The sequence below is a fragment of the Massilicoli timonensis genome (assembly GCF_900199515.1).
GTDB lineage: Bacteria > Bacillota_I > Bacilli_A > Erysipelotrichales > Erysipelotrichaceae > Massilicoli > Massilicoli timonensis.
Genome location: NZ_LT963434.1, coordinates 485,427 through 543,097, shown reverse-complemented (window position 1 = coordinate 543,097; position 57,671 = coordinate 485,427). Strand labels below are relative to the sequence as shown.

The 57,671-nt window shown below is 42.3% G+C and carries 57 protein-coding genes (2 of these 57 cut by a window edge); 55 read left to right on the top strand and 2 right to left on the bottom strand.

What is annotated here, in order from left to right; all coding sequences use genetic code 11:
* The 7 genes in view from alaS to greA are tightly spaced (at most 57 nt apart) and all read left to right on the top strand, a layout consistent with a single transcriptional unit that may run on beyond the window.
* On the top strand, nt 1–1,981 hold the 3' portion of the coding sequence (alaS, locus tag C1712_RS04740) for an alanine--tRNA ligase (RefSeq protein WP_102267278.1). The gene continues 641 nt to the left of window position 1, outside the view; the window shows 1,981 of its 2,622 coding nt (coding positions 642–2,622); its start codon lies beyond the left edge, outside the window; its stop codon occupies nt 1,979–1,981.
* Between the two features lie 52 nt (nt 1,982–2,033).
* Nucleotides 2,034–2,288: an IreB family regulatory phosphoprotein gene (locus C1712_RS04735; RefSeq protein WP_102267277.1), complete on the top strand. Its 255-nt coding sequence runs from the start codon at nt 2,034–2,036 to the stop codon at nt 2,286–2,288.
* Nucleotides 2,288–2,701 (top strand): Holliday junction resolvase RuvX, encoded by a 414-nt coding sequence (gene ruvX / locus C1712_RS04730; protein WP_102267275.1) that lies wholly within the window; start codon nt 2,288–2,290, stop codon nt 2,699–2,701. Before C1712_RS04735 ends, ruvX begins: the two co-directional genes overlap by 1 nt.
* 57 nt (nt 2,702–2,758) lie before the next feature.
* A complete protein-coding gene (locus C1712_RS04725; protein WP_102267273.1) occupies nt 2,759–3,010 on the top strand; it encodes a DUF1292 domain-containing protein in 252 nt (83 codons plus the stop codon).
* Nucleotides 2,997–4,079: an endolytic transglycosylase MltG gene (mltG, locus tag C1712_RS04720; protein WP_245858064.1), complete on the top strand. Its 1,083-nt coding sequence runs from the start codon at nt 2,997–2,999 to the stop codon at nt 4,077–4,079. Before C1712_RS04725 ends, mltG begins: the two co-directional genes overlap by 14 nt.
* A 15-nt stretch (nt 4,080–4,094) precedes the next feature.
* A complete protein-coding gene (gene udk / locus C1712_RS04715; RefSeq protein WP_102267271.1) occupies nt 4,095–4,727 on the top strand; it encodes a uridine kinase in 633 nt (210 codons plus the stop codon).
* Between the two features lie 41 nt (nt 4,728–4,768).
* Nucleotides 4,769–5,248: a transcription elongation factor GreA gene (greA, locus tag C1712_RS04710; RefSeq protein ID WP_102267269.1), complete on the top strand. Its 480-nt coding sequence runs from the start codon at nt 4,769–4,771 to the stop codon at nt 5,246–5,248.
* A gap of 80 nt (nt 5,249–5,328) precedes the next feature.
* Here greA and C1712_RS04705 read toward each other — a convergent pair whose 3' ends face one another.
* Together C1712_RS04705 and C1712_RS04700 are read right to left on the bottom strand one after the other, a co-directional pair.
* Nucleotides 5,329–6,960 carry a potassium/proton antiporter gene (locus tag C1712_RS04705; RefSeq protein ID WP_102267267.1) on the bottom strand — a complete coding sequence of 544 codons (1,632 nt, stop codon included), beginning with the start codon at nt 6,958–6,960 and terminating at the stop codon, nt 5,329–5,331.
* Complete coding sequence (locus tag C1712_RS04700; RefSeq protein ID WP_180963078.1) at nt 6,953–8,266, bottom strand: CCA tRNA nucleotidyltransferase; 1,314 nt, start codon at nt 8,264–8,266, stop codon at nt 6,953–6,955. Before C1712_RS04700 ends, C1712_RS04705 begins: the two co-directional genes overlap by 8 nt.
* Before the next feature lie 96 nt (nt 8,267–8,362).
* Between C1712_RS04700 and mnmM the strand changes: the two genes are divergently transcribed.
* The 48 genes from mnmM to trkA all read left to right on the top strand — a co-directional run.
* A complete protein-coding gene (gene mnmM, locus C1712_RS04695; RefSeq protein WP_102269754.1) occupies nt 8,363–8,893 on the top strand; it encodes a tRNA 5-(aminomethyl)-2-thiouridylate-methyltransferase MnmM in 531 nt (176 codons plus the stop codon).
* Between the two features lie 51 nt (nt 8,894–8,944).
* Nucleotides 8,945–9,736, top strand: coding sequence for a class B sortase (gene srtB, locus C1712_RS04690; protein WP_102267263.1), 792 nt, complete (start codon nt 8,945–8,947; stop codon nt 9,734–9,736).
* On the top strand, nt 9,726–10,088 hold the full coding sequence (locus C1712_RS04685; RefSeq protein ID WP_102267261.1) for a LiaF transmembrane domain-containing protein: 363 nt from the start codon (nt 9,726–9,728) through the stop codon (nt 10,086–10,088). The genes srtB and C1712_RS04685 overlap by 11 nt, the downstream gene beginning before the upstream one ends.
* A 309-nt stretch (nt 10,089–10,397) precedes the next feature.
* The gene (locus C1712_RS04680; protein WP_102267259.1) at nt 10,398–11,027 is read left to right on the top strand and encodes an alpha/beta fold hydrolase; all 630 of its coding nucleotides are present in this window, start codon (nt 10,398–10,400) and stop codon (nt 11,025–11,027) included.
* A gap of 474 nt (nt 11,028–11,501) precedes the next feature.
* Nucleotides 11,502–12,440: a tyrosine-type recombinase/integrase gene (locus C1712_RS04675; RefSeq protein WP_102267257.1), complete on the top strand. Its 939-nt coding sequence runs from the start codon at nt 11,502–11,504 to the stop codon at nt 12,438–12,440.
* Nucleotides 12,441–12,477: 37 nt separating this feature from the next.
* Nucleotides 12,478–12,981, top strand: coding sequence for a transcription termination/antitermination NusG family protein (locus C1712_RS04670; RefSeq protein ID WP_180963077.1), 504 nt, complete (start codon nt 12,478–12,480; stop codon nt 12,979–12,981).
* A gap of 32 nt (nt 12,982–13,013) precedes the next feature.
* A complete protein-coding gene (locus C1712_RS04665; protein ID WP_245858063.1) occupies nt 13,014–13,469 on the top strand; it encodes a transcription termination/antitermination NusG family protein in 456 nt (151 codons plus the stop codon).
* A gap of 100 nt (nt 13,470–13,569) precedes the next feature.
* On the top strand, nt 13,570–14,142 hold the full coding sequence (locus C1712_RS04660) for a PglD-related sugar-binding protein (RefSeq protein ID WP_245858062.1): 573 nt from the start codon (nt 13,570–13,572) through the stop codon (nt 14,140–14,142).
* Between the two features lie 12 nt (nt 14,143–14,154).
* Complete coding sequence (locus C1712_RS04655; protein WP_102267250.1) at nt 14,155–14,769, top strand: sugar transferase; 615 nt, start codon at nt 14,155–14,157, stop codon at nt 14,767–14,769.
* Between the two features lie 39 nt (nt 14,770–14,808).
* A complete protein-coding gene (locus tag C1712_RS04650; RefSeq protein ID WP_102267248.1) occupies nt 14,809–15,747 on the top strand; it encodes a glycosyltransferase in 939 nt (312 codons plus the stop codon).
* Between the two features lie 4 nt (nt 15,748–15,751).
* On the top strand, nt 15,752–16,333 hold the full coding sequence (locus tag C1712_RS04645) for a DapH/DapD/GlmU-related protein (protein ID WP_102267246.1): 582 nt from the start codon (nt 15,752–15,754) through the stop codon (nt 16,331–16,333).
* Nucleotides 16,330–17,127 (top strand): glycosyltransferase family 2 protein, encoded by a 798-nt coding sequence (locus tag C1712_RS04640; RefSeq protein ID WP_180963076.1) that lies wholly within the window; start codon nt 16,330–16,332, stop codon nt 17,125–17,127. The genes C1712_RS04645 and C1712_RS04640 overlap by 4 nt, the downstream gene beginning before the upstream one ends.
* A 56-nt stretch (nt 17,128–17,183) precedes the next feature.
* A complete protein-coding gene (locus tag C1712_RS04635; protein WP_102267242.1) occupies nt 17,184–18,281 on the top strand; it encodes a glycosyltransferase in 1,098 nt (365 codons plus the stop codon).
* A 1-nt stretch (nt 18,282) separates the two neighbouring features.
* Nucleotides 18,283–19,398 carry an EpsG family protein gene (locus C1712_RS04630; RefSeq protein WP_102267240.1) on the top strand — a complete coding sequence of 372 codons (1,116 nt, stop codon included), beginning with the start codon at nt 18,283–18,285 and terminating at the stop codon, nt 19,396–19,398.
* A 121-nt stretch (nt 19,399–19,519) separates the two neighbouring features.
* The gene (locus C1712_RS04625; protein WP_102267238.1) at nt 19,520–20,551 is read left to right on the top strand and encodes a glycosyltransferase family 2 protein; all 1,032 of its coding nucleotides are present in this window, start codon (nt 19,520–19,522) and stop codon (nt 20,549–20,551) included.
* Nucleotides 20,552–20,605: 54 nt separating this feature from the next.
* Nucleotides 20,606–22,069 (top strand): lipopolysaccharide biosynthesis protein, encoded by a 1,464-nt coding sequence (locus tag C1712_RS04620; protein ID WP_180963075.1) that lies wholly within the window; start codon nt 20,606–20,608, stop codon nt 22,067–22,069.
* A complete protein-coding gene (locus C1712_RS04615) occupies nt 22,066–23,202 on the top strand; it encodes a CDP-glycerol glycerophosphotransferase family protein (RefSeq protein ID WP_102267234.1) in 1,137 nt (378 codons plus the stop codon). Before C1712_RS04620 ends, C1712_RS04615 begins: the two co-directional genes overlap by 4 nt.
* A 1-nt stretch (nt 23,203) precedes the next feature.
* Nucleotides 23,204–24,247 (top strand): acyltransferase family protein, encoded by a 1,044-nt coding sequence (locus C1712_RS04610; RefSeq protein WP_102267232.1) that lies wholly within the window; start codon nt 23,204–23,206, stop codon nt 24,245–24,247.
* Entirely contained in the window at nt 24,240–24,953 is a 714-nt protein-coding gene (locus C1712_RS04605; protein ID WP_102267230.1) for an IspD/TarI family cytidylyltransferase, read from the top strand. The genes C1712_RS04610 and C1712_RS04605 overlap by 8 nt, the downstream gene beginning before the upstream one ends.
* A gap of 1 nt (nt 24,954) precedes the next feature.
* Nucleotides 24,955–26,016, top strand: a complete 1,062-nt coding sequence (locus tag C1712_RS04600; RefSeq protein WP_102267228.1) for an NAD-dependent epimerase/dehydratase family protein — start codon at nt 24,955–24,957, stop codon at nt 26,014–26,016.
* 256 nt (nt 26,017–26,272) lie between these two features.
* Nucleotides 26,273–27,364: a putative lipid II flippase FtsW gene (ftsW, locus tag C1712_RS04595; protein ID WP_102267226.1), complete on the top strand. Its 1,092-nt coding sequence runs from the start codon at nt 26,273–26,275 to the stop codon at nt 27,362–27,364.
* A 68-nt stretch (nt 27,365–27,432) separates the two neighbouring features.
* On the top strand, nt 27,433–28,503 hold the full coding sequence (gene murG / locus C1712_RS04590; protein WP_102267224.1) for an undecaprenyldiphospho-muramoylpentapeptide beta-N-acetylglucosaminyltransferase: 1,071 nt from the start codon (nt 27,433–27,435) through the stop codon (nt 28,501–28,503).
* Nucleotides 28,479–29,411, top strand: coding sequence for a UDP-N-acetylmuramate dehydrogenase (murB, locus tag C1712_RS04585; RefSeq protein WP_425435992.1), 933 nt, complete (start codon nt 28,479–28,481; stop codon nt 29,409–29,411). The genes murG and murB overlap by 25 nt, the downstream gene beginning before the upstream one ends.
* Nucleotides 29,408–30,265: a cell division protein FtsQ/DivIB gene (locus C1712_RS04580; RefSeq protein ID WP_102267220.1), complete on the top strand. Its 858-nt coding sequence runs from the start codon at nt 29,408–29,410 to the stop codon at nt 30,263–30,265. Before murB ends, C1712_RS04580 begins: the two co-directional genes overlap by 4 nt.
* Nucleotides 30,266–30,363: 98 nt before the next feature.
* Nucleotides 30,364–30,723 carry an Asp23/Gls24 family envelope stress response protein gene (locus C1712_RS04575; RefSeq protein WP_102267218.1) on the top strand — a complete coding sequence of 120 codons (360 nt, stop codon included), beginning with the start codon at nt 30,364–30,366 and terminating at the stop codon, nt 30,721–30,723.
* An 11-nt stretch (nt 30,724–30,734) separates the two neighbouring features.
* Nucleotides 30,735–32,354: a DAK2 domain-containing protein gene (locus C1712_RS04570; RefSeq protein WP_102267216.1), complete on the top strand. Its 1,620-nt coding sequence runs from the start codon at nt 30,735–30,737 to the stop codon at nt 32,352–32,354.
* A 234-nt stretch (nt 32,355–32,588) separates the two neighbouring features.
* Nucleotides 32,589–33,344: a peroxide stress protein YaaA gene (gene yaaA / locus C1712_RS04565; RefSeq protein WP_102267214.1), complete on the top strand. Its 756-nt coding sequence runs from the start codon at nt 32,589–32,591 to the stop codon at nt 33,342–33,344.
* Nucleotides 33,345–33,846: 502 nt separating this feature from the next.
* On the top strand, nt 33,847–34,974 hold the full coding sequence (locus tag C1712_RS04560; protein ID WP_178200213.1) for an NlpC/P60 family protein: 1,128 nt from the start codon (nt 33,847–33,849) through the stop codon (nt 34,972–34,974).
* 253 nt (nt 34,975–35,227) lie between these two features.
* On the top strand, nt 35,228–37,543 hold the full coding sequence (locus tag C1712_RS04555; RefSeq protein WP_102267211.1) for an autotransporter outer membrane beta-barrel domain-containing protein: 2,316 nt from the start codon (nt 35,228–35,230) through the stop codon (nt 37,541–37,543).
* A gap of 69 nt (nt 37,544–37,612) precedes the next feature.
* Nucleotides 37,613–38,410 carry a hypothetical protein gene (locus tag C1712_RS04550; protein WP_102267209.1) on the top strand — a complete coding sequence of 266 codons (798 nt, stop codon included), beginning with the start codon at nt 37,613–37,615 and terminating at the stop codon, nt 38,408–38,410.
* Between the two features lie 152 nt (nt 38,411–38,562).
* Complete coding sequence (locus C1712_RS04545; protein ID WP_102267207.1) at nt 38,563–38,943, top strand: hypothetical protein; 381 nt, start codon at nt 38,563–38,565, stop codon at nt 38,941–38,943.
* Nucleotides 38,940–39,368 (top strand): NfeD family protein, encoded by a 429-nt coding sequence (locus C1712_RS04540; protein WP_245858061.1) that lies wholly within the window; start codon nt 38,940–38,942, stop codon nt 39,366–39,368. Before C1712_RS04545 ends, C1712_RS04540 begins: the two co-directional genes overlap by 4 nt.
* A 36-nt stretch (nt 39,369–39,404) precedes the next feature.
* A complete protein-coding gene (locus C1712_RS04535) occupies nt 39,405–40,307 on the top strand; it encodes an SPFH domain-containing protein (protein WP_102269748.1) in 903 nt (300 codons plus the stop codon).
* A gap of 60 nt (nt 40,308–40,367) precedes the next feature.
* Nucleotides 40,368–42,374: an ATP-dependent DNA helicase RecG gene (recG, locus tag C1712_RS04530; protein ID WP_102267205.1), complete on the top strand. Its 2,007-nt coding sequence runs from the start codon at nt 40,368–40,370 to the stop codon at nt 42,372–42,374.
* Between the two features lie 20 nt (nt 42,375–42,394).
* Entirely contained in the window at nt 42,395–43,078 is a 684-nt protein-coding gene (rnc, locus tag C1712_RS04525; RefSeq protein ID WP_102267203.1) for a ribonuclease III, read from the top strand.
* Nucleotides 43,079–44,431, top strand: coding sequence for a D-alanyl-D-alanine carboxypeptidase family protein (locus tag C1712_RS04520; RefSeq protein ID WP_102267201.1), 1,353 nt, complete (start codon nt 43,079–43,081; stop codon nt 44,429–44,431). It abuts the gene before it with no gap.
* Nucleotides 44,432–44,481: 50 nt separating this feature from the next.
* Nucleotides 44,482–45,465 carry a sodium:calcium antiporter gene (locus C1712_RS04515; RefSeq protein ID WP_245858060.1) on the top strand — a complete coding sequence of 328 codons (984 nt, stop codon included), beginning with the start codon at nt 44,482–44,484 and terminating at the stop codon, nt 45,463–45,465.
* Nucleotides 45,466–45,566: 101 nt separating this feature from the next.
* The gene (locus C1712_RS04510; protein WP_102267198.1) at nt 45,567–47,057 is read left to right on the top strand and encodes a tetratricopeptide repeat protein; all 1,491 of its coding nucleotides are present in this window, start codon (nt 45,567–45,569) and stop codon (nt 47,055–47,057) included.
* A complete protein-coding gene (locus C1712_RS04505; RefSeq protein WP_180963074.1) occupies nt 47,054–48,259 on the top strand; it encodes a S41 family peptidase in 1,206 nt (401 codons plus the stop codon). Before C1712_RS04510 ends, C1712_RS04505 begins: the two co-directional genes overlap by 4 nt.
* A 67-nt stretch (nt 48,260–48,326) precedes the next feature.
* Entirely contained in the window at nt 48,327–48,878 is a 552-nt protein-coding gene (locus tag C1712_RS04500; protein ID WP_102267194.1) for an SOS response-associated peptidase, read from the top strand.
* Between the two features lie 28 nt (nt 48,879–48,906).
* A complete protein-coding gene (locus tag C1712_RS04495) occupies nt 48,907–51,648 on the top strand; it encodes a sigma 54-interacting transcriptional regulator (protein WP_102267192.1) in 2,742 nt (913 codons plus the stop codon).
* 64 nt (nt 51,649–51,712) lie between these two features.
* Nucleotides 51,713–52,123: a PTS sugar transporter subunit IIA gene (locus C1712_RS04490; RefSeq protein ID WP_102267190.1), complete on the top strand. Its 411-nt coding sequence runs from the start codon at nt 51,713–51,715 to the stop codon at nt 52,121–52,123.
* A gap of 11 nt (nt 52,124–52,134) precedes the next feature.
* Nucleotides 52,135–52,875 carry a BtpA/SgcQ family protein gene (locus C1712_RS04485; protein WP_102267188.1) on the top strand — a complete coding sequence of 247 codons (741 nt, stop codon included), beginning with the start codon at nt 52,135–52,137 and terminating at the stop codon, nt 52,873–52,875.
* A gap of 60 nt (nt 52,876–52,935) precedes the next feature.
* Nucleotides 52,936–53,409 (top strand): PTS sugar transporter subunit IIB, encoded by a 474-nt coding sequence (locus C1712_RS04480; RefSeq protein WP_102267186.1) that lies wholly within the window; start codon nt 52,936–52,938, stop codon nt 53,407–53,409.
* A gap of 28 nt (nt 53,410–53,437) precedes the next feature.
* The gene (locus C1712_RS04475) at nt 53,438–54,217 is read left to right on the top strand and encodes a PTS mannose/fructose/sorbose/N-acetylgalactosamine transporter subunit IIC (RefSeq protein ID WP_102267184.1); all 780 of its coding nucleotides are present in this window, start codon (nt 53,438–53,440) and stop codon (nt 54,215–54,217) included.
* A complete protein-coding gene (locus tag C1712_RS04470) occupies nt 54,201–55,037 on the top strand; it encodes a PTS system mannose/fructose/sorbose family transporter subunit IID (protein ID WP_102267182.1) in 837 nt (278 codons plus the stop codon). The genes C1712_RS04475 and C1712_RS04470 overlap by 17 nt, the downstream gene beginning before the upstream one ends.
* A gap of 192 nt (nt 55,038–55,229) precedes the next feature.
* Nucleotides 55,230–56,246 (top strand): aspartate-semialdehyde dehydrogenase, encoded by a 1,017-nt coding sequence (locus C1712_RS04465; protein WP_102267180.1) that lies wholly within the window; start codon nt 55,230–55,232, stop codon nt 56,244–56,246.
* A 128-nt stretch (nt 56,247–56,374) separates the two neighbouring features.
* On the top strand, nt 56,375–57,671 hold the 5' portion of the coding sequence (trkA, locus tag C1712_RS04460) for a Trk system potassium transporter TrkA (RefSeq protein ID WP_102267178.1). It continues 65 nt past the right edge of the window; only the first 1,297 of its 1,362 coding nucleotides appear in the window; the start codon lies at nt 56,375–56,377; the stop codon falls past the right edge of the window.

Genomic DNA, 57,671 nt, shown 5'->3' with positions numbered 1-57,671 from the left:
GGAACTGCCAAGAAGCGCCTACAAAGAACTGCCGCAGAAGAACATTGATACCGGCATGGGCTTAGAGCGTTTGACTTGTCTTGTGCAGGGCGGGGAAACCAATTTCGATACGGATCTGTTTTTACCGATCATTCATGCGACGGAACGCTTCAGCAATATCACTTACGCGCAGGATAAGATGACGTATCGGGTCATTGCCGATCATATCCGCACGGTAACCTTTGCATTAGCAGACGGCGCGTTATTCTCCAATGAAGGACGCGGCTATGTATTGCGACGGGTACTGCGGCGGGCAGTGCGCTTTGGCCGTCGTTTACAGATCAAAGGCGCTTTCATGTATCAGCTGGTACCGGTCGTTTATGAGATCATGAAGGATTTTTATCCTTACATCGGTGAAAAGATCGAATATATCCAGAAATTAGTGAAAGCGGAAGAAGAGCGTTTCCATGCGACGCTGGCTGATGGTGAAAAACTGCTGAGCGAAGTGATGGGGCAGGCGAAAGATCATCGTATTGACGGTGCGACGGCATTCAAGCTATATGATACCTATGGCTTCCCGATGGAATTGACGCTGGAGATCGCTGAGGAAAACGGCTTTACAGTGGATAAGGAAGGTTTCGACAAAGAGATGGCAAAACAGCGGGAAATGGCGAAAAATGCGCGTGAAGAGGTACAGTCCATGGCTTCTCAGTCTAAGGATCTGATGGATTTTACCGATGAAAGCACGTATGAGGGATATGAACAGTTTGCCTGCGAGGCAAAGGTGATCGCCCTTTTCCAAAACGGGGCAAAGGTCGATGCATTGACAGACGAAGGCGATGTGATCTTAGATCATACGGTTTGTTATGCGGAAAGCGGCGGTCAGATCGCGGACAGCGGAGTGATGGAAAATGATCATTTCCATGCGGTGATAAACGATGTGAAGAAAGCGCCGCATAAGCAGCATCTGCATCATATTCAGGTCGAAAAAGGAACCTTGCGGGTCGGTGATGCGATCCATGTCGCCATTGATGAAACCAAGCGGAAATTGACAACAGCCAATCATTCCTGCACACATTTGTTGCAAAGTGCCTTAAAAGCTGTGGTCGGTACGCACATCCAGCAGGCAGGTTCTTATGTATGCGATGAATATCTGCGTTTTGACTTCACCCACTTTGAAAAAGTCAAAGAAGAACAGCTGGAAGAAATCGAAAAGCTGGTCAATCGCTTTATTTTAGAGCATCATGCGGTCAGTGTTTCCTATCTGCCGATCGAAGAGGCGAAAAAGACGGGAGCGACGGCGCTGTTTGACGAAAAATACGGTGATATCGTACGTATCGTAACGATGGGCGATGTATCAAAAGAGTTTTGCGGCGGCTGCCATGTGAGCAATACCGCGGATATCGGTATCTGCAAGATCGTATCTGAGGAGAGCATCGGTTCCGGTATCCGTCGTATTACGGCAAAGACCGGCTATCATGCGTATGAGGAATATCATGCGATGGAACATGCGATGAAGCGGATGAGCGCGCAGTTGAAGTTAAACAGCATCAACAAGCTGGAAGACAAGGTCGCACAAATGGCTGAAGAAATCAGTCAGCTCAAGAAAGATAACGCTGCTTTGCACGCTTCGATCAATGCGGCAGGGGCAAAGGCGCTGGCTGCTGAAATGGTTGAAGTAAATGGTCTGCACGTATTGGTAAAAGAAGTGCGCGGCATAGATAACTTAAAAGATCTGGCAGCTTCCTTAAAGGATCAGAAAGCAAACAGCATCGTCTTTTTAGCACAGGCAAACGGCGATAAGGTCATCTTTGCGGCTGCGGCGGATCAAGGTGCATTAGCAAGCGGCGTGCATTGTGGCAATTTGGTCAAAGAAGCGGCGGTAATCTGTGATGGAAACGGCGGCGGTCGTCCTGATCTGGCACAGGCCGGCGGTAAAAATGCAGGCGCTTTGGCACAGGCATTACAGGTAATTCAAAATAAACTCGGTTTGCCACTTTAATTTTTAATCGAATTAGGGTACAATATACCATATAGGAAAAGGGGGTAATACCATGAAGGATATTACTGAAACGATGTCATTCAAATCTGACGAGATCAGACGTGACAACATCAAGCATGTATTGCGTTTGGTAAAAGAGGCTTTGGATGAAAGAGGTTATAATTCGGTCAATCAGCTGGCCGGCTATCTGATCTCCAATGATCCGGCTTACATATCCAGTCATAACAACGCCCGTTCCATTATCCAAAGCGTGGAGCGCTATGAGATCATCGAGGAACTAGTGCGTTCCTATTTGGAAGAAGAGTAATGCGCGTACTGGGCTTGGATTTAGGGAGTGTAACCTGCGGTGTAGCTGTCAGCGATATGATGGGCATGGTAGCGCGTGGGGTATTGACCTTGCGCTTTCCCGCAGATGATTATGCGAAGGCCGCTGAACTGGTCAAAGAACAGATCGAGGAATTTCAGGTGAAAACGGTCGTGCTGGGCTTGCCTAAGCATATGAACGGCGATATCGGAATTCGCGGTGAGATCTGCATCGCATTCAAGGAAAGATTAGAGGCATATGGGGTGGAGGTCGTTCTTTGGGATGAACGTTTGACGACGGTTGCGGCAAGTCGGATCCTGATTGCGGCAGATGTATCGCGAAAAAAACGGAAAAAAGTAATCGACCAAATGGCCGCTGTGCAGATTTTACAGAGTTATTTAGACAGAAAAGGGTAAAAGGGCGATACGCCCTTTCTTTTTAAGCAAACATCGAACTGATAGGAGGATATACGAATGCTGGAAAGTAATACTTTATTTGTGACAGACGAAGATGGCAATGAAATGGAAATGGAGATCTTATTCACGTTTGAAGATGATGAACAGAAGCGTAAATATGTCGTATTCTGTGATCCGCAGCAGGAAGAGGAAGTATTCGCCTCTGCTTATGATGATGACGGACATTTGATGCCGGTGGAAACACAGGAGGAATGGGATATGATCGAAGAAGTGATAGGAGCGTTCAGTGAAGAACATGAAGAAGCTTAAAGAACAAATCATGTCGATGAAGCGCATCTATTTGGTTTTAGCAGGCGCAGTGATCGTTTTATTGATCGCTTGCATTACAATCGTGCTGCTTTATCAAAATGCGCTGCGTCCGGTTTCATCAAAGTCCAAAGAAGTACAGTTTGAGATCAAAGAAGCGGAAACGATGGACAGCGTGCTGACGCGTTTAGAGGAAGAAGGCATCATCAAAAGTGCGGCTTTTGCGAAGTGGTATGTGAAATTTCATGATGCCGGGCATATCAAGGCAGGGACATTCGTATTGGATACAAGTTGGGATACAGCGGAAGTATTGGCTTATTTGAACGATGCGAATGCGGCTTTGGCAAAGCAGGCGACGATCACGCTGCCGGAAGGAATCTGGGCAAAGGAAATCGCCGCCAAGATCAGTGAAGAGACCAGTGTGTCAAAAGAGGAACTGCTGGCGCTTTGGAATGATGAGACGTTTTTGAAAAAGATGATCGAGCAGTATGACTTTTTAGATGAATCGATCTTAAACGATGCTTATCGGGTCAAACTGGAAGGCTATTTGTATCCGGAAACATACAGTTTCTTAAAAGAGAGCAGTGCGGAAGAAATTACGGTGCGTCTGTTGGATGAATTTGACAAGATCTATCAGGAATATCGGAAAGACTTTGAAAAAAGCAGTCTGTCAACGCATGAAATCGTAATACTGGCTTCGATGATCCAGTTTGAAGCAAGCAAGGCTGAGGACATGTATTTGGTATCGGGTGTGTTCTATAACCGTTTAGGCATCGATATGCCGTTACAGTCATCGGTAACGGTGTGCTATGCGCTTTATAATGATTTTGCGCATGCATCGGATTGTGAAACGAATGCGGATATCGACAGTCCTTATAATACTTATCAACATAACGGCTTGCCGATCGGACCGATCTTGAATCCGGGCAAGGTTGCCATTGATGCGGCTTTGCATCCGCAGGAAAGCGATTATCTGTATTTTATCGCCGATATATATGGAGATGGCACCGTGTATTATGCCAAGACGTTTGAAGAACACAGCGCTTTGGTAGCGAAGTATCTGAATCAGTGAAAGCAGGTGTAAGGGATGAAAAACAAACCGATCCTGATTGGAATCGCGGGGGGCAGCGCTTCTGGCAAATCGTCGATCTCCAAACAGTTGAAAGAAGCTTTTGAATATACGAAATCAGTCGTGATCATCAGACAGGATGATTATTATAAAGATCAAAGCGAAAAAACGATGGAAGAACGGGTAAAGACGAATTATGATCACCCTTTCGCTTTTGATAATGATCTGTTGGTACTGCATATTCAGGAATTGTTGCAGCGGCATGCCATCTTAAAGCCGACTTATGATTTTGTTCACCATACGCGCAGTGAGCTCGTGGAAAATGTGCAGCCATGCGATGTCGTCGTGTTAGAAGGATTATTTGTGCTGGAAGATGAAGAACTGCGCAATTTATGCGATATTAAGATTTTTGTGGATACCGATGCGGATCTGCGTTTTATCCGCCGTTTGGTAAGAGATGTGAAAAAGCGCGGCCGAACCTTGGAATCTGTCGTAGAGCAGTATACGACGACCGTGCGGGATATGCACAATCTCTTTGTTGAGCCAAGCAAGCGCTATGCGGATCTGATCATACCGGAGGGCGGACACAATGTCGTGGCGATCGATCTGCTGATCACAAAAATCAGCAGCATCATTGATAAAAGAGCATAAAGTGTGGTATAATACCACGCGTACGAATAGGAGTGAACAACGTGACTCAAGGTAAGAAAATTTTAGTAACAAAAGAAGGTTTAGATGAGCTCTTAAAAGAACAGGAAAATCTGATCCATGTCGTTCGTCAGGAAGTTATACAGGAGCTGCAGGAAGCGCGTGCACAGGGCGACTTGTCGGAAAATGCCGATTATGATGCGGCGCGGGATCGTCAGGCACGGGTGGAAGCGCGTATCCGGGAACTGGAAGTCATGCTTGCCAATGTCGAACTGATCGATGAATCGCCAAAAGGCAACAATAAGGTGGTAAAGCTGGGAAGTACGGTGCGTATCTTAGATCTGGAAAGCAACGAAGAGGAAGAATATACGATCGTAGGATCGATCGAATCAGATCCTTTTACCGGCAGACTTTCTAACATTTCACCGCTGGCAATGGCATTGATGGATCATAAGGCGGGACAGGTCGTGCATGTGGAGCATGTCGATGAACCTTATGATGTCAAGATCCTCGAATTAAAATAAGCGATCGTGTGTGAAAACAACCGTTATGATGAAAAAAGGGCAAACCGAGAGGTTTCCCTTTTTTAACGTAAAGAGATGAATCAATGGGCAAGCATAGGCGGTTCTTTTTCCGGTTTCAAAATGACATCACGTTCACAGGCAATGAGCACATCGCCGCTTTGTAAGATCGTCGTGCCGTCCGGCACAAAATAGTCATCGTTTCGTCTGATGAGAATGATCAAGAATTTTGCGGTATCCATGTCTGCCAAAGGAGAACCGATCCACTGTTTATGTTTGGATAATGGGATTTCTTCCATCTCCAGCTGTATTCCGTTTTCTCGATTGGTGGTTACTAAAACCAAATGATCATGATAGAGCAGTTTTGTTGCACCATCCGGAACAAAGGCTTCATTACCGCGTTTTAATAAGACTGCGATCATTTCCGGCGGCATTTCGATCTCCTGCAGCGTTTTATCGATCCAAGGATGATGACGGCTGATCTGTACATGAATGAGCTGCATGGCGGTTTCTTCCAGATAGTCGTTGAACGTGCGGGAAGTATCGTTGCTTTCATCAATGACATTGAGCCATTTGGCGGCCTTTGGCAGCAGCATGCCCTGTAAGGTGATCGACAACAAAGAAACGATCATCACGATATGAAAAATGTCAAAATCGGTATAGGCAGGAGAGAGCACCGCGACGATCGCGAAAACGATCGAAGCAGCCCCACGCAAGCCGCACCAGGATAAAAACAGTTTTTCTTTGATGCTTAATGAAAAAGGAATCAGACAGAGAAAGACGGCGATCGGACGTGCGAAGAAGGTAAGCGCCAAAAAGATGATCAAGGCGCTGAAGATCGCGTCCGGTAACTGTGAAGGAAAAGAAAGCAGTCCCAGCATGAAGAATAAAACGATCTGTATCATCGAAGAAATCGAATCAAAGAAATGGATCTGTTCAGCTTTCTGCGGGAGCTTGCAGTTGCCAAGGATCACCCCGCAGAGGTAGACGCTCAAAAAGCCGTTTCCTTTGATCAATGAAGCAAACGCATAAGCGAGGATGACAAAAGCAGCCAATAAAATGCTGTTTAAGCCGCTTTCTTTGATCTTGAGAAAACGAAATACCAAAAGCGTACAGCCGGCAATGAGAATACCGCTGCCGATGCCGAGCAGGATCTGCTGGAGCGACAAGAAGAAAATCGAGGTCTCACTGCCGCTTAACAATGATAAAGCGATCATGGTCAACAGATAGGCAAAAGGATCATTGCTGCCGCTTTCCATCTCCAAGATCGGCGCCAATCCTGCTTTGAGGTTCAGTTTTTTCATACGCAGAATACTGAATACGCTGGCGGCATCGGTAGAAGCAAGCACCGAAGCGATCAAAAATGATTCTAACCATGAAAACGGCAGTAAAGCATGACAGATCGCTGCTAATGCCAGTGCGCTGATGACGATACCTGCGGTCGCCAATAATGAGGCTTGGGCGATAAAAGGACGCGCCGCTTTCAGATTCAAACAAAAACCGCCGTAAAACATGATAAAGATCAAAGCGAGATAACTGACATTCTCCGCCAGTGCATAATCATCAAAATGAATCTGAAAGAAGCCGTCGCTTCCAAATGCCATGCCCAGCAGTAAAAAGACGACCAGCGCCGGCATGCCGATGCGCACCGATAATTTAGAAAAAACGATGCAGAGGATCATGATGCAGGCACATAATATTAACAGTTCATTCATGGCGTTCCTCCTTTTCTTTTAAGTAAGCGATCAAAGTATCGCGCTGATTGGCATCCGGATGGGCAATCACATGATCAAGCAATTCTTTTTTGATTTCACCGATCGCTTTCCCCTGGTAGCCTAAGGCGGCGATGTCGTGTCCGTTGATCGCCAGATCATGCAGATGGATGGCAGGCTCTTTCTGCATTTCTTCCAGCCGTTTTCTACAAAAGCGGATGATGTCCAGCTTATCCTTTGCCAAGGCGGGATTTTTTGCACAGTCATCGGCATACTGCACTTGCAGGATCGCAAAGGCCAGGGGATAGCGATTATCCAGTTTGCTTAGAAAACGGCGCAGAAAGACGTCTTTTGGCTGCATATAGTAATCATGATAGGTGATCAGCAATAAAATATCCTTGCGCATCTTGGTCGGATAGCGATATTCTTTTAAGATGGCATCGGCTAATTCCGCACTTTTTGCGGCATGACCATGATAATGTGCGATCAGGCGGTCATCATAAGTACGGGTAAACAACTTCCCGCAGTCATGAAAATATAGGGCGAGCTTGACGATCAAAGGTGCGTTTTTGCTGTGTGACAAAGCGATATCGGTATGGGTAAGTAAATCGTAAGGATGCCATGGATTATCCTGTTGAAATCCTTTCATCGACGCTAAAAGCGGAAATAATACAGTTAAAACACCATATGCTTCTAACTGCCCCAACAGGTTTTCACTGTTGCTTTCTAACATGAGATGAAATTCATCACGCAGTCTTTCCTTGGCAACATGTTTTAACAGCGGCACATTTTTTTTCAAAGCCGCCGCCGTCTTTTCTTCAATGACAAATCCTAACTGCATCGAAAAGCGAATGGCGCGCATGATGCGCAGGGCATCTTCCTGAAAACGCTGATCGGGATCCCCGACGCAGACGATCTGCTTCTTTTTCAGATCCTCTAGGCCATGATAGGGATCATAAAGAATGCCTGCTTGATCATATGCCATGGCATTGATCGTAAAATCACGGCGGGAAAGGTCTTCCTGCAGCGAGTCGGTAAAGGTCAAAACATGAGGATGGCGATGATCTAAATAGGCGCTTTCTTTGCGGTGCGTCGTTACTTCGATCACTTCTTTCGCTATCACGATGCCGATCGTTCCATGCTTTGATCCGCTTGTAACCAGCGGATATTCTTGAAACAGGTCAAGCAGCACATCCGGCAAGGCATCGGTTGTCATATCATAATCATGAACAGGGCGCTTCAGTAATTGATCCCGTACACATCCGCCGACTAAATAGCAGCGATAGCCGGCCTTTGTCAAACGCTCCATGATTGTTTTTGCTGATGGGGGAATTTGCACTTTCATCACTCCTTTACTTATTATATAATGAATGCGATCAAAAGAAAACGATAAGAGGAAACCGCTATGAAGAAAATGACTGTACTGGCGCATGATCTGATGCTGCCATATCTGCATGAACACGCCGTTTGTGCTGATTTTACGATGGGAAATGGCTATGATACACTTTTTTTGGCAAAGCACGCCCGCCGCGTCTATGCCTTTGATATTCAAAAGGAAGCATTTGTCATCACCAAAAAGAAAGCAAAGGAAGCACAGCTTGACAATATCATTTACTGTGAGGGAAGTCATGTGCGGATGTCTTCCTATATCAAAGAAGAGCTGGATGCCGCCATTTTCAACTTTGGCTATCTGCCTCATGGAAGCGAACAACTGACGACCACACTTCTGACGACGAAAGAAGCGGTGCCGCAGGCTTTGCGCTTATTGAAGCGAAAAGGTGTGCTGGTGCTGTGCGTTTATATCGGACATGAAGAAGGCAGGAAAGAGAGCGCATGGCTGGACACCTATGTCGCAGGTTTATCTTATCCTTACTTGAAGATCACTTCTGGCAGTCCTGCTTCTCCCTATCTTTATGTGATCGAGAAGAGAGTTTGATTTGTCTGAGTGAATAAAACATGATACAATAGCACAGAAAAGAGTGATTTTATGAAACAAAAGAGTGAAAATAAAAACAGTAGAAAACGGGTATCAAAATGGGTGTATCGCATCCTGATGCTGATCGCCGCATGTGTATTCGCATACAGCGCCTTTCAATTAGGCAGCATTTATTATGCCAATTATAAAGAAAAGCAAGAAACCGAAGAACTGAAAGGTTCGATCAAGACGGTGAAAAAAAACGGACAGGAAGAGTTGCGCAGCGTTGATTTTGAGAAGCTTCGCGAGATCAATCCGGATGTGATCGCATGGATCATGATACCGGATACGGATATCTCCTATGCGGTGGTGCAGGGTACGGACAACGATTATTATTTGTCGCATACGGTTGCGAAGGAAAGCAACTATGCCGGCGCGATCTTTCTGGATGCCAATGCATCGGCTGATTTCAGTGACATGAATTCGTTTATCTATGGGCATTCTACCAAGCATGGAACGATGTTTACCAATCTGGAGATGTTTCGTGATCAGGCGTTTGCCGATGCCCATCGTTATGTTTATTTGTTTACACCGGATAAACAGTATCGCTGTCCGATCTATTCGATGTATTCCACTTCCTATGATTCAGATTCTTATTTATTAGGCAATACGAACAGTGCGACACAGGGCGCTTATCTGGAAATGGTAAAAGGGCTTTCCTTATTTGACTATGGTGTGGAAGCATCGGCACAGGATCGCTTGATTACTTTATCTACTTGCTCCTATGAAGATGGGGTTGCCAATGAAAGACGTTACTTATTGCATGCGATATTAGAAGAATGGAGTGGTGTAGATGAAAGATAATATGAGTTTCGGCAGATTATGCTTAGGGATTCTCTTTTTGCTGATTGGTTTTGGCTATGCCGGGAATATATTCGGCATTTGGCATTTTTCGATATTCTTTCGTGGATGGTGGACGCTTTTCATCATCATTCCGGCGCTCAACAGCATGTATGAAAGAGGTATCGGAATCTGGAATACCACTTGGCTGCTGTTTGGAGCTTCGCTTTTATTAGGTGAACTGCATATTCTGCATTCACGGGATGTCATGCGTTTTGGCGTGCCGGTATTTTTTATTGTCTTGGGTATTTATCTGTTATTTCATCGAGATGGCGGCAGCAGTGTGCATATTGAAATTCATCGGGATGATGAATAAAAAATCAGGCGTAATATATAGAAAGCGCGTGTCGGCGTGTATGACATTGGCTTTGATACAGATAGAAAATTGCTTGTTCTAGTGACGCATCTTTGCCATGGAGAGAAAAACTATTTTTGCCTCATCAAGTATGAGATGTTGAAAAAATATGAAAGAAGCTGCATGATAGGAGAAACTCGTCAGTAATGGCAAAGCCAGCCGCTTCCGTCCATCATAAAATGAATGGACTTTTCCGTCATGACCGTCAAACCCGCAATATAGGAAAACAGTATTGTTAAAATGATTTGCATATAGAAAGTTGGTGGAAGCATGAAACATATTTTAATACATGGATTAGGGCAGAATAAAAGTAGTTGGAAGGCCGTTGATTATGAATTGAAGAGGAAAGGCATTGAAACAACTGCGCCTAACCTGTATTCTATGCTTGATCATGCAGAACCGGACTATATTACTTTGTTTAATAAGTTTTCTGATTATTGCAATGCTTTTGAGGGAAAATTAAACTTGTGTGGATTATCATTGGGCGGTATATTAGCAATTGATTATGCAAAAAAATTTCCCGACAAGGTAAATACGATTATTTTGATCGGCACTCCATATAAAATACCAAAATTTCTTTTCCATCTGCAAAGTGTTGTATTTCATTTTATGCCGAAAGCTGCGTTTGAAAAAATAGGGTGTCCTAAAAAGAAATTTATCACACTGGTCAAGTCAATGGCTCATTTAGATATAGCGGAAAATTTGGAGAAAATACATTGCAGGAGCTTGATTTTGTGTGGTGTGAAGGATAATCAGAATATGGAGAGTGCAAAGAGATTGCATAAGACAATAAAAGGAAGTTCATTCAACACTGTTTCTAATTCTTCACACGAGGTTAATGTTGATAACCCTAAGGAGCTTTCTAACTTAATTTATGATTTTTGGAACGGCGATCTGTAATACACAAACAATCAGGGCGCAGACAGTCATGAAGGACTGCACACGTCCTGTTTTTTTCTGTGTACAGTGATATGGTGTTACGCAATAGAACTACGTTATTAGGGATTTGAATCCTATGGATCGTCTAAGTGATTTTCGTGCTTGGAAAGTCTTGATTTGAAGTCGTTTTCGCAATCTTTTATAAATATGCCGGGACTGATCATAAGGTGTTTCTCTAACAAACCAATATAAAATAAAATGCTGGAAGCGAATGAATGAAAGTTCATACGTTTCTCAGCATTTTTATATTCTTTCTTTCGTAGAACATGTTATTCTACGAAAGTTATTATAGCACAAAATAGTATAAAAATACTATAAATAAAACACATTTTTCAGCCATTTTTCAGGATTTGCATGCGAGTGAATCGAAAGTGAATTTCCTATGCTTTTCTTTACAAACGGTGTACATTGTAAGAAATTATTAGGAGGTCTACTATGAAAAACAGTAAAATCAGCATGACGGTCATTGCAGATGAATGGCTATGCCGAAAACGTATGACGATCAAGCAGTCTACTTATGTGAAGTATAAGCGCATTATACGATTGCAGTTACAGCCGTTCTTTTTATCTCAGAAGATGAGTGAAGATGCCATTGTTCATTTTTTTATGGATATCTATCAATCACATAAATATGCGCTCAGTACGATTCAGACGATCCGCTATGTACTGCGTTCTGTTCTGTCATTCGCTGAAAATAAGTATGACATTGCACATATTGATTTTCAATATGTAAAAATGCCTCGTCAGCATACGCATTTCCAAATTCTTTCGGATCAACAGGAAAGCCAGTTAAGACAATACTGCTTTTATAAACAAGATGCTTTGTCACTGGCAATCCTATTTGGCTTATACGCAGGACTTCGGATTGGAGAAATATGTGCCTTGCAGTGGCAGGATATCGATTTGGAGCAGGGCGTGATCTATATTTCAAAAACAGCACAGCGAATTGAAAATGAGGAACAGTCGAACCGAAAGACCGTTTTGATGGTAAGCACACCCAAAACCCCATCTTCCAAAAGACTGGTCCCGGTTCCTGAATTTATCAAGATGCATTTGATCAGAAATTATGGTAATCATCATAATGAGTTGACGAAAAAGCATTATATCTTGTCTGATTCAAATCTGCCGATCGATCCAAGGACGATACAGTATCAATTTCAAAGGCTGTGCAGACAGAAAGAGTTTCAGATCAATTTTCATGCGCTTCGCCATACCTATGCTACTAGATGTATTGAAGTCGGTATTGATGTGAAATCTTTGAGTGAAATGTTGGGCCATTCCAGTGTATCCATTACCCTTGGAAGATATGTACATTCTTCACTGGCCTTTAAGAAAGAACAGATCAATAAGATCAAACACCCCTTTCTTTCGTAGAATAACATGTTCTACGAAACGCAAGGGGTGAATTTTTTTGTATTGGTGCATTATTCATATAAAAAGTGGAAATTGTCACGATCTTTTGCGCTTTTTTAATGAACAACAAGGGATTCACGCATTTCTGCCAATGATGGAAAAATGGTTTTCGGGTGCGAATACCAAGGAGTATCGCAATATATTACTGTTTCCGGATTACTTGTTTATAAAAGCGGATATGAGTAAAGAGCATTTTCATCAGACTTATCAGGATCTGTTTCACCAAATCAGTCGCTTTGCAAAATTACTGGAAGGAGAGGCATTGATTTCTATGGATGAGGAGGAACAGCGATTTTTTGAAAGAATGTTTGATGGAAATGGTGTGATCAGGCATTCCGTCGGTAATATCATCAATTCAAAATTAAATGTGGAAAGCGGCCCGCTAAAAGGGATGGAGCAGCAGATCAAAAAAATCGATCGCCATAAGCGCATTGCATATTTGGACTGTCAGTTGCTGGGGACAAGGATGAAAGCACCGCTGGAAGTGGTCAATAAGGTATGAACTGGTATATTTTATACTGTCTCAAATGGAAGATGGACAAACTGGTAAAGCAGTTGAATCAACATGACGGAATCGATGCTTTTGTACCGCAGTTGGAATATTATCGCAGAGATATAGATGGATATGCTTATAAGCCTTTATTTGCAAATTATGTGTTTGTGAAAGCGTCGATTGACCAGCGTTCATTTGATTTGTTGCTGAGCCATATGATTGAAGTGAGAGATGATATAATCGCACAGTTGAAGTATGAAGAAGTAAGTGCCTTGCGTGAGGAAGAAGTGCGGCTATTAGAGCAGTTGTTAGATGACAGCCATGTATTAAGAATGTCAAAAGCGGTATTGAAGGAAAACAGGGCCAAGGTCTATGAGGGGCCGCTGAAGCGATTTGAAAAAAATATAAAAAAGGTCGACAAACATAACCGATTGGCTTATTTGGATATTGCGTTCATGAATCGTGAGATACAGGCCGGTCTGGTGATTACAGGATGAATAGGAGACAGAGAGCTGGTTTACCGCCTGTGTTGAATATTTGGATATAGTTTCGTTATCGTATGGGTAGGGGGAACTATATTCTTTTTTTGTTTTAGAGGTGATTTTTATTAAAAAACTGTTAATTGTAGGCGCCGGAGGACATGGCAGATGCTGTTTAGATATTGCGAAGAGTTTAAGTTGTTATGATGAAATAGCATTTTTAGATGATCAGATGGTTCATGATTGTATCAATGGCAGCAAAGTAATCGGGAAAATTGATGAGATGTGTTCGTATTATCTTGAATATGAAGATATTTTCATTGCGATAGGAAACAATGAAATGAGAAAAAAATGGTGTATGCAAGCAGAAATGATCGGTTATCGCATCGTGACATTGATTAGTCCGAAAGCCGATGTATCTCCTTATGCAGCGGTTGGGAAAGGAACGATTGTATTTCCATTTGCACAGATTGAAGCAAATGCATGGATTGGAGAAGGTAATATTATTTCTGCTCATACGGTTATCCATCATGATGCAAAGGTGGAAGCGTATGGATTGCTTTATGCAAATGTAATAGTTCGTCCAGCAGCGTTAATTCAAGAAAAATGCAGAATTGAGAGTCATTGTGTAATACAAGCAGGCACAAGGATACCTTCTAATCAGCATATTCCTGCGGGTACGATTATTTAGGGAGGAAAAGGAATGTATCGAAATTATATAAAAAGAGGGATCGACTTTTTGTTGTCTTTGATCGCATTGGTATTATTGAGTCCGCTCTTTCTGATCCTATGCGTCTGGATCAAGTTGGATAGTAAGGGACCGATCCTGTTCAAGCAAAAAAGAGTCGGAAAAGATAAAACTTATTTCTATATCTTGAAGTTTCGTACGATGTATGTGGATACACCAAAGGATATGCCTACCCATCTATTGGCAAATCCGGATCAGTATATCACAAAGGCAGGAAGGTTTTTAAGAAAGACGAGCTTAGATGAACTACCGCAGATCTTGAATATCTTAAAGGGGGATATGGCGATCATCGGACCGAGACCGGCACTATGGAATCAATATGATCTGATAGAAGAAAGGGATCGTTATCATGCCAATGAGATCAAGCCGGGATTAAGCGGATGGGCGCAGATCAACGGACGAGATGAATTGGAGATCGAAGTAAAGGCGAAGTTAGATGGAGAGTATGTGGAATGCAGCTCTTTTTTATTTGACGTGAAGTGCTTGATCAAAACGATCACATCGGTATTGCGATCAGATGGAGTGGTAGAGGGAGGAACAGGAGAGATGCACAAGGGGGAGATGGAATGAAACGGATCTTGATCACAAAGTATTTTGGAGATTTGATATATGAAAAGTAAAAGAATTCTTGTTTTATTATCCGCCTATAACGGTGAGAAATATATTAGTGCACAAATTGAAAGTATCCTGTATCAAAAAACAGAACATCAGGTGGACTTGTTGATTCGTGATGATGGGTCAAATGATGATACACTGAATATCTTACAGGAATATGAAACGAAGTATCCTGATAGAATCAAAGTAGTAGAGGGGGAAAACATAGGTTATAACAAAAGCTTCTTTTGGTTGATACAAGAGGCAAACGGCTATGATTACTACTCACTAAGTGATCAGGATGATGTATGGTTAGACAATAAATTAGATATAGCAGTAAAATACTTAGAGCAAGAAGATAGCAAAATTCCATTATTATATGCGTCAACTTCTTATTTGGTGCATGATGATCTGATTCCATTCGGAACAACACAAAAAAAGAAGCGTGAAATTACATTCTATAACACGATCATTCAGAATTTTTTACCCGGACATGAACAAGTGATGAATCAGGTGCTATTGGACGAATTAAAGAAACCGATCAATTATGCGAAAATCTATGTATATGATTCATGGATCACGAATGTGGCCATGGTAAAAGGGAAGATCATTTTTAATAATGATTCTTTTGTTTATTATCGACAACACCAAAACAATGAAGTTGGTTTTGGAGAAGGGAAAATTGGCTGGTTCAAAGAGAGAGTAAAGCGAATCAGAAACAATGATAATAAAAAATATGCAATGCAGATTAATGAGTTTTATAACATATATAAGGCATCTTTAGACAGAGAATATTTAACAGAATTAGAATGTTTTATTAGAAGTTGTGATGGTCTATTTAGTAGGATAAAATTTGTATGTACAACAAAGCTTTATCGCCAAACAAGAATACAGAGCTTCTTATTTAAGGCGCTATATTTATTAAAGGGATATCATTTAGAAAATGAGGATTGATAAAATGCAGTATGGTATTTATGAAATCATTAAAAATACAGTAAGTTTGATAGCAACAAAAATATTCCATCGTCAAGCAAGATTGATCCGTTATCCATGCTACATACGAAATGGGAAATATATAAACTTTAATCATGGTTTTACAAGTGGATATTGTTGCCGTTTAGAAAGCATTAAAGTTGGTGATACATTTGGTGTTATTAGTTTTGGTAAGAACGTGAAAATAGGCGATTATGTGCATATTGCCAGCGCCAGTTCTGTAAAGATTGGTGATAATGTACTAATTGCTTCACATGTATTTATTTCCGATCTAGATCATGGAAGTTATAATGATAGAGAACAAGTATTACCTAATACTCCTCCTGATTGTAGAAAGATATATTCTTCGCCTATTGAGATAGGAAATAATGTTTGGATTGGAGAGAATGTTGTGATTTTGAAAGGTGTAAAAATAGGAAATGGTTCTGTGATAGGTGCTAGCAGTGTTGTAACAAAAAGTATAGAAGAGAATAGTATGGTAGTTGGCTCTCCAGCTACTATAATTAAACGATTCAATGAGAATAAAGAGAAATGGGAGGAAATATGATTAAATACAGTGTAGTTATTCCGATGTACAATAATGAAGGTACGATAGAAAAAACAATACAATCTGTAATTAATCAAACAAAATATGATTTAATTGATGAAATAATTGTTGTTAATGATGGTTCCACTGATAAATCGCTAGAAATAGTTAATTCACTTATATTGGAAAAGAATTCAAAAATAAAAATACTAAATAAAACAAATGGTGGTGCTTCATCGGCCAGAAATGTAGGTATAAAAAATACTAGAAATGAATATATTGCATTGTTAGATGCAGATGATGTTTGGTTGCCTAATAAATTGGAAATACAAAATGAAATTTTAGAAAAATATACTGATATCAAAGTTTTAGGATCAAATAGAATAGGTGAAATAATAAAATATGGCACTAAGATTACTGACTCTATATATAGAATTTCACCATTCCGTTATTGCATTAAGAATTGGCCATGTACCCCATCTATTATTTTTAGAAAAAGTCTTTTCAAAAATGATTTATATTTTAATGAATCAATGACTCATGCTGAAGAAGGGATCTTTTTTTTAGAAGTAGCTTCTTGTTTTGGATTATATTATACAATTGAACCATTGGTTTTTTGTGGCGATGGGAAGCCGACATATGGACATAGTGGTCTATCAGGAAATTTGAAAAAAATGCATAAAGGAATAAAAATGATGCATGAAATAGCAAGTGAAAAAGGATATATTTCTTTTTTTCAAAGGAAGATATTGGATTGTTATGAGGATATAAAATATCTTAAAAGGATCTTTGTGTCAAAGAATAGAAGGAAGTAAATATATTTATAACAGTTTATAGTGTTTTGCTATGCAATGGGAGGTAAGTTGATAGTATGAGGATTCTTCATATTGTTCCAAAATTAGATATTGGTGGAATAGAATCAATGCTATATAATTATTATTCATTAATTAATGGAAGAGGAATAAAATGGGATTTTATTGTTCATGGGAATGAAATAGGAGTTATTGAAAGAAAACTATCTCAATTGGGCTGTAATATATATCACATTACTCCAAAAAAAGAAAATATCTTTAAGTATCTCGAAGATTTGAGAAAAATATACAATAATAACTATTTTGATGCTGTTCACGCTCATCAAAGTGACATGTGCTTCTTACCGCTAATGATTGCTAAAATGTGTAGGATTAAGGTACGAATAGCCCATGCACATACATGTATGGGGGATTATGAAAATACTAATTTCAAAAGGGCATTTATTCATTATCTTAATAAATTAATGGCAACAAATTTTGCCTATTGCGGTATAGCTGCAAAAAAATGGTCGTTTGGAAAAGGCGTGAAGGGCAAGTGGATACCCAATGGTATTGATGTAAATAAATTCAAATATAATAATGTGTATAGATATGACCTTAGAACAAAATATAGTATTGGTGATGAAGATATAGTCATAGGAATGGTGTGCCGATTATCACCTGAAAAAAACTTAAACTTTTCTTTGGAAATTTTGAAAGAAGTTTTAGAAAAAGATAACACCAGAAATTATAAATTATTTATTGTGGGTGATGGTGACAGTAAAAAAACAATTAAAAAATATATTGAAAAATTGGGGTTGTCAGAAAATATAGTTTTAGTTGGAAGGGTCGAAGATTCATATAAGTACTATAGTTTCTTTGATATTTTTTTACTTCCATCATATTTTGAAGGTTTTCCAGTCTCTTTGATAGAAGCACAATGTTCTTCGTTATTCTCAATAATTTCAAATAAAATATCAAAGGAATCAATTATAAATAATAATATTATACAGTGTGGAATTAATAAAACTAATATAGAAGATTGGGTCAATTTGATTATTAATTATAAAAAAGATAAACGGCCATATAACAAAACTCTTGATCAATTTGATATTTATGAAACAGCAGAGAACTTAATTCGATTTTATGATCAAATAATCAGCAGGAAGGGGGAATAGTGTGAAAATTCTAGGATATTTATCAGTTTTTTTATGTCTGTTTTTCTTAATCGCTAATTATATTAATATATTTCTGAATTTAACAGTAAAAAAGCGAAGCATATACAGTTTAATTATCATTATTATTGCTGTCGGAATCATTGCATTATGCACCGATCCTTATGAAGGAGATGATTTGAGTAGATATTTTATGATGATTGATTCTTTTAAAACAGAAGGTCTTAATTATATCGCGCAATTTCCATATAAAATAAATATTATTACAACAACTCTTTTTTATCTTGTTTCTCTAACGAATAACAGTAATTTGTTAACATTTATTTCAACATCAATTTTTTATATCAGTATTTTTATATACACTAATAAAGTATGCAAAGATGTAAAAGAAAGTCGCTATATTTCATTATATTTTATTATGTTTGCAAGTTTTATCTATCTTAATCAAACAATAAGTGGTGTCCGCTTTCCTTTAGCAATTGCATCGTTTCTATTGATATTTTTATTTGATGCACCTAAAAAAATAGGTTATAAACTTCTTTATATTATTCCAGTTCTGATACATACAGCAGCTTTGACTTTATTATTAGTAGTCGCAATGGCAGAAATTCTGACTATCTTTTCAGATAAGAATAAACTGTGCAAGACGTTGTCATTTGGAATGATATGTTTATCTTATATTGGATTACTTATAGGTAATTTTTTTCCAACAGGTATATTGTTTTTATCTGATGCATTAGAAAGATTAAAGATATACGCAGATCCTAGTTTTTATCTCCAATTTATAGATATTAGGTCTATGATATGTTCTTGGATATTGTTTATTATAATTGTGTACTTATTTTATAAGTTTAGAGATGAAATTGAAAAAAAATACGGATCTTACTATATGAATCTGACAAAGTCTTTAATTTTATTATGTTTAGGACTATTGCCTTTCCCATTGATCGTATCAAGATACCAAACGATTTTATATATAATGAGTTTAGTCTTATTTAAGGAAATTGGTCATTTATCTAAAATGAAAAAGAATTTAATCACGATAGTTTTAGTGATTATTTGTCTAGGTATGTTTGCGTATAGACTTGTAAATGCTTATCATTACTGGCGCTTTTATTAAAAACTAAAATAGGTAGAAATTGATATTAAAACGAATTGACTGTAAGCGAAATTTTCATGCATTATTATAAATTATTTTAACAAAAACTACTTTCTCTTTGTTTTGAAAGGAGGGTGACATTATGAGTGCCAATAGTAAAATGAGATTAGACATTATCATTCCAATTTATAATTGTGAGAATAATATAAGTAATCTTCTAAAAGAATTATGCATTCAAAATGTTTATAACGATTCAATTATATTAATTGATGATGGGAGTACTGATGATTCATATAATATTTGCAAATATTATGCTGACAGATATACTAATATTGCACTGATTCATCAACAGAACAAAGGACCTGCACTTGCGAGAAATCGAGGTATTGATATTGGTACTAATGACTTTATATGGTTTATAGATTCAGATGATATGATTAAGGAAAATGCATTAGAAGTTATTCACTCTTATTTATTGTACAATACAGACATACTTTGCTTTGGTATGACTATGATAGGCTTGGATGATAATATTGAAATTTATAAAAATGAACAGTTTTTTGATAAGAATAAATATAATGTCTATCTAGGTGAAATTTTCAATGAAATTATTGATAAATCTTTATTTAATTCTTTATGTAATAAAGTGTTCAAAAGAGAGTTTTTGCATAAAAATAATCTATATTTAGATGAAGTTAATTTAATTGAAGATGTCAATTATGTTATTAAGGTAATGAGTTTTTATCCTACAATAACTGCTATCAGTGATAGCCTATACATATATCATAGAATCATTAACTGTAGGAATACTGTATCATCAAAGTATTATCTCGATAAATTTGATAGATACTTAGAGTTAGATGATAAATTTGAAGAATTAGTTAATAAATATCAACTTCCAAGAGATTCATCTAAAAAAATAAATGATATATTATTATGCAATATATATAGTGCTCTAGTAGATGAATATAGTTTTGCATCAAAAATCAGTGATTATAGAAATTATAATAAAATTATCAAATATTTAAAAAACAATTCTACTTTTCGCATGAAGTTAAAAGATTCAAAAGGAGTTACGTTTCCTTTAAAGGTTTTTCGAATAGTCTATTTATTTTTTCCTATTTCAATAGTAGAAATATTTGTGAAAATTAGAGTATGGATTAAAAGCATTTAATTAGAGAACTTATGATAAAAATGAAAAAATATATGCAACATGAGAGGTGTTTTTATGGATAACAATTTTATGAAAAGAAAAGCAATCAGCGGAGTTCTATGGAAATTTAGTGAAAGGATAATAGCTCAATTAGTTTCTCTTGCAGTTTCTATTATTTTAGCAAGAATTTTACTTCCGGAAGATTTTAGCGTTGTTAGTCTAGTAACTATTTTCTTTTCTTTTTCTAATATTTTAATATCTGGTGGTTTAAATACAGCTCTCATTCAAAAAAAAGATGCTGATATTATTGATTATTCATCAGTTTTTTTTGTTACAATGCTTATTTCTATAGTCATATATACAACATTATTCATTAGTGCCCCAACAATAGCAAATATCTATGACAATGAGCTTCTAATTCCTATTATTCGGATAATGGGAATTTCCCTTTTTATAAATGCATATAAATCCATCGTAACAGCGTATATTTCTAGTAATCTAGAATTCAGGAAGTTTTTTATATCTACGCTTATCGGTACTATCATTTCTGCAATTATTGGAGTTACAATGGCTTTAAGAGGTTATGGAGTATGGGCTTTAGTGACCCAGCAATTAGTATTAAGTTTATTTGATACAATATTTTTAACACTATCTACCAAGTTTTTTCCTAAGATGTCTTTTTCAATAAAAAGACTAAAATCTTTATTTAACTATGGTTGGAAGATCTTTATATCTTCAATAATTAGTGAATTATATGAACAAATCAATCCCTTGATAATAGGCATAAAATACTCTCGATCTGATTTGGCTTTCTATACAAAAGGGAAAAGCTTTCCGGTAATTGTTAACGCATCTATAAGTGATACTGTTTCTGCTGTCGTATTCCCAATATTATCTAAATATCAAGATGATCCAGACTATATATTGGAATTAACGAGAAAATTCATGCAGCTTTCTTCTTATTTAGTTTTTCCATTGATGACAGGATTTTTTGCAGTTTCTGATAATTTTATATTATTGTTGCTTACAGATAAATGGGCTGAAGCCATACCATTTGTTCAGATTTTTTGTATAAGTTACATGTTTAACATCATACAAACAGGAAACTTACAAGTTATCCGTGCTATTGGAAGAAGTGATATTTTACTATTATTAGAAATTATTAAAAAAGCTATCTACTTTGTTATAATCGTATTATTTATTATATTTTCAACGACTCCTACACAATTGGCATTTTCAAGTGTTCTATGTACTTTCTTCGCTACATTATCAAATACCTATCCAAACAGGAAGCTTATTGGTTATAGATACCGATATCAAATTATGGATTTATTGCCTAATTTCATAATTTCTGGAGTTATGGGATTAATTGTATACAGTTTAAGATTTATTCAAATAACTCCTTTTTTGACTATATCTATTCAGGTGCTTGTTGGAATTATTTCATATATTGCATTAAGCATTATTACTAAGAATAAAAACTTCAGATTTTTAGCAAATTTCTTTAAGGCAAACATTTTAGGAGGAACTAACAAGTGAAAATAATAAAAGAAATAATCATATTTTTCTTTTCCTTTATTCCGTTAAAAAATGCGATTTTATTTGAAAGCATCCCAGATTTTTCAGATAATAGCAAAGATGTTTTTGATGAAATGATTAAAAGAGGAATCAATAAAAAATGTAAGATGATTTGGCTAGTAAGTGATAAATCAAAAAGCTTTCCCGTTATTAAAAATGTTGTATACATTGATAGAAAAACTTTTATTCATAAAATTCATTTTATTTATTATAGATTAAAAGTGAAGTGCATTATTACCTGTAATGAATGTTTTAAAAAATTAAACAAGAAGCAATTTTCCTTTTTTTTAACACATGGATCACCGATTAAAAAAATAAAAGGGGTCTATACGATTTCATCAGATATTGACAATTTTCTCGTTGCCTCTAATGAATTTTCAGAAGTAACAGCATATCAGCACAATATGGCTAATTCAAAAGCTGTAGCACTAGGATATCCACGTAATGATTCGTTCTTCATCAAACGAGATTTGCATAGTTTGTTTAATATAAAGTTCAATAAAATTATTGTTTGGTATCCTACTTTTAGGCAGCATAAAAATGGTCTAAAAACCGGATCATCAACTGTGATTCCAATCATAGATGATGAACGAAATGCTATTACAATTAACGATTTTGCTCGCAAGAATGATATTTTAATCGTAATTAAACCACATTTTTCTCAAGATATAAAAATGTTTAAAAAGCTAAATCTAAAGAATATTGTTTTTATTGATGAATCTTTCTTTACAGTTCATAACATAAATTCTTACGAATTTCTTGGTAATTGTGATGCATTATTAACTGATTATTCATCTGTATATTATGATTATACGTTATGTGATAAACCGATTGGTGCCGTGTGGGAAGATATAGAAGAGTATCGTGATAACCCGGGATTTTCTATCAATATTGATTATTATTGGGCAGGTGCACAAAAAATATACACAGTTCAAGATCTGATGAAATTTATAGAAAATGTTTCTAATGGCGAAGATATATTAAAAGAGGAACGAAATAGAATTAAGAAATTGATTAATTATATGTCAGATAATAAAAATTCTGAACGGGTTGTTGATTTTATAATAAGTAAGAATAAATGGTTGGAGGTATAACATGATGATCGTGGTAGCATTTATTTATTTGCTTATATGTCTGCTAGGTATTAAAATAGGGGCACAAGAAGATTATCTAAGCAAAGAAAAAACATCATCTATCAAAGGGATATTTATTTTACTTGTTTTTTTTAGTCATTTTAACTCCTACGTTACATACACTGATCAATTTGATTTATTATGGGATAAGTTAATAACATCTTTTGGACAGACAATGGTAACATTATTTCTTTTTTATTCAGGATATGGAATAGCATATTCTATAATAAAAAAGGGGAAAGAATATGTCGATGCTATACCATATAAAAGAGTCTTTTTAACTTTGGTAAGGTTTGATATAGCTGTTTTTATTTATGCTTTAATAAAGTTGATGCTTCATGAATCATTTTCATTCCAAACGTTTTGTTTATCACTTATAGGTTTCGACTCAATGGGAAACAGTAATTGGTATGTATTTACCATTTTAGCCCTTTACCTATGTACCTATATTGCCTTTTGTATATTCAAAGGTAGTAATTTCTATGCGTGTATTTTCCAAATCGTGCTAACAGTGGCATATATTATTATCATGCGTTATGTCTTTAATAAAGAATTATATTGGTACGATACAGCCCTTTGTTATAACGTAGGTATGTTTTTTGCGTTCAATGAAGCTAAAATTAATCGAATACTAAATAATAATAAAACGTATGCGATTCTATTAATCATTTGCTTTATTGCTACGCTTTTCTTTAGATTAAATCTTATTAACGCTTTAGTAGATATTTTATTGATGATATCCTTTTCAATACTAGTTGTATTATTAAGTAGAAAAATATCATTACATAATAAAATCTTAAAGTGGATGGGGGATCATCTGTTTGAAATATATATATTGCAAAGGATACCAATGATTCTATTAAATAAACTATTTAATAATATATATATATATATAATAGCATCTTTTACTATTACGATTTTATTAGCAATAGTATTTAGATATGTTACAGATAAAATAGTTCAAAAAATAAATAAATATACAATAAAGGAGACTTCATATGAGTAACATTGCCTTATTAACTGCTGCTGGAAAAGGGACACGAACTTTACAGGACATCCCGAAACAGTTTATTCATGTAAACAATAAACCAATTATTATTTATACTTTAGAAGCTTTTCAAAATCATCCAAATATTGATGAGATATGTGTTGTTATTTTGAAAGGATGGGAACAAATATTACAAGCTTATGCCAAACAATTTAATATCACAAAACTAAAATATATTGTCATTGGTGGTGACACTGGGCAAGAGTCAATATACAATGGGTTACAAGCTATTACAAAAAATCATTTAGCAAATGATGTAGTTATGATTCATGATGGAAATAGACCGATGATTGCACAAGAAATTATTACTGATAGTTTAGTGAAATTATCACAATTTGGATCAGCAGTTGCTGCCATTCCTTGTACTGAAGTTGTGTTTGTTTCTGAAAAAGGGATATCTTCGAATAAATCTATACCTAGAGAGTCCCTGTGGCGTACTCAAACTCCACATACATATTATTTGGGAGATATTCTCAATGCCTATCAAGAAGCACAAAAATTAGGCATTAAAAACATGGCTGCTTCGTGTTCACTCATGGAAGCACTTGGTAGAAATTCTTATTTTTCAAGAGGATCAGAAAAAAACTTGAAAATAACAACAACAGAGGATATTGAAATATTTAAGTCATTACTTAACACGAAAAAAGAAAGTTGGATAAAATAAAATGTACTTAGTAGAAAATAAAATTTATCAAGAAGATCTAAAAAGCATATCAAAAATGAATTTAGATTGGAAAAAATTAAAGAACTCTAGTTTTCTTATTACAGGCGCTACTGGAATGATAGGAAGTTTTCTAATAGATGTTATAATGAAAAAAAACTTTGAAGATAATTTGAATTGCCACGTGTTTGCTATTGGGAGAAGTATCGATAAAGCGAAGAAAAGGTTTAATTATTTTAATAATAATTTGTTCAGTTTTATAGAATTAGATATCAATACCTCCTTTGTTTTGGATGAAAATAGATTTGATTATATTTTACATGCTGCTAGTAATACACACCCTATGGCATATTCTGCCGATCCAATCGGCACGATTACTTCTAATGTTATTGCAACGCAACGATTATTGGAAATAGCCAAGGATAAAAATTGTAAACGTTTTATATTTCTGTCAACTGTCGAAATATATGGTGAGAATAAAGGAGATGTTGATAAATTTGGCGAGAAATACTGCGGATATATTGACTGTAACACTTTGAGAGCAGGTTATCCAGAAAGTAAACGAGTTGGTGAATCACTCTGTCAAGCATATTCAGAAAAATATGGATTAGATATAGTTGTTCCTCGCTTATCACGTGTTTTTGGGCCCACGATGCTGATGAACGACACAAAGGCTTTATCACAATTTATTTTAAGAGCAATTGAAAATAAAGACATTATATTAAAGAGTAAAGGTGAACAGCTTTTTTCTTATTGTTATGTTGCTGATGCTGTATATGGTATATTGAAAATACTCTTTGATGGAGAAAAGGGGGAGGCATATAATATTTGTAATCCAAATTTAGATATTACGCTAAAAGAGTTGGCTACTAAAATATCTTCATTTGTTGGCACCAAAGTTGTTTTTGAATTGCCAAATGAATTAGAAAGAAAAGGATATTCCTTAGCTACTAAAGCCCTTTTAGACGTGACCAAAATTACAGGAATTGGATGGGAGCCACTTTTCAATATAGATATTTCAATTCAACATACTATTTTGATACTTCAAAAACTGAAATCGCTTTAGAATCTTGTGTAAGGTCAGTAATAAAATTAATAGATTCAGACAAGTTGAGAGAATCTATTTGAAGATTATAGCCTTATATGCCTGATAAACATGAACATAATTGTTTATTATACTTAGTTGGTTTGTTATATAGATTACTATTATAAGTGTTATAATGTGGTTTCTCTTTTCTTTAAACCGATTTTTTATTTAGAAGTAATGGGTGTTATATGTTTAATACACATCATACACTTAAAAAGTAAGAGGGAGGAACACCATGTTTCATAAACGCTGCCGTACGCTGACCTTGTTGATCTTCACCTTAGTGATTTTCGGCATCATCATGATCCGTTCCGCTTCTAGAGTATGGGCGGAAGCCAAATTCGGAGATGAAAATTATTTTATGCTCCGTCAGCTGATCTTTGCCGGAGTTGGCCTTGTCGGCATGCAGATCTGTTCACGCTTACCGCTTGAAAAGATCAGGCCGCATATTCATAAACTTTACTTTCTGGCGTTGCTTTCGCTGATTTTGGTGTTAATTCCGGGAATAGGCGTATTACGCAATGGATCCAGAAGCTGGTTTGGCTTTGGATCCTTTCTGATCCAGCCGTCAGAGTTTTTTAAGATCGCCGTCATTTTGCTTGTATCACAGTATTTATCAAAGAAGCATAAAATCAAATCCTTCCGCAAAGATCTTCTGGTTCCGGCAATCGCGACGATGGTAGGATTTGCGCTTATCTTATTGCAGCCGGACTTTGGCAGCGGGATCGTAATGGTGTGTGCCATCGTAGTTATCATATTAAGCGCCGATGCGCCGATTTCCTATTTTGTACGAGTGGGCATGATCGGAATTATCGCAATGGGTGGCTTGATCTTATCGGCACCCTATCGTCTGGCGCGCATCACTTCCTTTCTCAATCCTTGGGAAGATCCGCTCGGAGCCGGCTTTCAGATCATTCAATCCTTATTTGCCATCGCCCCGGGCGGGATCTTAGGCAGCGGCTTTGATCAGAGCATGCAGAAACATTTTTACTTGCCGGAACCGCAGACCGACTTTATTTTTGCGATCATCGCCGAAGAGCTTGGCTTTATCGGCTGCGTGATCCTCATCTTATTATTTGCTTGTGTCATCTATCAAGGTGCAAAGATTGCCTTATCGGCACCTGAACCATTTTATTGCTATGTAGCGGTTGGGCTTGTTTCTTTGTTTGCCATTCAGGTCATGATCAATTTAGGCGTAGTGGTCGGCTTGTTCCCGGTAACCGGCATTACCTTGCCCTTTATTTCTTATGGCGGCAGTTCACTTGTTGTCATGATGAGCAGCATGGGTCTTTTGATGCGTATTGCGAAAATGGAAAAAAGCGCATAAACACACTGCAAAAGAGTCTATGCCAATGCAGGCGCATGTGCTATAATAAAAAAACAAGAGGTGACCCTATGAAACTACTGATCGTAACCGGCGGGACCGGCGGACATATTTATCCGGCACTCGCTTTGGCTGATTGCGCAATGCAGCGCTGGAAAGATGCGGAAATCTTATTCATCGGCAATGATGACCGCATGGAAGCAAAAGAGATCCCGGCGCACGGCTACGCTTTTTCTGCTTTGCATACGAGCGGTTTCAGCGGTTCTTTGTGGCACAAAGGGAAAGCGTTTATGCAGATGCTGATTGCCAAAGGACAGGCGAAAAAGATCATAAAACAGTTTCAGCCGGATGTCGTGATCGGTTTTGGCGGCTATGTCAGCGCCCCGGTCATGCTCGCTGCCAGTTCGCTGGGCATTTCGACGATGATCCATGAGCAGAATTCCATCGTCGGTGCGGCGAATCGTTTGGTCATGGGGAAAGTGGATGCAATCGTAACCTGCTACGAAAAATGCAATGAGGTCTTTCACGGCAACGTGCGTCTTTTAGGTAATCCCCGTGCGACCTTGGCAGCACAGACGCCTTTTGATGAAGCCTATTTTCTTTCACTTGGGCTTTCGCCTGCCAAACGCACGGTGCTTATCGTAATGGGTTCGCTTGGTTCTACCAGTGTGAACGAGGTGATGAAAGATGCGCTGGTCGCCATACCGGAAGGCATACAGGTGCTTTATGTAAGCGGCAGGAACAATTATGAGGAAATGAAGGATTGCTTTGACAATCCGGATATTCATGTAGTAGACTATGTCAGGACGCTTTCGATCCTGGATCATATCGATCTTTTGGTGTGCCGTGCAGGTGCGACGACCATTGCGGAATTAAGCGCCAAAGGAATTGCGAGCATTTTGATTCCCAGCCCTTATGTCGCACACAATCATCAGTATTTCAATGCGATGCAGCTTTGTGAGCAGGGCGCCGCTTTGATGATCGAAGAAAAAGATCTGTGTGCGGATACGCTCAATGCCAAAATGCATGAGCTGTTAGATGATCCGCTCAGGCTTGCGGATGTGGCGGCGTGCGCCAAAAAGATGGGCAAGCCCAATGCGGCGGACGATATGCTGAGATGGATAGAACAACTGAAAAGGTGATGGAAATGGAATTGAAAAATAGATTGATGCAGTATGGAGATGTGGAATGCGGCGAGCCGCTTTGCAAACATACGACTTTTCGGATCGGCGGGAAAGCAAAATACTATGTCTATCCGAAAAATGAATTATGCTTATCGCGGATCATTGCATTAGCCAAAGAGGAGCGGGTGCCTTATAAGCTGTTTGGCAAGGGCAGCAACATCTTGGCAGGCGATCAGGACTATGATGGCATCATCATTGCTTTGGATCGCTATTTCAACGAGTTTTCGTTTGAGGAGGACGGGACTTGCGTCGTACAGGCGGGAACCAGCATTATCCTATTGGCACAGGAAGCGATGAAGCACGGTTTCAGCGGCTTGGAATTTGCTTCGGGCATTCCGGGAACGCTCGGCGGTGCGATCTTTATGAATGCCGGTGCGTATAAAAGCGATATGGCGGCAAACGTCAGGGAAGTATATGTCATGTGCGGCGAAGATGGAGCGTGTGAATGGAAGCCGGCAGAGGAGCTTGGCTTTTCCTATCGTCACTCGATCTTTCAAAAACAACCCGATTGGATCATTTTAGGTGCGCGCTTGCAGCTTACAAAGGGCGATCAGGATGAAATCAGAGCCTTGATGGATGCAAGACGGCAGCGGCGCATCGCTTCTCAGCCCTTAAATTATCCATGTGCCGGCAGTATTTTCCGTAATCCGCAAGATCAATTCGCATGGAAGCTCATCGAAGAACTGGGATTAAGAGGCAAGCAGATCGGCGGTGCGTGCATTTCAGAAAAGCATGCGAATTTCATTATCAATGTCGATCATGCGCGGGCAGAAGATGTCATCGCTTTGATCGAACTGGTGCAGCGAGAAGTAAAAAAAGCCTATGGGCTGGAATTGATTTTGGAAGTGGAACGGTTTAATTTATGAAAGCGGGAATACAGGAACTGCTGCACGACGAAGTAGAAGAACAGTTCGAGCAGTTAAAACAGAAAAAAAGAAAGCGGCGCCGTAAATTTCGCAGAATTCGCAATCTGGCAGTACTGGTGATACTTGCCGTGGGGATATTTTACTTTCTCAGTGATTATTCTAAGGTAAAGTCTTTGCGGGTCGTCGGCAATCGCTATTACAGCGATGAGCAGATCTTGGAAATTGCCGGGCTGGATTATGATTCTCGGTTCTTGTTGCATCCTTCTTTTTGGATCCGACATCTTTTGGAAAAAGAAGATTTGATTGCATCTGCAAAGATAAATAAAAATGCGAATGGCGGTATTACGATCGAAGTGAAAGAAAAGACACTGATCGGCTATCTGGGTGAAAACAAGCAGACTTTGCAAGTGCTGGATGTAAACGGCGATACCCTGCAATTAGAGAAAGGCATGCTGGGGAATCGCGCCGATCTTCCTTATATTCATGATTTTTCAAAAACGGAGCTTGCTAATCTGGCGGCGGCGTTTAAGAAATTAAAGGATGAAAGCTATATTCAGATGATTTCGGAGATCATGCCCCATGCGGAAAGCTATGATGCACACATGGTAAAGTTGATCATGCAGGATGGCAACAGTGTGTTTGTATCGTATCAGGGCATCGCTTTGCTTACCCATTATAAGGATGTATTAAAGCCTTTGGAGGGAAATCATGTCTGTCTGTGGATCGATGAAGAAACAAAGGCCATTGCCAAACGCGCTTGTCCAAGCGAAACGGCACAGGGAGATGAGGACGGCGCACAGGATGGAAGCGAAGAAGAAAAAAGCGGGGAGCAAAGTGAAACAGAAAATGAATAAAAGCGGCTGTACGCAGGAATACATAAATAGAAGTGGTATTTTCATAGGAAGTTTGATATAATAATGCAGATATCAGTGAGATGTAAGGAGGGCTTATGATGGCTATTACAAAAAATACACAGTATGGCAATATCAATATCGCAATCGAAGCAATCGCCAGCCTTGCCGGCGGAGTCGTGTCTGAATGCTACGGCGTAGTCGGTATGGCTTCACAAAAAATATTCAAAGACGGTTTAGCGGAACTGTTAAAAATGGAAAATTATTCAAAAGGGGTCGTCGTTCGTCAAAACGAGGATCATTTGGAATTGGATCTTTATATTATCGTATCACACGGCGTTAAGATTTCTGAAGTGGTCAGCGAAGTTCAGAAACGGGTAAAATATGCGCTGGAGCGTTCTTTGGAACTGGACTTTAACGTGATCAATGTCTATGTTCAGGGCGTTAAAGTGATCAAATAGAGGGAATATAAATGGAACAGATAAGCGGTAAGCTGTTTACGCAGATGCTGTTGAACGGTGCCCATCTGCTGGCAAATAAAAAAGGGGAAATTGATGCGCTGAACGTTTTCCCGGTTCCGGATGGAGATACTGGCACCAATATGTCAATGACCTTCAGCAACGGCGTAAAAGAAGTGAAAAAAGTAGAGCACAGCGATGTGTGCGACATTGCGAAAGTTTTGTCACGCGGTCTTTTGATGGGGGCGCGTGGAAATTCAGGAGTTATTTTGTCGCAGATCTTCAGAGGCTTCTCGCAGGCCGTAGAAGGCATGAAAGAGATCAACGGATTGCAGTTGGCAAATGCGTTCTTCAACGGTTCAAGAGTTGCTTATAAAGCGGTCATGCGGCCGGTAGAGGGAACGATCTTAACGGTCGTAAGAGAAGCGGCAGACTATACGATGGATTTTGCGAGCAAGCAAGAGCAGGTGGACTGCCGTGCTGTGATGGAAAAAATGCTGGTGGAGGCCAAGGAATCCTTGAAGCGTACGCCGGAGCTGCTTCCGGTATTGGCGGAAGTGGGCGTTGTGGATAGCGGCGGTGCCGGTCTGGTTACGGTGCTGGAAGGCTTTTTGATGGCAATGGACGGCGAGATCGTTGCGTTGGCGGAAAGTGAAACGACGCAAAGCAAAGCCGCTGCTGATTTAGAAAGCGATGAATTTGGATATTGCACGGAGTTCATCATTCGCTTGACCCCGCATGCGCAAAAACATTTTCAGGAAGATGCTCTGAAAAAAGGTTTGGCAAGACTTGGCAATTCGATCGTCTGCGTACAGGATGAAGATTTGGTAAAGGTGCATGTGCACACGCTGAAGCCGGGCGATGCGCTGAATTTAGGACAGCGTTATGGCGAATTTATCAAATTGAAAATTGAAAATATGCAGGAACAGCATGAAAATATTTTGACAAATGAAATGAATCAGGAAAGCAAGCCGAAGCAGAAATATGCTTTGATTGCCGTAGCGGCGGGAGATGGACTGAAAGCGATGTTTGAGGAGCTGCGCGTTGATCATGTGATCAGCGGCGGACAGACGATGAATCCGTCGACCGAGGACTTTGTGGAAGCGATGAAGCAGCTGCATGCCGAGCATATCTTTGTTCTGCCGAACAATTCAAATATCGTACTGGCGGCGCAGCAGGCGGCTGATGTATATGAGGACAGCAAAGTTACGGTCATTCCAAGTAAGAGCATCCCACAGGGCTTAACTGCCTGCATGAATTTCAATCCAGATGTGGATGCGGATATGAACATTGCGGAGATGAATGACGCACTTGCGATGGTCAAGACCGGTCAGGTAACGTATGCGATCAAGGATACGACCTTTGAAGGGTTGGAAATCAAGGAAGGCGATTTCATGGGCATGCTGGAAAAGGATATCGTTGTCTGTATGCCTGATCGACTGGAAGTAACCAAAAAACTGCTGGATCAGATGGTAGATGAGGAAACCGAGATCGTAACGCTGATCGCCGGCGAAGGAGCAGATGAGGAAGAAGCAGAGGTATTGCGTGCCTATGTGGAGGAAAAGGGCGATATCGAAGTGGAAGTGCAGTTTGGCAAGCAGCCGGTTTACAGCTGGATCATTGCCGTAGAATAAAGCAGCGAAAGGAAGTCTGAGAAATCGGACTTCTTTTTTGTGAGATCGCAATAAGAATGGCGTTTTAGTAAAATCCATAGGACAAGTCATAAAAAGTGCTGTATCATATTTCACGCTGCATAGGAAAAAGTACGTTTATTTGGCCTTTTTTATTTACTGACTTTATTAGCAGCATGCTTTCTTTTTGATGCGGCAGTATGATAAACTATAAAAAAATGAATAGGAGAACGGCTTATGAAAATCATCATTTCCCCGGCGAAGAAGATGCGTGATGACATTGCTTATCTTGCGGCAGAAAGTGAACCGGTTTATTTACAGAAAAGTAAAATATTGTTAGAGCGATTGCGGTCGCTGTCTTATGAGCAGTTAAAGGAAGTGCTGGCATGCAGTGATGCTTTGGCATGGGAAAGCTATGAACGCTATCAGAAAATGGATCTGGGAAAGGCTGATACGCCTGCTTTACTGGCATATGTCGGCATTCAGTATCAGTATATGGCACCGCAGGTATTTGAAGCAGACTACTATACATATGTACAAAAGCATTTGCGGATCTTGTCCGGTTTCTACGGTATATTGAAGCCGTTTGATGCGATCGTGCCGTACCGTTTGGAAATGCAGGCAAAGCTAAAGGTGGGCGATTGCCGAAATCTCTATGATTTTTGGCAAGAAGATCTGTATCGGGAAGTATGTGACGAGGGCGTTATTTTGAATCTTGCTTCCAAAGAGTACAGCCGCTGTATCCAGCCGTTTTTAAGCGAACAGGATCGACTGGTAACCTGTGTGTTTGGTGAGCTGATCAGCGGTCAGGTAAAAGAAAAAGGGGTTTATGTCAAGATGGCGCGCGGGGAAATGGTACGCTTTTTGGCAGAACGACAGATCGAGGATCTGGAGGAGGTCAAACAGTTCGATCGATTGGGCTTTCGCTATGATGCGCAGCGATCCGACGCACATACCTTTGTCTTTTTAGGATCACCGAAGCGTGCCAAGTAAAGCAGAGGTTGTGAAAAAAGCAATAGAGTGGGCAAGGCTGATGGAACTAAGCACATATCAGATAAATGATACATCGATCGGGCAGGATCATGATCGATTCGTGCTTTTTAAGGAATACAAGTAAAATAAAGAGAAATAGCGTTTGCACAAAATAGTTTTATATTTGTACTTTTTAAGTATAAAAATGCCATTATTTAGGATACTAACAAAGGGAGAAAAAGAGCGATGAAAAATCTTTTCATCTTGCGTGCCGGCTTGACACCATGCTGTGAAAAGTCTCCCAAACCCTTTGTTTATGGGGTAAAATAGGGGTGGCATAATAGATAATTTTTGCTTTTTTACAAAAAAGAACATGGAAAATGAAAGAAAAAGTTTTGCTTTCATCAGTGGTTTCGTCAAATATGTTAAAATGTGTGATAACTTGACAAAGAAAAAAGGGATGTGTAAACTTAGGGTTGTATGTGGGGATGACACAAACAAAAAAACGAAACGAGGTGCATTTATGAACTTAGTCAGACATGCGAATAAATGGTTAATCACGTTAGTTAGTATTCTTGTGTGTGCATGTATCGGAAGTGTGATCTATGCGAATTCCAGCTCGGAAGAAGGATGGCACGGTACGAAAGAAGAACGCTACTACATCAAAGATAACGAGAAAGTCATCGGTTGGTTGAAATTAGATGACGCTACATATTATCTGAATAAAAAAGGAAATCCGGTAACCGGATGGCTGGAACTGGACGAAGGCCGCTATTATTTCAAAAAATCCGGTAAGATGGTAACCGGCGAACAGGAAGTTGATGGAGAGACATACAATTTCCAAAAAGACGGAAGATTGCTGCAAGGATGGCAGGAAGACCATACGATGTATTACAACAATTATGGCTATGCGCAGACTGGCTGGCAGGAAATTGACGGTCAGAAATATTACTTCAATGAAGAAGGAGTCGCACTGCTGGGCTGGCAGGAATTGGACGGCAGCAAATACTATTTCAAAGAAGACGGTTCTATGGCTGTCGGTGAAGTGGATATTGACGGTACGACTTATACGTTCCAAGAGAATGGTACGATCATTGTCGGCTGGCACTGGTATCAAGGCGAGAAATACTACTATACGGAAACCGGTGTTTATTTGACCGGCTGGCAGGATATCGACGGCAATAAGTATTATTTCAATGAAAAAGGCATGATGTACGGTGATCGTGAATTTGAAGGCTATAGCTTTGACAGTTATGGAGTAGCGACAAAGATCACAGAACAGAAAAAAGCGACGACCAATTATAACTATGAAGCGGTAAATATTGCCGCGGACGGCAATATTGCGAATGCGGCATTGGCGCAGGTCGGCCGTAAACAGGATTGTACTTGGTTGGTAAGCAATGCGTTGGCAGCAGCCGGAATTTATTATCATGGCTGGCCGGCAGGCTATATGTCGCTGGGAACGATCGTTTCCGCTTCTGAGGCGCAACCGGGAGATGTGATCTATTACGCTGATGCAGGTGTCGGAGTACCGCATGTAGCCGTTTATATCGGCGGTGGGCGTGCTGTTCACGGCGGCTGGCAGGGCAATAATACGGTAGTTGCTTCTGCGTTTGTCGGAACCGGTCCGGTATTTATCCGCGTACATTAAGAAAAACAAGAATAGAACGGAGATGTTGGAGACAACATCTCTTTTTTTATGCTTGCATTTTTGATACGGGGGGGGGGGGTATAATAAAACAGAAAGAAGTCATACTGCATCTTGTGATGCTTTCTTTCATGCAAGTGCGAATTTAGGACTGCTTGTGAATATAGTATAGCGAAAAGAACATGTGCATCCTCTAGGCGCATGTCTTTTCAAAGCAAGGTGCAGCAATATGAGAGAAAGGAGAGTAGGAAGTTTTATGAAGAGAATTTATCGGATTGCGACGATTCTGCTTGCGTGTTTTCTGACATTGCCGACGTTTGTTGAAAAAGCACATGCGGCGGACTATGACATCGGTCATGACGATGTCGAGTTAAATGCGAATAATGCCGGAAGTCATGTCATTACCGGGCAAACATCAGGTTATTTTGGCGGACATCATGTCAATGTCGCGAGCGGCAATCATACGATTACCCTTCGTGATGTGAGCATTGATGCCGGTGGTACTTCATCAGCGATGAATGTGCGAAGCGGTGCTGAGGTTACTCTGATTTTGGAAGGCGACAATGAACTGTATGGAGCGAATAATCATCCTGCAATCTGGGTAGAAGAAGGTGCGCGTCTGACGATCAAGGGAGATGGCGCTTTGATAGCAGCTGCGGGAAGTACAACGCTTGGCAGGGGCGCTGCGGGCATTGGCGGCGGCTATGGGATCGGCAATGTGAATTTCGGCGACATCATCATTGAAAGCGGTCATGTCAGTGCAAGCGGTTCACAGGGCGGAGCCGGGATCGGCGGCGGATACTATGCCGGCATTTCCGATGTCAGCGGCAATATTACGATTCGCGGTGGACAGGTAAGCGCTGTCGGCGGAAGCAATGGCGCTGGTATTGGGGCTGGACAAAACTGTGCTTATACGGGTATGGTCGAAGTGAGCGGCGGTGTCGTTTATGCTAACGGGAACCCCGTCAGCATCGGCGGCGGTGCCCGTATTACCGGCGGGGACAGTGAGAATTACCACGGCGCCTTTTCAACCGGAACAAACGGCAATGCGGTCATCATTGCGCCAAAGGGAATCGGCGCCAATCGCGATGCCGCTAATTGGGATGGTATTTTCATCAGTTATGAAGGAAATGAGAATTCAGCGTATGTAACAGCAGATGGAACCGTTGTGCTAAATGATTCCGTCGCTAATATTCAAGTATGGGGAGATCCGATCATCGACTATCCGCTGACGGTTGCGGAAGGTGCGACTTTGCGCATCGTCATGAATGATCGCAATGATCGTTCTGCCTCTTTGACCATGGCAGCGGGCAATGTCTTGACCAATAATGGAATGATCACACTGGGCAATGGGATCATCACAGGCAGTGATGGAAACGACTATGTGGATGCCTCTTTGTTGCGGTTATTAGGCGGCTTGCAGGATACTGCCGGTACAGGTTCATTAAGTGGAACGCAGCCGGCTGCCGTACAGCTTCCTTTAGAAGATGCTTTGGTACAAGTAAGCGGTATGGATCATCTTATTTACGATGGCACTGAGAAAAAGCCGCAGATCAGCGTTGCTATGACGTTATGGGGATATCGGCAATCCTTTTATGAGGGGACAGACAAAGATTATGTGCTTTCCTATCAAAACAATATCAATGCCGGCGATCAAACGGCAAAACTAACGGCATCTGCTGCAAACAATGGCAATCTGATCGCACCAAGCGAGTATGTGCATACGTTCTCGATCGCCCCGGCAAAATTTACGCTTACCCTGCCGGAGAAATGGTCGATCAAGCAAGGAGAAGACCGGTTATTAGAAAAACTGCCGGAAGCAAAGGTTTCCAGTATGCTTCCGGTCGATCAGACCGCCTTAAAAAACGGTACGCTGACATGGTATCTGGATGAAACGCACAGTATACAGGCAAGTGATACTTCCTTGGCAAACAAGAAAGTCGGTGAGAATACGACGCTGTATTGGAGCTATGTGCAAAATGATCCGAACTTTGAGAGCGTAAAAAGCGGTAAAACCGAAATTCATGTCGTGAAGTATCAACCGGCAACGGTAATCATAAATGAGGATCAGATACAAGATGTTTATGGCAATACTAAAGCGATCGCCGATCTGCAGGTCAGTGTGAAGGTGCAGCAAAACAATACGGATACGATCCTTCCGATCACAAGCGGTCTGGTATGGACATCTGATGATGAGAGCGTTGTGAAGTTGTCGGATGATGGGAACCGGTTTGAATTTGTCGGTGTCGGGGAAGCGCATTTGATCGTAACGGTGCCGGAGCATGAAATAAGCGGTGATCCCGATAACAGCTATGCTTCTGCCAGCGGTACGGTAACGGTCATGGTAACGCCGAAGCCGATCAGCGTGGACCCAAGCAGTGTAGAAATCAAAGACCGCGCCTATAACGGTAAAAAGGAAGTGGCTGTCAAAGCTGCATTGCAGCAGTCCATGATCATAAAAGGGGATGATGTGACGGTAACGGCGGCCGGCATGATCGAGGATGCAAACGCCGATGCCGCAAAAAAAGAAGTACAGATTCATTATGCCTTGCAGGGAAACGACGCCAAGTAGTATCGACTGGATCCGGATACGGGAAAAGGATCGATCACCATTACCAAAGCCGATCCACAAACGGCAGGCATGGAAGCCAGCTCCGGTGCTTTGCAGATCTATAATCAAAAAGCACAAACGTATTATTTTCCATTATCCACACTATTGCCAAAGCCATCAGCAGCGGAAGATGGCACGATCTTGACGCTCGGCGCCTGCACGTATGAATTAGATCAGATATCGCTTCAGGAAGGTTATCTTGCAGACGACGGTATTTCTTTCTTATTGAATGAGCAGTATTTGAAGATCGAGATCAATGCGCATGACAGTGATCAAGAAGGTGTGATCGGTACGATTCGTTTGACGATCAAGTCGGCGAACTATGAGGATCTGCAAGCGGAGATCATCGTATCTGCGAAGAATCCGAACATGTACCGGATCCAGGCAGAGGCAGGCGTAAATGGATCGATCGATCCTTCCGGCAGCGTACAGGTCGCGGAAGGAAAAGATCAGCAGTTTGTGATAACGGCAAAAAAAGGCTACGTGATCGAAGCGCTGACGATCGATGAAAACGCAGTCACAGAGGCGATCGGACAATCGACCTATACTTGTCTGTTCAAAGCGGTCGATGCGGATCATATCATTCATGTTTCATTTAAGCGAATCGATACAGAAAGCGGGGAAAAGCCGAGCGAGCAGCCGGATGATCCCGATGATACGATCGTGATCGAGCCAAGTGAGCCAAACACCCCGAATCCAACACCGGATAACAGCCAAATAGATGGCATCGATACCGGAGATACGACAGTTTCAGGTTTATGGCTGGGATTGCTGCTGATCAGCGCCTTGGCAGGCTGTTATATGTGGAAGCGATATAAGCAGGAATGAGAATGAAAGAAGGAAAGGCGCAGGTCTTTCCTTATTCTTTTGATAAACGGCAAAGCCGCGAAAGAAAGTGCATGGCATAGTGCATATGAAGGATAAGTTATTGCAGAAAAATAAGAAAAGTAATATAATGAAGATAAGAGAGGAGGATCACAGTGTTTGAATGGATCCATAATACGGTTTCTACTTCGACCATTACGCTATATCCCGGCAATCTTACGCTGAACAGCAGCGCCGCTTCTTATTTCCAGGATGTGCGATGGGTCATGCTGGGAGTAGATCATGACCAAAAGCAAGTGGCAATTCGTCCGATCAGCAAACGTGAGATCGACCTGCATTTAGTAGATCAAAATCAGCTGCATCGTATTTCGATCGGCAATGGCTATGCCCGTATCTCCAATAAAACGATCATGAAGCAGATCGCAGCAATGATCGGCAGAGAAGTGAACGGCGAAAAGGTGTCTGCACAGTTTCGAGAAGAGGAAACGCTGCTGGTCTTTGATCTGAAAGAATTATGTGAAGGGGTGAAAGCATGAATATGAGTATTTTTTGGGTAATCGCGTGTATTTTGTTCATTCTATTAGAACTGATGACGCCGACAGCCTTGATCTGTATCTGGTTTGCGGCAGGCTCGCTGGCCGCTTTTGTATTGGCATTTCTGCATATGGATCTCTGGGTGCAGATCGTCTTGTTTTTTATCGTATCGCTGGCTTCCATGCTGGTCATACGGCCGATGTCTACCCGCTATCTGCGCGGCAATATCGTAAGGACCAATGCCGATCGGCTGATCGGTGAGAATGCGGTCGTGATTGAAGCGATCACCAAGGAGCGATGGGGAGTGGTCAAAGTGAACGGGGCGAAATGGAGCGCTGTTGAAATTGATGGAAAGCAGGCAGAGGTGAATGAAGAAGTCAAGATCATTGCGATCGAAGGCGCTAAGCTTTTGGTGCGCAAACAGTAAAAGGAGGAAATGATGATGTTTGACACATTCTCGGGAATGAAAACCATTTTTTTGGTAATCGTATTGTTTGTGGTGCTGGCGGCGATTCTCATTTATATCGTGCGAATCGTGCCGCAGGCGGAATCTTATGTGATCGAGCGCTTGGGTGCTTATCATACGACTTGGTCTACCGGTCCGCATGTCTTGATTCCTTTTATTGATCGGGTTGCCAATAAAGTAACGCTGAAAGAAATCGTAAAGGATTTTGCGCCGCAGCCGGTCATTACGAAGGATAATGTCACGATGCAGATCGATACGGTCGTCTATTTTCAGATCACTGATCCAAAGCTTTATACGTATGGGGTAGTCGGACCGATCACCGCGATCGAAAACTTAACGGCAACGACGCTGCGTAATCTGATCGGGGAGCTGGAATTAGACCAAACGCTTACCAGTCGTGATATCATCAATACGAAGATGCGGGCGATCTTGGATGAAGCGACAGATCCTTGGGGCATCAAGGTCGGTCGTGTGGAAGTAAAAAACATCATTCCGCCGCGCGATATTCAGGAAGCGATGGAAAAACAGATGCGTGCCGAACGGGAACGCCGTGAAGCGATCTTGCGTGCGGAAGGAGACAAACGCAGTGCGATCTTGACCGCTGAGGGTGAAAAGGAAGCGATGGTGCTGCGGGCGACAGCGAAAAAAGAAGCGATGATCGCAGAAGCGCAGGGTGAAGCAGAGGCGACCTTAAAGCGCTATGAAGCACAGGCAAAAGGGATCCAGATGATCAAAGAGGCTGATCCATCCAGCGCCTATCTGACATTAAAGGGATTGGAAACCTATGCCCAGATTGCCGATGGCAAGGCAACGAAGCTGGTAGTGCCTTCCAACTTGCAGGATATGGCAAGCATATTAACCAGCGCAGAGAGTTTTTTGCATAGTGATGGAAAAGAATAGATCGTCAAACGGCGATCTTTTTCGTTTCAAATCTTTTAGGAAACATGGTATAATACGGGCATGGAACTAAAGAAGCTTGCGATTTCAGAGAAAAAAAGACAGGCGCTTGTCACAATGGGGATCGATTCTGTCGAGGCGCTTTTGACCCATTATCCGTTTCGCTATGAAGTGGTGGAGGAAACACCGCTCAGCAGTTGGGAAAAGGATGGGAAAGTAACGCTGGAAGGTGTGATCGTCAATCGGGCACGGGTCGTGCGCTATGCGCCAAAGCGCAGCGTAACCCGTTTTCAGATCGTCTGCCAAAATAAACTGTTTGAAGTTTCTTTGTTCAACCGGCCTTGGATCAGCGCTTTTCAGGTTGGGAAAACGATTACGCTGATGGGGAAATATGAGGGTGGCAACCGGATTACCGCCGCCTCTTATAACTTTCAGCCGCTGCATGAGCAGGAAGGGATCAAACCGGTGTATGCGTTAAAAGAGGGCATTACGCAGAATGATCTGGCACGCTATGTCAAAAAGGCTTTTCAGGTGCTGCCGCATCAGGAAAATCGCATCCCGGATGAATTGATCGCACACTATCGCTTGATCAGTCGGGATCAGGCGCTGCATGAAGTGCATGCACCGACTTCTTCGGCGATGCTGAAGCAGGCGTTTCGCCATTTGAAATATGAAGAATTCTTTTTATTTCAGCTGGTGATGCAGGGGCTTCGCAAAAACAATCATGCGCATGGGGATAAGCCGCGCAAGCAGTTTGAACAGGATGAAGTATGGGAACTGACGCGGGCTTTGCCGTTTGCATTGACAAAGGATCAGAAGACATGCATCCAGGATATTTTAGACGATCTGCAAAGCAGTGCTTCGATGTATCGAATGGTACAGGGCGATGTCGGCAGCGGCAAGACGATGGTGGCGGCCTTTGCGATGTATGCCTGTGTGCTTGCACATAAGCAGGCGGCGTTCATGGCGCCTACCGAGATCTTAGCCAAGCAGCATGCAGAGAATCTAAAGCGACTGTTTCAGGACTATGAGGTAGAGGTAGAGGTGCTGTATTCCGCCTTGAAGGGGAAGGAAAAACAGCGGATCTTGGAACGGCTGGTGCATCACGAAATCGATATTATCGTAGGCACGCATGCCTTGTTTCAGGAAGATGTCTATTTTTATGATCTGGGATTGGTCATTGCCGATGAACAGCATCGCTTTGGCGTAGAACAGCGAAAAAAACTGTTGCAGAAGGGAGACAAGGTCGATTTTCTGCTGATGAGCGCAACGCCGATCCCAAGAACGCTGGCGATGTCGTTATTCGGCGATATGGATGTATCGACGATCGAGGTGCTGCCGCAAGGACGTAAAGCGATCATTACGAAAGTGGTAAAGGAAAACTCGATGCGTTCGATCTTAGAGGAAGTGCTGGCGCATTTGGATCAAGGGGATCAATGCTATATCGTCTGTCCGGCAATTGAAAAAAATGAGGATTATGCGATGCGCAATGCCAGCGATCTATATGAGGCATTAAAGGAGAGCATCGGCAGAGTTTATCAAATTGGCTTGCTGCATGGGAAGATGAGCAGTGCGCAGAAAGATGAGGTCATGCAGGCCTTTCAGCAGGGGGATTATCAAATTCTGGTTTCGACGACGGTGATCGAAGTCGGCGTGGATGTGAAAAATGCGAACCTGATGGTCATTTACGATGCGAATCGTTTTGGCCTGTCACAGATTCATCAGCTGCGCGGACGGGTGGGCAGAGGAGATCGGCAGGGGTACTGCTGGCTGCTCAGTGACAGTAAGGACGTCGATGCCCAAGCACGCTTACAGATCTTGGAGGAAACGTGCAATGGCTTTGAGATCGCCCGCAGGGATCTGGCGCTGCGTGGTCCGGGCGATATTTTAGGAACGCGGCAAAGCGGAGTACCGGGCTTTATTTTAGGGGATATCATTGCGGATTCTAATATTTTGGAAGTGGCCCGCAAAGATGCCGGTATCGTCTTGAAACAAATGGAAACGGGGGCATATCCCGCATTGAAACGTTATTTGGATACACATCTGCGGGAGGCACAGTGTTTTGACTGATAAGAAATGAGGAAATGATGATGGAAACGATATTTGATTGGCTGAAAAAGAAAAAGATCGCCTGTCATGACCGCAAGCGCATGATGGAGGCGTTTACCCATTCTTCCTATGTGAATGAGCATAAAAAGCAGACGCATGACAATGAGCGTCTGGAGTTTATGGGCGATGCGGTCTTGCAGGTATGGTCAAGCGAAAAGCTGTTTAAGCTGGAACCGGAATTAAGTGAAGGAAAGATGACGACGTTAAGAGCACAGCTGGTCTGTGAAGAGGCGTTGGCGGAATATAGCCGAAAGCTGAAGCTGGGACGGTTTTTGCGGCTTGGCATCGGTGAGGAAAAAACCGGCGGGCGCAATCGTGATTCGATACTGGCGGATATGTTTGAGGCCTTTTTGGGCGCTTTGTATTTGGATCAGGGCATGGCGGCAGTGGATATTATTTTAGAAGAGGTGCTGACGCCGATGATCACATCGCCGAAAAGTGAATTAGTGATCGACTATAAGACGCGTTTACAGGAGTATGTGCAGTCGGATACAAGAAAAAATGTGCATTATGAACTGGTGAAGATGAGCGGTCCAAGCAACCAGCCGACCTTTGATGTGATCGTTTTGCTAGATGATATCATCTTAGGAAAAGGAAGCGGGCAGTCAAAGAAACGGGCTGAGCAGATGGCGGCGAAGGACGCATTTGAAAAGATGGTGAAGTAAATGAAACGAAACAGCAGTTGGATGAAACAGGCAATCGTGCTGCTTTTGTGCATCGTGTTTGTAGGAAGCGTAACGCCAAGCACCTTCGGCAAGGAACGCAAAAACGCTTTGCCGCAGCCACAGCTTTCGCTATACAGTTCCAGTGCGATCGTTTATGATGCGAGCAATGGGCGGATCCTCTATGAAAAAAACAAGGATGAAAAGCGCTATCCGGCGTCGCTCACCAAGATGATGACCGTATATGCGGCGCTTCAGCTGGAAGAGGATGACAACCGTGAGATCGTATTGGATGAAGTGATGTTTCGCGGCCTTTATGAAGAAAACGCGAGCATGGCTGGCTTTGCGGTCGGTGAAACGGTACGTTTTAAGGATTTGATTTACGGGGCGATGCTTCCAAGCGGAGCCGAGGCATGTCAGGCATTGGCGATCGCGACCAAGGGCAGTGTGGAGGAATTTGTGGCGGAGATGAATCGTCAGGCAGAACAGTTGGGAATGACGCATACCCATTTTGTCAATACGAGCGGCTTGCATGATGATGATCACTATACAAGCGCCGGTGATATGCTGCTTCTGTTGGAAGCGGCATTACAGGATGAACGCTTTTTAGAAGCTTATGGAACGGATGTATTTGTGACCGCGGGCAATGAGGTGCATCCTTATGGCGTCGAGCTTTCTTCCACCCGTCTTTCGGAATTAGAGGCATTAGGGATCCCTGAAGATTTTTTTGAAGGCAGCAAGACCGGATTTACCACAGAAGCCGGGAAATGTCTGGCTACCTCAACTTGGGATGATGATGTGCATTTGCTTTATGTCGGTATGCAAGCCGAAGGGGATTACTATACCCACGATCATTTTACAGATGCTTATACGGCGTTAACTTATTTTAAGGAGCACTATGAAAATAAAGTGCTTTATCAAAAAGGCGATCTGATCGCGGATCTTTCGATCAAAGACAGTTTGGATCGCAGTGCCGGTACTTTCTATGCATCGGAAAAGATCGCGCTATACGTTCCACAGCCGATCACGACAAAACAGATCAAAAAAAGCGTAGAACCGCTTGCTTCTTTGCAGGCGCCTTATCAAAAAGGAGATACGCTCGCCAAGGTTGCTTTTACTTATGAGGATCTGTATTTAGGAGAGATAGCATTAAACGCGCATCAGGATATCGACGCGCATCCGTTCTTATATATCCTATTCTCGATCTGGTGGTGGATGAGTGATTCGCTGGTGCGGCTGCTTGTGATCGCAATGATCGTTTATATGCTTATTTGGTGTTTGCATCGTTATCGCCGTAAAAAGCGCCGTCGCAAAAGCTACCGCAGTGCACTTTTATATCAGCGGCAGAAACGATAGTTTTTTCATTTTGAATATGGTACAATAAACGCTGTCGTTAAAAGAAAGGAATGGCAGGTATGATCTATCTGATTTATGTGATATTGGCAGTTCTCGTCGTTTTGTGTTCCACTAAATTATCCGCTTACGTAGATGCATTAGATAAAAAGACGAATCTGTCCGGTGCCTTTTTGGGCGGTGTGCTGCTTGCGGCGGTTACTTCATTACCGGAGTTGTTTACCTCATTGACTGCGGTTTTGTCATTAGATGAGCCGCAGCTTGTGCAGGGGAACGTACTTGGCAGCAATATATTCAATCTGTGTATCCCGGCGGTATTGGTTTTAAGCTTTAACAAGCGTTATCGGCAAAGCAGGATCGCGCAGTCACACTATAACACGCTGTACTTTGGACTGGCGATGTATGTATGCTGTGCCTTGGCGATCGTTTCCCCTTTTAGCGTTTCCCTTGGCTTTACGCAGGTCAATCTGATGACGCCGGTCATCATCGTTTTATATGTGATCGGCATCCGCCTCATGAAAAACGATGACAGTGTGGAACAGGAAGAGGAGAGCGATCTGGATCTGTCGATTCGTCAGATCATGGTCCGCTTTGTCTTATTTTCCCTTGCTTTAGTAGCAGTCAGCATCGCTTTGACGCAGGTAACCGATCAAATTGCCGATGCATTGCAATTAGGCACGACGGTAGCCGGTGCGATCTTTTTAGGGGTAGCGACCTCGCTGCCGGAGCTAAGCGCTTCTGCTTCATTGGTGCGTCTCAACAACTTCAATGCCTCTATCGGCAATGTCGTCTGCAGCAATCTGTTTAACTTTACGATCTTATGCTTTGCGGATCTGCTTTATCAAAAAGCCAGCATTTATATTTTAGACGGTGCGACTTTGTTTGCATCACAGGTTGGCAATCTGTTGCTTTTTGGTCTGCTTTCCAGCATCATCATGATCGTTGTGCTCGCTGCACGAAAAAGCAAAGCGGCCGTGCAGATCGCCGCAGTGCTGATATTAGCAAGCTATGTCGCAAGCATCATGCTTTCTATGTAAACTGTTCCCGGGAACAGTTTTTTCTTAGCGAAGCCGTGCTTTCACATTTTCTTAGCGCTGTTTTTCATGTATAATAAGAAAAGAAAAGAGGTGAGGATGTCATGGATTATAAAGCGAAGTTTGATCAGCTCGTTGAAAAAGAGCAGTATTTGGCGGCGTATCAGCATTTGCAAGAGCATGCCATCCACGCCTATGAGGATAATTTTATCAATGCCAACATGGGTTGGGTATTGAATCAGCTGCGCCGTTATGAGGAGGCGCTGGCGTATTTGCGCAAAGCGCTGCGTCAGGATGAAAAGGATGGCTGGATCTATGGTCAGATCGGTTTTGCCTACAATCATTTAGATGATGTGCAAAACAGCCTTTTCTATCTGCGGAAGGCCTTGGAATATGGAGAGGATGTGGCATGGGTACACGCGGAGATCGGCTATGCCTATCATGTGCAGGGTGCGTATAAAAAAGCGATCGAAGCTTATCAAAATGCTTTGTTGGAAGATCAAAACAATATCTGGGTCAAAGAACAATGCGCCAAATGTATGCTTGCGCAGCAGGAATATGAGGAAGCTTCGATCTTGCTTAGACAAGTGATCGAACAAGAGCCAAAACAGATCGAAAGCAGGCTGTTGTTGGCATCGCTCTATGAGCAGCAGGCGGACTATCAGGCGGCGATCGAGGTCTTAAGCTGTCTTGAAAAGACAAATGACGCGGAGGTTTTGTTTCATCTGGGTGTTTGCTTGCGAAGAATAAACGATCCTCAACAAGCACTGGCATATCTTTTGCGCGCTCATGAAGCGGGAAAGGATGATACGGCGTTACAAAGTGAATTAGGCTATGTTTATCTGCAAAGCAATGAAAAAGAGCAGGCGGATGCTTGCTTTCGTCAGGCGCTTTCCTATTATCAGCAGGCGCTGCGCAAGGAGCGTCATACAGTGGATATCTATCATGAGATGGCGCTTTTATATGATCAGATTCAGGAATATGAGCAGGCGATCGACTGTTTGATGAAAATAGCGGAGCAAGACCAGGCAAACGATGCGCTATGGGAGCAGATTGCCCACCTTTATGGCAAGATGGGCGATCATGAGCAGGCGGTCATCTTTTTATGGAAGTGCAAGGAAAGTGAAAGAGGCATTGAGTGGCATTCGCAGCTGGCTTGGAATTATGGCAGGCTGCGGGAACATGAACAGGCGCTTCGCTGCTTGAAGCAGGCGGAAAAGCTTGGGCGAAATGATGTCTGGTTTGAGTTAGAGGTCGCATGGAATTATACGCAGTTAAAGGCATATGAACGATCACTTGCGCACTATGAGAAGGCCTTGGCGATGAGTGAAAACGATGCTTGGATCCGTTCCCAGATCGCTTGGAACTATGGCATGCTGAAGCGGCATGAAGAAGCAATCGCATTGTTTTCCGCCCTCATATCCGAGCACTATGAAAACGGTTGGCTGTATGCGAATCTGGCATGGAACTACTTAGAAGAAAAGAAAACGCAAAAAGCCTATGCGGCGCTGCTGAAAGCGAAGGCATATGATCCGGAGGATGAATGGATCAGGGAACAGCTTGCGCATATGGAAACAGACAGGAGGCAGTTATGAAAAAAATCGTAAAATGGATCATGATGGCATGCTTAACGCTCATGTGCACCGCATGTGATGACAACGGTCCTTTGACTTATGAACAGATGCTGGAGGATTATGATTATCTGTGGACGACGATACAGGAAAACTATGCGATGATGAATGTGGCACAGCGTATGACCGGTAAGAATTTTCTGGCGGTAAAAGATCATTATCGCAATAAGATCACCGAGGATACGACGACACAGCAGTTTGATTCTTATGTCAGTCTGTTTCTGAATGAATTTGAAGGCATTGGAAAAATGGAAAAACTGAATGCGGTCAGCTATAAACGGCTGTATGAAAAACTGAAGGACAGCGCTTCTATGACAAATTCTTTGAACTATCTTTATGATGTCATCAATAACGGCAAGTCAAAGAGCTATTATGACTTTGAGGATACCAAGCTTTCCGATGAAGACGCGGAAAAGAATTTGATCACCTCCGTTATCGAAAAGGATCGCATCGCTTATATCAAAATGAGCGATATGGATCAAAACTCCATGAAGGAAGATGGAAAGACCTTAAAGAAATTCTTTAAGGAGATCAAAAGCTATCCGGTATGTGTGATCGATCTAAGAGGTGTTACATCGGGAATCGAGCAATACTGGATCGAAAATATCGTAGCGCCTAATATCAGTGAAAAAACGTCTTATGAAACACTTGCATTAGTAAAGGGCGGATTGGCCAAAGAGTATATGAGCACAGAATATCAGTTGTTGGAAATCAGAAAGCTGGCGGCCCTTCCGGCGCTGCAGTTAAAAGATCTGGAAGGCATGACCGATTATGTCAAGTCAAGCAAAACGATTGCGCCTGCCGCCAAGAAGGCGATATTCAAGGGTGATTTCTATGTGATGATCGATGGATCGACCGCTGACAGTGCCGAACGCTTTGCGATGTTTTGTAAGCAGAGCGGCTTTGCGACGCTGGTCGGTGATTACAGCGGCGGCGGCAGCAGTCTTGAACCGCTTTTGATCAAGCTGCCAAACAGCGGTATGATCATTCGGATGAGTGCGGATCACCATTTGAATTTAGACGGTGCCAGCAATGCGGAATACGGCACTGCTCCGGACATCCGCATCGAAAGTGAAAACCTTTATGGAGCAGTCATGGCGAAGCTAAGGGAGCTTTATCCGGCGCCGGTAGAAGAAAATCAGGATGATACAGGGGGAAATGCGTAACATTTCCTTCTGTTTTTTTAGATAAAGAGCATCACTTTGGAAAAACTGAGAATAGGCAGGTGATAAGATGTGCGGAAGATTTCAGTTTCATTTTGAAAATCGTGAGCAAAAGGAATGGTTGAAAGCATATTATCCGGAAATGGATTCGTTTCACTTTTTAGAGGGAGAGCGTTTTCCTTCTCAAAGCGCACTGCTGTTTGTGCTGGAACAAAACAAGGTCGTACCAAAGCTGTTAAAGTGGGGCTTTCAGGGAGAACGCGGCAATCGTCTGATCAATGCGCGGGTAGAAACGCTGCATCAGCGGCCGACCTTTCAAAGATGGCTGGAAAACCGCTGTGTGATCGTCACCAATGGGTTTTATGAATGGCGCAAAGAAGGCAAACGGAAAGTCAAGTATCATATCGGGAAAAAAGAGAGGTATGTGTATTTGGCAGGCTTATACAACGATGCACAGGAATTTGTCATCATCACCTGCGCCGCCTATGGCGAAATGGCGGATTATCATGATCGCTGCCCGCTGGTATTGACCCGTGATCAGATGATCGTATATTTGAAACTGGGAACATTGCCGGATTGTGAGCAGTGCTTCACTTATACCAAATGTCAAAGCGATCAGTAAAGCAGACCGCTTATAAGGAGGGGATTTCATGAAGGAACAAATTTATGAGCAGATCAAGCAGTGCACTGCTGATCATGCTTATGAAAAGGCAAGCGCACAGATGATCGCAGATGCGCTGCACGTAAGCCGCAACGTCGTATCACAATATCTGAATGAATTTTTCAAGGAAGGCAGATGTATTAAGATCAATACCCGGCCGGTCTTGTTTTTAGATCGTTTCTTGATCGAAGAACAAAATCAAATAACGCTGTCCGACACGCTTTATGGCTCTGAGGCAGAACTGGAAGCAGCGATCAACAAGCAGCGGCACTTAGATTTTGAAGAGCTGATCGGCTATGATGACTCTTTGCAAAGCGTGATCGACACGTGCAAGGCGACCATTTCTTATCCGCCAAACGGTCTGCCGTTTTTGCTTTATGGCCCGACCGGTACCGGGAAAAGCCTGATTGCTCAGAAAACTTATGAATATGCACTGCATCAGGGACTGATCACGCAGGAACAGCCCTTTTTGATCTTGAACTGCAGCGAGTACGCCAATAATCCGGAACTGTTGTCCGCCAACTTATTCGGACATAAAAAGGGTGCTTTCACCGGTGCGGACAAGGATAATCCCGGGTTATTGAAGCTGGCGCAGGGAGGGATCTTATTTTTAGATGAGGTGCATGATCTGAAGGCAGAATGTCAGGAGAAACTGTTTTTATTCATGGATAAAGGCATTTATCATATGGTGGGGGATCATGAGCACTGGTATGAGTCCAATGCCCGTTTGATCTTTGCGACGACCAAGGATCCGAAAAAATGTCTGTTAAAAACACTGTTGCGGCGCATTCCGATGATCATTACCGTTCCCAGCCTGCAAGAGCGCGGCATGCGTGAGCGGATCCAGCTGATCTTGACGATGTTTCAGGCGGAAAGCAAACGCCTGCATAAAACGATCATGATGACCAATACGGTGTATCAGACATTGGTAACGACCGATTTTCCCGGCAATATCGGTGATTTGAAGAACTGTATCCAAGCAGGATGTGTGCATGCGTATTATAAATGCCCTCCCAAGGAGCCTACTTTGGTAGTCGATGCATTTGATCTTCCCGCAAATCTTGTTTCCTTAAAAGCCGTTTCGGATAAACGCGGGGCACTTGATGCGCAAAATGCCGTACTGACATTAGCAGATCTGTCGCATATGGCGGGAAATGATCAAAGACAGGGACGCTTGAATAAACGGATCTTAGAAAAGTTTGCGGCTTATGAAGAAGCGAAGATCGGTTATGCTTCGTTTTTAGAAGGGTGCTTTGCGGTATTGGATGATTATTATGATGCGATCGTATTAAAAAAGCGTTATCGTCAAAATGCGGAGTTCACTTATGTACAGACGTTGTTAAAACATGCGCTGGATCTGATTGCCGATCCTTATGGCATTCATTTTCACAACAGCGATCTGATCGCGATGAGCGCTTATCTGCATGACTGCACGCGCGGCGCCTATGCCCGAAATGATCATGAGCAGCATCAGGTACATACGATCAGCGCTCTGCATGATTTATTACAGGAAGAACTGCATCGGGAATATATGATTGCCAAAGAAGTGGCGAATCATCTGCATGCGAATGCCGATCTGCACTTAGATCTGCTTGCTTTGTGTATCTTCACTTTATATTTTAAGAAATTCAATCGTGCCAACGATTGGAACAAACGAGTCGGTTTGATCTTGGCACATGGCTATTCCACCGCTTCTTCCATTGCCGATGCGGTCAATCGTTCTTTGGATCAGTATATCTTTGATGCGATCGATATGCCGATGAATGTCAGCACCGCGGCCGTGGTGGAACAACTGAATGCCCATCTCTCCAAGATGGGGCATTTTGAAGAGCTGGTGCTTTTGGTGGATATGGGTTCTTTGGAAGCGATCGATCAGGGCATCGATGCGAGCCGCAATATCAATATCGCAATGATGAATCACGTATCGACGAAGATGGCGTTAGCAGTGGGTAACGGCATCAAGCAGGGCCGTTCTTTGCAGGAAATCTTTGAAGAAGTCGCGCAGGCAGCGGTGCCGACCTACCATTTGATTGCCCGCCGTCATAAAGATCCGTTGATTCTTTGTTCCTGTGCGAGCGGACTTGGAACAGCGGAGCGCCTGCAGCATATCTTAGAGGATTCCCTGCCGAAAAAGAAAGCGATCAAGGTCTTGACCTATGATTATAACACGCTGATCGAGAAACGATTGACACCGGCTTTCTTTGATGACTATGAGGTCATCTGCATTGTCGGAACACTGAACCCCAATATAGATGAAGTGCCTTTTATTCCATTAGAGGATCTGGTCATCAATGTAACGATGGACAAACTGCACGACTATTTCCGCAATTATCTGGATATGGAAGAAATGCGGCAGTTCAAAAGCAATATCTTAAAGAATTTCTCTTTGAGCAATCTGATCACGACTTTGACGATCTTAAATCCGGGAATCTTATTGGAGCATGTGGCAACGGCGTTAGATCATTTGCAGGAGGAAATGGGCGTCGTCTTATCCAATGCGACATGTGTCGGTCTGTATGTGCATATCTGCTGTTTGATCGAACGGCTGGTAACCCATGCGGGTATTGACACTTATCCATATCTGGAAGCCTTTGTCGCGCAGCATCAGGATTTTATAGCTGTCGTAAAACGCTGCTTTAGTGTCGTGGAGCGCTACTATAGTGTCGAAATTGCCCCAAGCGAGATCGCTTATATCTATGAATACATCGAACATAATGAAGAAAAAAGCTGATAAAACCGTGCCGATCATAAGTTGGCACGGTTTTTGCTATAAGATAAGTGAAGGGAGGGATCTTATGAGTACCATTATCTTGGCATCGCATGGGGAGCTGGCGAAAGGGATGAAAGACAGCGTGCAGATGATCATCGGTGCGCCGGCAGCGTCTTTAGAAGTATTTTGCCTGTATCCGGGCATGAACCCGGAAGATTATGCCAAAGCGATGAAAGCGCGCATCGAGCAGGATAACGATGACTATTTATTTGTCTGCGATATTCTGGGCGGCAGCGTTTATACGGCTTTATCACAGTTAAGTGTGCACCCACGGGTATCCATCTGTTCCGGCATGAACATGAATTTGGTATTGAGCCTGTTGATCACCCAGCAATGCGGGCTGAAGGAAGAACAGATCTTAACTGCTGTGCAAGAAGCCAAAGAAGGCATTACTTATCAAAACGGGATCAAACAGGAAGAAGCGGAGGATTTTTAGGAGGGCAAGAAATGAAAAAACAGTTTTTAGACATCTTCAGACACAAAAAGCCGATCTTGGCGATGCTGCATCTGAAAGGCGATGCTGCGCAGGACGTTTTAGAGCGGGCGAAACGGGAAATTGAGCTGTATCGTGAAAACGGTGTCGATGCGGTAATCGTAGAAAGCTATTATGGCAATTACTATGATATGGAACGGGTACTGGCATATTTGCAAAAGGCGGATCTTGATCTGATCTACGGCGTAAACTGCCTGAATGTCGATCCGATGGGATTTGAGCTGGCACGCAGATACAACGCGGCTTTTGTGCAGCTGGATTCGGTAGCGGGACATTTGAAGGTAAGAGATGATCCGGCATTTCATGAATTTATGAAGCTGAACCGTGAAACTTATAAGGGGTATGTGCTGGGCGGCGTACGTTTCAAATACCAGCCGTATTTATCAGGCAGATCACTGGAAGAAGACTTGCAGATCGCCATGACGCGCTGTGATGCGATCGTTGTGACGCAGGATGCGACCGGACAGGAAACATCCATGGAGAAGATCAAGGAGTTTCGTTCGATCATCGGTGATTTCCCATTGATCATCGGCGCGGGGGTAACCGCAGAAAACTGTGCCGAGCAGTTTCAGGTAGGCGATGGCGCGATCGTCGGCAGTTATTTCAAAGACACTTACAAAGACAGCGGCGACGTGGACGGCAGCCATGTGAAGGCATTGGTAGATGCCTGCAATCAGATTAGAGCAAAACAGTAATTGATGATGAAGTGATGAGCGTCATCAATGAAGCAAACCCAATCAACAAAGGAGAATCATATGATTAAATTAGTAAGAATCGATCATCGCTTGGTGCATGGTCAGGTCGCGTTCTCTTGGACGAAGTTTTTGGAAAGCGATTGTATCTTGATCGCCAGCGATCATTTGATGAAAGATGAATTAAAAATGGCGGCGATGCGGATGGCAAAGCCTACCGGTGTCAAACTGGTGATGAAGAACATGGAGGATTCGATCAAAGCGCTCAACAGCGGCGTTACGGATAAATACAAGCTGTTCATCTTAGTGGAAAGCGTGGCAGATGCTTATCGTTTGACAAAGGGAGTAGATGCGATCCGCTCTGTCAATATCGGCGGTATGAAAGCGGCGGATGATCGCCGTCAGATCGCAAAGGCGGTATTCGTATCAGAAGAAGATGAAGCGATGTTAAAAGAGATGCACGAAAAAGGAATTGCATTAGAGGTGCGTTTAGTACCGAGCGACCATAAGCAGGATCTAATGGATCTGCTGAAATAGATGGTAAAAGAAAGAGAGGGAAAAGAACATGAGTTTAGGTTTACAGGCTTTACTGATCGGACTGGTGGCATTCTTCGGCTATATGCACAGTTATATGGGCTCAACGATGTGGAATCGTCCGATCATCGTTTCCACGCTGACCGGCCTTGTTTTAGGTGATCTGGAAACCGGGATCATCGTCGGAGCGGCGCTGGAACTGGCATTTTTAGGGGCAGTGCCGATCGGGGCAAGCAATCCGCCGGATATGACCTCCGGTTCGATCATCGGAACGGCGTTTGTCATCGCATCGGGTGCGGGCGTCGGGGAAGCGGTGGCGTTGGCGATTCCGGTTGCTACATTGGTATTATTGCTGGATAACTTACAGATGATGTTTATTTTGACATGGGCTGCGCATATTGCCGATCGCTATGCGAAAGAAGGCAAAGCGCGTAAGGTCGAATGGGTATGCCGCATTGCCGGCATCGGCAATAAAGTATTATTGTCTTTACTGGTGGCAGTTTCTTTCTATTTGGGTGTGAATGCAGTGAAAGATGTATTGGCATTCATTCCGGAATGGGTAACGCATGGTATGGATATTGCGGCAGGTATCTTGCCGGCAATCGGTTTTGCGATGTTGGCACGGATGATCTTGACCAAAGAACTGGCAGCGTTCTTGTTAGTGGGATTCCTGCTGGCGGCTTATTTGGGCGTTTCGGTATTCGGTGTGGCTTTATTTGGTTTAGCGGTTGCTTTGGTCGTTTATTTCTTCAGCGGCAACCGTAAGCAGGATGCAGCGATGGAGGTGTATGACGATGACAACGAATTCTAAGCAGACGATCAATGCGAATACAAAACTAACAAAACGTGATTTCTGGAAAGTGTTTACCCGTTCCTGTACGCTGGATTCGGCATGGAACTACGAACGCCAGCAGCACTTGATGTACTGCTATATGATGATCCCGGTATTAAAACGCCTTTATCCGGAAGGCAGTGAGGAAATGGCGGCGGCTTTGCAAAGACATATGGAATTTATGGCCTGCACTCCGCATATCGTTACATTATTAGCAGGTATTACGGCGACGATGGAAGAACAAAATGCGAATGATCCGGAATTTGACGCAACGTCGATCAGCGCCGTCAAGACTTCCTTGATGGGACCGATGGCAGGATTAGGCGACAGCTTCTTCTGGGGCACGCTGCTTACCATTGCGGTAGGAATCGGGGTTTCTTTTGCAAAAGAAGGCAGCATTCTAGGACCGATCCTGTTCTTGCTGATCATCAATATTCCGGGCTTTTTGGCACGTTATTACTGCTTGAAGTTTGGATTTGATTACGGGGTTAAGTTCTTTGCGGACATGTCGAGCAGCGCGGTGATCGAAAAGATTACCAAATGTGCTTCGATCCTCGGCTTGATGGTCATCGGCGCAATGGTCGCAACGACTGTCAGCATGCAGATCACGATGACGGTCGGAGTGGGCGAAGTAACAGAATCATTGCAGACCTATATCGATCAGATCATGCCTTGCTTCTTGCCGGCTTGTGCGTTTGGGATAATGTATTGGCTTTTAGGCAAGAATGTGAAAACGACGACGATTTTGATCGGACTGGTGATCTTGGGATGTGCGGCTTCTTTCTTCGGCATCATGTAAATCACTGATAGTGGGAACCGGCTTTATGCCGGTTTTTTTAATGGCTTAGATGAAATGAGCAGCCAGTGTTTTCTCCGTATGAGCGAAGCGAAAGTATGGTGCTTTGTCGCTTAGCCAAGCGTTTTTCAGTCACATAAGGGTGATGAGAAGAATAGGATAACGAGGGTATGATCCTAGTAAGGAGGAATCAGGATGAGAGCCTATCATATTGCCATTCTCGGTGCGAGCGGCGCTGTGGGGAAAGAAATCTGTCAGATCTTAGAGGAATGTGATCTGCCGATCGCTTCTTTGAAGCTGCTCGCATCAAAGCGCAGTGCCGGTGAAAAGATATTGTTTCGCGATGAAGTCATCGTGATAGAGGAAGTGAACGCTCATAGTTTTCAGGGCATGGATCTGGTGTTTGGGGCAGTGGACGAAAAAACTGCCAAACGTTTTCTGCCATATGCGATCAGCGCCGGTGCACTGGTCATCGACAATTCCAGCGCATATCGTTTGAAGCCGCAGGTGCCTTTGGTCATACCGCAGATCAATCGGGAGGACATAAAAAAGCATCAGGGACTGATCGCCAATCCTAACTGTACGACGATCATTGCCCTCATGGCAGCAGCGCCGCTGCATCGTTTAGCGAAGATCAAATCAATGGTGGTTTCCACGTATCAGGCGGTTTCCGGGGCAGGTCATGCGGGCATGGAAGAATTGAAAAAGCAAATGCAGGCAGAACTGCGTGGGGAAGCATTGCCGATACAGGTATTTCCTTATCCGATCGCTTATAATCTGATTCCCCAGATCGGTGATTTTGATGAGAGCGGATACAGCAGCGAAGAGTGGAAGCTGCAAAGGGAAGGACGCAAGATCCTGCATGAGCCAAACTTATGTGTTACCTGCACCTGTGTCAGACTGCCGATCATGCGGGCGCACAGTGAAGCAATCACGTTGTTTTTTGAAGATGCGATCAGTGTGGAAGCGGCCAAAGCCGCCTTAAAGGAAAGTGAAGGGGTCATCTTGTTAGATGAAAAAGAGCAGGCAGTCTATCCGATGCCGCTGTTTGCAAGCGGCAAAGATGACATCTATGTCGGCAGAGTGCGTGCAAGCATGCATGATCAGACGCATTCCTTAACGCTTTGGTGCTGCGGCGATCAGCTGCGAAAAGGAGCGGCGCTCAATGCGGTGCAGATTGCCGAAGCGGCGATCGAACTGGGCGCGCTTTGATCATTTTTGGGTCAGAGAGGAGTGATGATCAAAACCGCTCCATGATCATTTTACAAAGATCATGCACTACAATATAGAAAATGTGGTATAATGATAGCACTTTGTAAAATGATTAGAGGATGAATGAAATGAAAATCTTAATTGTAGGCTTAGGCAAAGTAGGACAGCTTTTATGTGCATATCTGTCAGCAGAGGGGCACGACATCGTAGGGATCGATCCGATCGAACAGAAGGTCGATGAAGTAGTAGAACGCAATGATATATTTGGAATCTGCGGAAATGGGGCAAACTGCGATGTTTTAAGAGAGGCCGGCGTAGAGGACGCAGATGTGCTGCTGGCGGTTACTTCTTCTGATGAACTCAATATCTTGAGCGGTTTGATCGCAAAGCGCTTAGGGGTGCGCTATACGATCGCGCGGGTGCGTAATCCGGATTATTATACCCAGCTGCGCTTTTTAAGAGAAGAACTGGGCTTTAATATGATCTTGAATCCGGAAGCGGAAGCGGCGAATGAAATCGTGCGCAGCATTTTGTTTCCTTCGGCGATGAAGGTCAATACCTTTGCGCGGGGACGGGTAGAGATCGCCGAGGTAAAGGTAACGAAAAACAATCGGCTTGCCGGCATTCAGTTAAGCGACTTATACCAGATCAGCCGCAGCAATATTTTGATCTGTGCGATCAAGCGCGGTGAACAGGTGTATATTCCAAACGGCCAGTTTATTTTAGAACAGGGCGATCATGCGTATTTGACCGGATCACATAAGGAACTGGTCAGCTTCTGTGCTTATACGCATCTTTCTAAAAAGCAGAAGAAAAAGGTCATGATCATCGGCGGCAGCAAGATCGCTTACTTTCTGGCGAAACAGCTGTTAGATCAAAAGTACAGCGTGAAGATCATCGAACAAAATGAGACGCGCTGTATTGAACTCGCTCAGCGATTGCCGCAGGCGAGCATCATTCATGCCAATGGCAGTGATGAGAGCGTGTTAGAGGATGAGCGGGTCGATGAGATGGATGTAGTGGTTACCTTGACCGGCATTGATGAAGAAAACATGATCGTATCGCTGTTATGTAAAAACATGAATGCGAAAAAGGCGATCGCCAAAGTCAATAATCTGCGTTTTACCGATATGGTGGATCATATGGATATTGACGGCGTCATCTCGCCGAAGCGGATCGCAGCCAATCAGATCCTCGCCTATGTGCGGGCGAAATCGAATAAAGATGAGGATTCAGCGGTACGTACGCTTTATAAGCTGGTAAATGAACATGTCGAAGCATTGGAATTTATGGCAACCGATAATTTCAGAGGGAAAAAGACGTCATTGGCGTTATTGCCGGTAAAAAAGGATATCCTGGTTGCGGCGATCCTGCGCGGCCGACAGGTCATCGTTCCAAAAGGGAATGATCAGATTTTGAGCGGTG

What these genes read in the sequence shown, in the direction of transcription:
- C1712_RS04735 (WP_102267277.1), top strand. Translation starts at nt 2,034, where the DNA reads ATGAAGGATATTACTGAAACGATGTCATTCAAATCTGACGAGATCAGA.
- ruvX (WP_102267275.1), top strand. Translation starts at nt 2,288, where the DNA reads ATGCGCGTACTGGGCTTGGATTTAGGGAGTGTAACCTGCGGTGTAGCT.
- C1712_RS04725 (WP_102267273.1), top strand. Translation starts at nt 2,759, where the DNA reads ATGCTGGAAAGTAATACTTTATTTGTGACAGACGAAGATGGCAATGAA.
- mltG (WP_245858064.1), top strand. Translation starts at nt 2,997, where the DNA reads ATGAAGAAGCTTAAAGAACAAATCATGTCGATGAAGCGCATCTATTTG.
- udk (WP_102267271.1), top strand. Translation starts at nt 4,095, where the DNA reads ATGAAAAACAAACCGATCCTGATTGGAATCGCGGGGGGCAGCGCTTCT.
- C1712_RS04705 (WP_102267267.1), bottom strand. Translation starts at nt 6,960, where the DNA reads ATGAATGAACTGTTAATATTATGTGCCTGCATCATGATCCTCTGCATC.
- C1712_RS04700 (WP_180963078.1), bottom strand. Translation starts at nt 8,266, where the DNA reads ATGGAGCGTTTGACAAAGGCCGGCTATCGCTGCTATTTAGTCGGCGGA.
- mnmM (WP_102269754.1), top strand. Translation starts at nt 8,363, where the DNA reads ATGAAGAAAATGACTGTACTGGCGCATGATCTGATGCTGCCATATCTG.
- srtB (WP_102267263.1), top strand. Translation starts at nt 8,945, where the DNA reads ATGAAACAAAAGAGTGAAAATAAAAACAGTAGAAAACGGGTATCAAAA.
- C1712_RS04685 (WP_102267261.1), top strand. Translation starts at nt 9,726, where the DNA reads ATGAAAGATAATATGAGTTTCGGCAGATTATGCTTAGGGATTCTCTTT.
- C1712_RS04680 (WP_102267259.1), top strand. Translation starts at nt 10,398, where the DNA reads ATGAAACATATTTTAATACATGGATTAGGGCAGAATAAAAGTAGTTGG.
- C1712_RS04675 (WP_102267257.1), top strand. Translation starts at nt 11,502, where the DNA reads ATGAAAAACAGTAAAATCAGCATGACGGTCATTGCAGATGAATGGCTA.
- C1712_RS04665 (WP_245858063.1), top strand. Translation starts at nt 13,014, where the DNA reads ATGGACAAACTGGTAAAGCAGTTGAATCAACATGACGGAATCGATGCT.
- C1712_RS04655 (WP_102267250.1), top strand. Translation starts at nt 14,155, where the DNA reads ATGTATCGAAATTATATAAAAAGAGGGATCGACTTTTTGTTGTCTTTG.
- C1712_RS04650 (WP_102267248.1), top strand. Translation starts at nt 14,809, where the DNA reads ATGAAAAGTAAAAGAATTCTTGTTTTATTATCCGCCTATAACGGTGAG.
- C1712_RS04645 (WP_102267246.1), top strand. Translation starts at nt 15,752, where the DNA reads ATGCAGTATGGTATTTATGAAATCATTAAAAATACAGTAAGTTTGATA.
- C1712_RS04640 (WP_180963076.1), top strand. Translation starts at nt 16,330, where the DNA reads ATGATTAAATACAGTGTAGTTATTCCGATGTACAATAATGAAGGTACG.
- C1712_RS04635 (WP_102267242.1), top strand. Translation starts at nt 17,184, where the DNA reads ATGAGGATTCTTCATATTGTTCCAAAATTAGATATTGGTGGAATAGAA.
- C1712_RS04625 (WP_102267238.1), top strand. Translation starts at nt 19,520, where the DNA reads ATGAGTGCCAATAGTAAAATGAGATTAGACATTATCATTCCAATTTAT.
- C1712_RS04620 (WP_180963075.1), top strand. Translation starts at nt 20,606, where the DNA reads ATGGATAACAATTTTATGAAAAGAAAAGCAATCAGCGGAGTTCTATGG.
- C1712_RS04610 (WP_102267232.1), top strand. Translation starts at nt 23,204, where the DNA reads ATGATGATCGTGGTAGCATTTATTTATTTGCTTATATGTCTGCTAGGT.
- C1712_RS04605 (WP_102267230.1), top strand. Translation starts at nt 24,240, where the DNA reads ATGAGTAACATTGCCTTATTAACTGCTGCTGGAAAAGGGACACGAACT.
- C1712_RS04600 (WP_102267228.1), top strand. Translation starts at nt 24,955, where the DNA reads ATGTACTTAGTAGAAAATAAAATTTATCAAGAAGATCTAAAAAGCATA.
- ftsW (WP_102267226.1), top strand. Translation starts at nt 26,273, where the DNA reads ATGTTTCATAAACGCTGCCGTACGCTGACCTTGTTGATCTTCACCTTA.
- murG (WP_102267224.1), top strand. Translation starts at nt 27,433, where the DNA reads ATGAAACTACTGATCGTAACCGGCGGGACCGGCGGACATATTTATCCG.
- murB (WP_425435992.1), top strand. Translation starts at nt 28,479, where the DNA reads ATGGATAGAACAACTGAAAAGGTGATGGAAATGGAATTGAAAAATAGA.
- C1712_RS04580 (WP_102267220.1), top strand. Translation starts at nt 29,408, where the DNA reads ATGAAAGCGGGAATACAGGAACTGCTGCACGACGAAGTAGAAGAACAG.
- C1712_RS04575 (WP_102267218.1), top strand. Translation starts at nt 30,364, where the DNA reads ATGGCTATTACAAAAAATACACAGTATGGCAATATCAATATCGCAATC.
- C1712_RS04570 (WP_102267216.1), top strand. Translation starts at nt 30,735, where the DNA reads ATGGAACAGATAAGCGGTAAGCTGTTTACGCAGATGCTGTTGAACGGT.
- yaaA (WP_102267214.1), top strand. Translation starts at nt 32,589, where the DNA reads ATGAAAATCATCATTTCCCCGGCGAAGAAGATGCGTGATGACATTGCT.
- C1712_RS04560 (WP_178200213.1), top strand. Translation starts at nt 33,847, where the DNA reads ATGAACTTAGTCAGACATGCGAATAAATGGTTAATCACGTTAGTTAGT.
- C1712_RS04555 (WP_102267211.1), top strand. Translation starts at nt 35,228, where the DNA reads ATGAAGAGAATTTATCGGATTGCGACGATTCTGCTTGCGTGTTTTCTG.
- C1712_RS04550 (WP_102267209.1), top strand. Translation starts at nt 37,613, where the DNA reads ATGGAAGCCAGCTCCGGTGCTTTGCAGATCTATAATCAAAAAGCACAA.
- C1712_RS04540 (WP_245858061.1), top strand. Translation starts at nt 38,940, where the DNA reads ATGAATATGAGTATTTTTTGGGTAATCGCGTGTATTTTGTTCATTCTA.
- C1712_RS04535 (WP_102269748.1), top strand. Translation starts at nt 39,405, where the DNA reads ATGAAAACCATTTTTTTGGTAATCGTATTGTTTGTGGTGCTGGCGGCG.
- recG (WP_102267205.1), top strand. Translation starts at nt 40,368, where the DNA reads ATGGAACTAAAGAAGCTTGCGATTTCAGAGAAAAAAAGACAGGCGCTT.
- rnc (WP_102267203.1), top strand. Translation starts at nt 42,395, where the DNA reads ATGGAAACGATATTTGATTGGCTGAAAAAGAAAAAGATCGCCTGTCAT.
- C1712_RS04520 (WP_102267201.1), top strand. Translation starts at nt 43,079, where the DNA reads ATGAAACGAAACAGCAGTTGGATGAAACAGGCAATCGTGCTGCTTTTG.
- C1712_RS04515 (WP_245858060.1), top strand. Translation starts at nt 44,482, where the DNA reads ATGGCAGGTATGATCTATCTGATTTATGTGATATTGGCAGTTCTCGTC.
- C1712_RS04510 (WP_102267198.1), top strand. Translation starts at nt 45,567, where the DNA reads ATGGATTATAAAGCGAAGTTTGATCAGCTCGTTGAAAAAGAGCAGTAT.
- C1712_RS04505 (WP_180963074.1), top strand. Translation starts at nt 47,054, where the DNA reads ATGAAAAAAATCGTAAAATGGATCATGATGGCATGCTTAACGCTCATG.
- C1712_RS04500 (WP_102267194.1), top strand. Translation starts at nt 48,327, where the DNA reads ATGTGCGGAAGATTTCAGTTTCATTTTGAAAATCGTGAGCAAAAGGAA.
- C1712_RS04495 (WP_102267192.1), top strand. Translation starts at nt 48,907, where the DNA reads ATGAAGGAACAAATTTATGAGCAGATCAAGCAGTGCACTGCTGATCAT.
- C1712_RS04490 (WP_102267190.1), top strand. Translation starts at nt 51,713, where the DNA reads ATGAGTACCATTATCTTGGCATCGCATGGGGAGCTGGCGAAAGGGATG.
- C1712_RS04485 (WP_102267188.1), top strand. Translation starts at nt 52,135, where the DNA reads ATGAAAAAACAGTTTTTAGACATCTTCAGACACAAAAAGCCGATCTTG.
- C1712_RS04480 (WP_102267186.1), top strand. Translation starts at nt 52,936, where the DNA reads ATGATTAAATTAGTAAGAATCGATCATCGCTTGGTGCATGGTCAGGTC.
- C1712_RS04475 (WP_102267184.1), top strand. Translation starts at nt 53,438, where the DNA reads ATGAGTTTAGGTTTACAGGCTTTACTGATCGGACTGGTGGCATTCTTC.
- C1712_RS04470 (WP_102267182.1), top strand. Translation starts at nt 54,201, where the DNA reads ATGACAACGAATTCTAAGCAGACGATCAATGCGAATACAAAACTAACA.
- C1712_RS04465 (WP_102267180.1), top strand. Translation starts at nt 55,230, where the DNA reads ATGAGAGCCTATCATATTGCCATTCTCGGTGCGAGCGGCGCTGTGGGG.